Raw genomic sequence first — 52205 nt, forward strand, 5'->3', positions numbered from 1 at the left:
GGGCCCAGCGCCCTGCCCCCGGCAGAGGGCCCAGCGCCCCGCCCCGTGCCCGGACGGGCATCCGGCCCCGCGCCCGCCCCGCGCCCGCCCCGCGCCCGTAAGGCCGTCAGACGATCCCCTCGGCGATCTCCGCCTCCTCGCGCGCCGTGCCGTACGACTGCGGCGTGCCGTACGAGCGGCGGGCGACGTACCACCAGACGCTGGCCAGGACGAGGACCACCGCCAGGGCGATCACCGCGTAGTTCATGGTGTCGACGGTGACCGGCGAGCGCTGGGGCAGGCAGAACAGGACGCTGACGAAGGCGACCCAGATCACCGCGATCCAGCCGATCGGGCGGCTCCAGCGGCCCAGGTTCCACGGCCCGGGGACGAAGTCCTTGCCGGCGCGCAGCCGCAGCAGGATCGGGATGGCGTAGGCCGGGGTGATGCCGATGACGTTGATCGCGGTGACGGCACCGTACGCCGTGGCCGAGTAGAGCGAGGGCACGGCGAGCAGCGCCGCGACGACCACCGAGAGCCAGACGGCCGGCACCGGCGTGTGGGTCCTGCTGCTGACGCGGCGCCAGATCGCGGAGCCCGGCAGGGCGTTGTCGCGGCTGAACGCGAAGACCATGCGGCTGGCGGCGGCGACCTCGGCGTTGCCGCAGAAGAGCTGGGCGACGATCACCACGAGCAGCAGGGCCTTGGCACCGCCCTCGCCGAGCGCGTCGAGGAAGATCTGGGCGGGCGGCACGCCGGTCGGGGTGTTCTGGGTGGCCGCGTAGTCCTTGATGGCGAAGGTGAGTCCGGCGAGCAGCGCGAAGCCGGCGATCCAGGAGGCCCAGATGGAGCGGACGATGCCCTTCGCGGCGGCCACGGAGGCGTTGGCGGTCTCCTCCGAGAGGTGGGCGGAGGCGTCGTAGCCGGAGAAGGTGTACTGGGCGAGGAGCAGGCCGATCGCGGCCACGTAGAGCGGGTTGGCCCAGCCGGTGTCGTCGACGAACTTCGTGAAGACGAAGGTCGCGGACTGGTGGTGGTCGGGGACGAGCGCGAGCGCGCCGACGATCAGGGCGACGCCGCCGAGGTGCCACCACACGCTGATCGAGTTGAGGACGCTGACCAGCCGGACGCCGTAGAGGTTGAGCACGGCGTGCACGAGGAGGATCACCAGGAAGGTGACGAAGGTGGACTCGGGGGTGGGGACGATGCCCCACTGGAGGTTGAGGAAGGCACCGGTGAAGAGCGCGGCGCCGTAGTCGATGCCCGCGATGGCGCCGAGCAGACCGAGCAGATTCAGCCAGCCGGTGTACCAGCCCCAGCGGCGGCCGCCGAGCCGGTCGGCCATGTAGTAGAGCGCGCCGGAGGTCGGGTAGGCACTGGTGACCTCGGCGAGCGCGAGGCCGACGCAGAGCACGAACAGGCCGACGCCCGCCCAGCCCCACAGCATCACGGCGGGGCCGCCGGTGCCCAGGCCGAAGCCGTAGAGGGTCATGCAGCCGGAGAGCACGGAGATGACCGAGAAGCTGATGGCGAAGTTGCCGAAGCCGCCCATCCGGCGGGCCAGGACGGGCTGGTAGCCGAGCTCTCTGAGCCGGGCCTCCTCGTCCCGGTGGGCCGGTGGCGGCTTGCGTATCGCGTCGGTGGGAGCGGGGCGGGACATGCGTTCCTCCGGGAGAAGAGGGGGGTCGGGGGACGGGGGAGAACGGGGGTGGGGGGCGTCAGGGGCCGGTGCGGCCTTCGGAGGCGCCCAGGCAACGGGCCCGGGCGCGCAGGAAGACCTCCTCGGCGGGCCCGCGCTCGTCGGGCCGGTCGGTGCGGTACGACCAGGGCTGCGGGGTCCAGAACGGGCCGAGCGACTCGAACACGCGGGCCGCGTCGGGGAACCGCAGCGCGCCGTAGAGCGCGTGCGCCAGGTGGTTGAGGTCGAGCAGGCTGGCTTCCTCGGTGGCGCAGAAGAGGAACCAGGTGTCCATGGCCCGGCGGGTGTCCCGGACCGCGTCCTCGGTCACCCAGTGCAGGTCCAGGGCGCGTTCGTGGCCGCGTTCGCGGCGGTAGCGCTCGACCCGGACGTAGAGCGGCAGGGCGTGCAGGGCGGAGCCCACGGGGGCCATCGACGCGGCCCACTGGGCGTAGTTGACGGCCTCGGAGAGCGGTCCGGAGCGGCGCGCGTACACGAACTGCAGCATCCGGTGGTGCGCCTCGCGGTTGTACGGGTCGCGCTTCTCGGCCTCGGCGAGCAGCCCCCAGGGGCCGGGCGGCAGCATCGGGGCGGGCGGGGCGAGGCGGTGTTCCTCCATGCGCTGCTGTACGTCGAGTACGGAGAGGGCGAGGCGGCCGACCCAGGGCACCGGGTCGGCGGGGGCGCGTTCGGCGGCGGCCAGGCAGGCGGTCCACGCCTCCTGCCACAGCTCGCGGGTGCGGGGGTGGGCGGTGCGGTGGGCGCGTACGGCCCGCTCGACGACGACGCGGGAGTGCATCACGGTGGCGGCGGCGGAGTCGGGCTGTTCGGCGCGCCAGGTCTCGACGACGTCGGTGCCGGCCGCGACGGCGGCGAGCACCTGGGTGCGGCGGGTCCAGCCGGACCAGCCGGAGGTCTCGTCGAGTAATCGGGCCATGGCCACCCAGCGGCCCGTCCGCAGGTCCTGGACGGCGCCGCGCAGGGCGTGGTCGTGACCCGCCGGGTGATAGACGGGCCGGAAGCCTTGCGCCGCCATCAGGCGGCGCGGCGGAAGGTGGGCGACATGGTTCCTCGTGGGGTCGGGGTCGGTGAAGGGGGTGGTCAGTCCCCTTGGGAAGGAGGGCGTGTCCGTCCCGGCCGTTGAACGGCGATCACTATAGAGGTTGCCGGACGTGACCGATCCACTTTTCTCCGTGACCGTAACTAATCAGCCAGCGACCGAATTTGACTTGAAGTCAGCGAATCGGGCGAACCTGACGGCCTCGCACCGGAAGTCTTGACGGAGCGTCCCGGCTGCATCAGGCTGACCGATTCCACGATCAAGGAACCCGGGCGGTCCCCCGGGGGCACGACGATGACAGATCGACGACAGGGAGTCGCACGCATGACGGGCCCGGTACTCGCCGTCGACCAGGGCACGTCGGGCACCAAAGCCCTCGTCGTCTGCCCCGAACGCGGTGTCCTCGGCACCGGTTTCGCCCCGGTGCACCCCCGGGCCCTGCCCGGCGGGCTCGTCGAGGTCGACCCCCGTGAGCTGTACGACTCCGTGGTCGCGGCCGGACGTGAGGCTCTCGCCGCGGCCGGGGAGCCCGCCGTCGCCGTGGGCCTGGCCAACCAGGGCGAGACGGTGCTCGCCTGGGACCCCGCGACCGGCGAACCGCTCGGCGACGCGCTGGTCTGGCAGGACCGCCGGGCGGCCTCGATCTGCGATGAACTCACCGCTCACGCAGCAGAGTTGACACGGATCACCGGCCTGCCCCTCGATCCGTACTTCGCCGCTCCGAAGATGGCCTGGATCCGCCGCAGCCTCACCGGCGCCGGCGTGGTCACGACGAGCGACGCATGGCTGGTGCACCGGCTCACGGGCGCCTTCGTCACCGACGCGGCCACGGCCGGCCGCACCGGACTGCTCGACCTGGACACTGTCGCCTGGTCCGACACCGCGCTCGACGTCTACGGACTCGGCGCGGAGCGGCTGCCGCGCGTCGTCGACTGCGACACGCCCGTCGGCACCACCACCGCCTTCGGCCCGCCGCTCCCCCTCACCGGGCTCCTCGTCGACCAGCAGGCCGCCCTGCTCGCCCAGGACGTGACCGCGCCCGGCACCGCCAAGTGCACTTACGGCACCGGGGCGTTCCTGCTCGCCCAGACCGGGCCCGCGCCGCGCCGCGGCGACTCCGGCCTGGTCGCCTGCGTCGCCTGGCGGCTCGCCGGGCGCACCAGCTACTGCCTGGACGGACAGGTCTACACGGCCGCCTCCGCCGTCCGCTGGCTCACCGACCTCGGGGTGATCGGCGGCGCCCGGGACCTCGACCCGGTCGGCGGCGCCGTCCCCGACTCCGGCGGCGTCACCTTCGTCCCGGCCCTCGCCGGTCTCGCCGCCCCCTGGTGGCGCGGCGACGTCCGCGGCTCGCTCACCGGCCTCGGCCTGGACACCCGGCCCGGCCATCTGGTCCGCGCCCTCTGCGAGGGCATCGCCGCCCAGGTCACGGAGCTGGCCACGGCCGCGGGCGGCGACCTCGGCACCCCGCTCACCACCCTGCGCGTCGACGGCGGCCTCACCCGCTCGGCCCTGCTCATGCAGACCCAGGCCGACCTCCTCCAGCGGCCCGTCGAGGTCTCCGCCCTTCCCGACGCGACCGCCCTCGGCGTCGCGGCCGTCGCCCGCCTCGGCCACTCCCCCGGCCTCCCCGTCCACGAGGCCGTCCCGGAGTGGAAGCCCTCGGCGGTCTACGAGCCGCGGATCACCGCCGACGAGGCCGCGGACCGCCTGGGCCGGTTCCGCACGGCCGTGGCGGCGCTGCTCGCCGGCGCCGAAGGAGACGCCGGCCACGCCGACGGAGACGCCGACCACGCCGAAGGGCCCGCGGCATGACCGTCACCCGGCGCGGGGTGCTGCCGGACAGTTCGGCGCCCGCAGCCGCGTACGACGTCACCGTCGTCGGCGCGGGCGTGGTGGGCTGCGCCATCGCCCGTGAGCTGGCCCGCCACTCGCTGCGGGTCGCGCTCGTGGAGGCGAGCGGGGACATCGGCGAGGGCAGCTCGAAGGCCAACACCGCGATCCTGCACACCGGTTTCGACGCCGTGCCCGGCTCCCTGGAGGCCCGCCTCGTCCGCGAGGGCGCCGGGCTGCTCGCCGCGTACGCGGAGGAGACCGGCATCCCCGTCGAGCCCGTCGGCGCGCTGCTCGTCGCCTGGGACGAGGAGCAGCTCGCCGCGCTGCCCCGCCTCGCCGACAAGGCCGTCCGCAACGGGCACCACGGCACCCGGCCGCTGACCGCCGACGAACTGTACGCGCGCGAGCCACACTTGGGGCCGGGTGGGCTCGGCGCGCTCGACGTGCCGGGCGAGGCGGTCGTCTGCCCGTGGACGACCCCGCTCGCGTACGCCACGCAGGCCGTGCGCTCCGGCGTCGACCTGCACCTGGAGTGCCCGGTGGAGAAGGTCCACCCGGGAGGACCGGGAGGACCGGGAGGAGCCGGGACGCCGCACCGGCTGGTCACCCGGCGCGGGGTGCTGCGCACCCGTTTCCTGGTCAACGCCTGCGGGCTGTACGCGGACGCCTTCGACGCCCTGATGGGACGCTACGACTTCACGGTCACCCCGCGGCGCGGACAGCTCGTGGTCTTCGACAAGTTCGCGCGCGGCCTGGTCCGGCACATCCTGCTGCCGGTGCCGGGCGCGCTCGGCAAGGGCGTGCTGATCGCGCCGACCGTGTACGGCAACGTGCTGCTCGGCCCGACCGCGGAGGACCTGGACGACAGGACGGCGACCGGCTCGACCGCCGAGGGGCTCGCCTCGCTGCGCGCGCAGGGCGGCCGGATCCTGCCCGCGCTGCTCGACGAGGAGGTCACCGCCGTCTACGCGGGCCTGCGCGCCGCCACCGGCGCCGAGGACTACCGGATCGCCGCCCACCCCGAGCTGCGGTACGTGACGGTCGGCGGCATCCGCTCCACCGGCCTGACGGCCTCGATGGCCCTCGGCCGGCACACGGTGGAGCTGCTCGCCGGCGCGGGCCTGGAACTCGGCGCCGAACGGCCGCTCGCGCACGTACGGATGCCGAACCTCGGCGAGGCGTTCCCCCGGCCGTACCGGGACGCCGGGCTGATCGCCCGCGACCCCGCGTACGGCACGATCGTCTGCCACTGCGAGCGGGTGACCCGCGGCGAGATCCGCGACGCCCTGGCCTCCACCGTGCCGCCCGCGTCCCTGGACGGACTGCGGCGCCGCACCCGGGCCCGGGCGGGCCGGTGCCAGGGCTTCTCCTGCGGGGCGGCGGTACGGGCGCTGTTCGAGGAGGGCGTGCGGTGAACCGAACGGTGGACGTGGTGATCGTGGGCGCGGGCCCGGCGGGGCTCGCCGCGGCGGCCCGGCTCGCGGCGGCGGGCGCGGGCCGGGTGGAGGTCCTGGAGCGGGAGGCGGCGCCCGGCGGGGTTCCCCGGCACTGCGCGCGTCCCGGCTTCGGCGCGTGGCCGGGCCCGGTCTATGCCCGCCGGACGGTGCGGGCGGCGGTTCGGGCCGGGGCCGTCGTACGGACCGGGGCGAGCGCGACCGGCTGGGCGGGCCCCCTCACGCTCGAGGTCACGGCGCCCACCGGCCCGGAGCGGATCACGGCCCGGGCGGTGCTCCTCGCCACGGGCGCGCGGGAGCGGCCGCGCAGCGCGCGCCTGGTGCCGGGCTCCCGGCCCGCCGGGGTGCTGAGCACGGGTGAACTCCAGCAGTCCGTCGAGCTGTTCGGGCTGCGCGGCGAGCGCGTCGGGAGCCGCGCGGTCGTCGTCGGCTCCGACCCGGTGGCCCGGCACGCGGTCCGCACCCTGCAGCGGGCCGGGGTCACGGTGGCGGCCGTCGTCGCGGACAGGCCCCGGGGACCGCGGGTCCCGGGCACACCCGTCCTGCGGGGGACGACGGTGACCGAACTCGTGGGCCGCGGGCGGCTGACGGGCGTCCGGGTACGCGGCGCCGACGGCCGTACCGGGCTGCTGCGCTGCGACACGGTGGTGTTCACGGGCGACTGGCTGCCGGACCACGAACTGGCCCGGTCGGGCGGCGTCTCCCTGGACCGGGCCACCCGGGGCCCGTCCGTCGACTCCGCCTTCCGTACGCCGGTGCCGGGCGTCTTCGCGGCCGGCAACCTGCTCCGGGGCGTCGAACCGGCCACGGCGGCAGCGGCGGAGGGCCGCGCCGCGGCGGCGTCGGTCCTGGAACATCTGGCGGGCGCGCCGTGGCCCGCGCCGGGTGTGCCGCTGGTCGCGGCGGGCGAGCTGCGCTGGCTGTCGCCGGGCCGGCTCACGGCAACGGCGCCGGCTCTGGCACCGGCGCCGGCCGATCCTGTCCTGCTGCTTCGTCCCGCAACCCGCCTGGTCCGGCCGGTACTGACCATCACCCAGGACGAACGGGTGGTGCAGGAACGACGGCTGCCCGCCCTGCTGGACCCGCACCGCTCGCTGCGGCACGCGGCCGGCTGGGTGGAGGACGTGGACCCGCAGGGCGGTCCGGTGACCGTGTCCCTGCAAGGGCTTTAGGGGCTGTCAGCGGCTTTTGGCGGCTTTTGGCGGCTGACAGCCGGGTCGGCCCGGCCGGAGGTCAGCTCGCCGCGACCGGTCCGATGGTCAGCGAGTGCACCGTCGGGCCCGCGCAGTGGTCCGTCTTCCACGGGACGAAGAGCGCGGCCTTCTGATCCGGCGGGTAGATCCGCAGGCCCTCGGCGGGAGAGAGCTTGCACTGCGCCGGGTCGTAACCGCTGACGCCGTTCGCGTCGCGCAGCTTGGCGCTCGCCCGTCCGCCGGGCTTGAGGGTGACGGTGGTGACCGTCCCCGGCTCGCGCACGGCGGCGTTGCCGGACTGCACCCCGTTCTGCGCCACATAGGACACACCCGGGTAGCCGGTCATCGTGCACGTGACGGTCGAGGTGTTGGTGAACACCAGGGTCGCGTAGATCGAACCCGCGGCGGGTTCGGGGGTCGTCAGGGCGGCCGAGAGCTGGCTGCTCCTGCACTCCTGGGGAGCGCCGCCGCTCGGGTGGGTCGTCCGGGTGGTGCTCCCGGACGAGGAGGGCGGGGGCTGCGGGGCCGACGGGGAGCTCGTACCACCGGACGGCGCGTTCGGCGCGGAGGAAGCCGGCGGGTTCGAAGGGGCCGACGCGGTCGGAGGGGCCGACGGATTCGGGGCGGGGGCGCTCGGGGTGGAGGAGGACGAACAAGCCGTCAGTGCCAGCGACGCGGCGGCGAGGGCCACGACCGGGAGCACGGCCCTCCCTGCCTTCGGCCGTGGCGGCTTCGGGACGGCAGCGTCCCGTCCGCTTCGAGCCGGCCATGGCGGCATCCCGCGTCGTCCGCGCCCGCGCGGTTCCACTTCGCCCGTCCCGGCGCTGCCGGGGTGGCTCGAACGTGCCTCGATCATGTCTTCACGGTACGCCCGCCCTGCCACTCGGCACCAGAGCCCTGACCTCGCCCGGGCCCCGTCCGGGGCGCTCCGCGCGGGCCGGCGGCGCCGAGCGCGCAGGACCGCCCCGGCCAGCCGTCGTTGCCCTACGAGACCGTCTCCTCCAGGAGGGCGCCGAGGCGGTCGAGGACGTGCGGCCAGCCGTGGCCCATTCCCTCGAACGCCTTGCGCCCGAGCGGCGAGTCGAGGTCGAAGCCGGCGTGGGTGAGGAAGAGGCGGGTGCCCCTGCCCTCCGGTTCGAGGCGCCAGGTGATCGTGGTGTCGAGGGAGCCCTCGGCGAAGCGGTACGCGAGGAGGCGCTCGGGAACGGCCTCGGTCACCTCGCAGGGCTGGCTGCCGAAGTTGCCCATGTCGAGGGTGAAGCGGTGGCCGACGACCGGCTTGACGTCCCCGGCGGCCCACCAGCGGGCGTGCAGCTCGGGGTCGGTGAGCGCGGCCCAGACGGCGGCCGGCGGGTGGGGCAGGAACCGGGTGAGGCGGATGGTGTCGTTCCCGGGCTGGTCGCTCATGTCTCGTTCTCCTCGTTCTCGTCGCGCCCGTGCTCCCGGCGCTGCTCCCGGTGCTGGTCCCGCTGCTCGTCGAGCAGGTCCGCCAGGGCGTCCAGGCGCTGCTTCCAGTAGTGCTCGAAGGGATGCAGCCACTCGCTCACCTCGGCGAGCGGGTCCGGCTTCAGGTGGTAGTAGCGGTGTCGGCCGCGGGGCTCCTCCCGCACCAGACCGGCGGACTTGAGCACGGCCAGGTGCTCGGAGACGGCGGGTCGGCCGAGCGCGAAGAGCCCGGCCAGTTCGCCGGTGGAGCGCGGGCCGTCCCGCAGCGTTTCGAGCAGTTTGCGGCGCACCGGATTGGCCAGCACGCCGAACACGTCGGTGGGCATGCCACCACGATACGTCGGGATTCTCCGACGCGTCAAAGATTTCCGACGGGTCGGTCCGGCCTGTGACCGGTGAGTGACGGGGGCGCGCGGGACCGGGGTCCGCCACACTGGGCCCCATGCCCGAGAAGCGCAGCGCCGGTCTCCTCCTCTTCCGCCGCACGGCGGACGGCGGCACGGAGGTCCTGATCGCCCACATGGGCGGCCCGTTCTGGGCCTCGCGGTCCGAGGCGGCCTGGTCGGTCCCCAAAGGCGAGTACGAGCCCGGCGAGCCGCCCGAGGCCGCGGCGCGCCGGGAGTTCGAGGAGGAACTGGGGCTTCCGGCGCCTGACGGGGAGTGGATCGCGCTCGGCGAGGTGCGGCAGCGCAACGGAAAGCTCGTCACCGTCTGGGCCGTGGAGGCGGATCTCGACCCGGCGGCGGTGGTGCCGGGGAGCTTCACGATGGAGTGGCCGCGCGGTTCGGGCGTGCAGCGCGAGTTCCCGGAGGTCGACCGGGTCGGCTGGTACGGACTCCCGGCGGCCGAACCGCTTCTGGTGGCGGGTCAGCGGGAGTTCCTGGCGCGGCTCGCGGCGCACCTGGACGCCGCCGGGGCCTGATTGTCAGACCCGTACGAGAGGGTGGAGGGCGTCAGTCTCGAACGAACCGACAGGGAGCCCGACATGACGACCGCCACCGGCCGCGAGCGCGCCGCCGCCCAGGCCTATCTGCGACTGCTCGAATCCACCCAGGCCGTGCTCTCCGACCCGCGCCTCGAGCCGTACGCGGCGGCGATGCTCACCCATCCGATGGCGGAGGCCGACGCGGCGCTGCGAGAAGCGGGGCTCTCCGGGAACGAGGCACGACTGCTCGGCCTGGTCGCCGCCCTGCGGGCCTCCCCCGCACCAGAACGAGGGAGGGCCGGGTGAGGGGGTCGCCGCGAGCTCGGGTCGCCGAGGGCGCCGGCCACCGCCCTGAAACTCGCACGGGTCATCGCGAGGGCGGCGGTCACCGCCGTGCGGCGGTCCATCGCACGGGCCATGCCGGGCGGCGGCCACCGTCCTGAGGCGGTCCATCGCACTGAGTCGGTCTGTCGCCGTGAGGCAGTCCGTCACCCTGAGGTGGTCCGTCGCCTTGAGGCGGTCCGTCGCCCTGAGGGGGTCCGTCGCCCTGAGGCGGTCCGTCGCCCTGAGGTGGTCCGTCGCACGGGCTGCGTCGAGACCGGGCGGCCGCCCTGCGGACCGCGGCCTGGCGCGCCGCGGCCCGGCAGGCCGCCGTTCAGCCGACCGTCTCCCCCATCGGCTCGGTGGGCTCGTCCTCCCCCGCCCGCCTCGGGTGACGGCCGTGGAGTTCGGCGAGACCGCGGCGGGTGGTGGCGAGGACGACGCGGTCGCCGGCGCCGAGGACCGTGCCGGCCGGGAGCTCCCAGGCCGGGACGTAGCCGGAGCGGTCGTGCGGGACGCCGGCGTCGCCGCGGGCGATGACGCGCCAGGCACCCGGGCGGAACGCCTCCGCGACCGTGCGGCCGTTCAGGAGGGGATGGTCGGCGACGTCGAGGGCGGCGAAGAGAAGCACCCTGCGTTCGACCGGGAGCGCGCCGAGGATCTGGCGGCCGATCATCGACCCGGCGAAGGCGGGCGCCGCCAGGTGCGAAACGCTGCGGCTGCGGGTGACGGCGTGCGGGTAGGCGGTGCGCAGGGTGCGGTAGACGGCGGTGGCGAAGTCGTCGTCGTAGAGGCGCAGTGCGACCCGCAGCTCGGGGCTGAGCGAGCGGGCGTGCAGCGCGGCCTCCAGGTTCGTGATGTCGACGCTGGTGAGGGCGAGCAGGGCGCCGGCGCGGTGGATGCGGGCCGCCTCCAGGACCCCCTCCTCCGTGACGTCGCCGATGACGGTCGGCACCCGCAGCCGCCGGGCGAGCGCGAGCCCGCGCGCCTCCGGGTCGGCCTCGACGCAGACCACGGGGATGTCCATGCGGCGCAGCCGGGCGAGGACGCGGGTGCCGACCTTGCCGAGGCCGAGGAGCACGACGTGCCCGGAGAGTCCGCGCGGCGGGCGGCGCAGCGTGGTCGCGCTGCGGAAGGTGCCGAAGGCCTCCAGGAGCGCGGCGATCACCACGGGCAGCAGGAGCAGTCCGACGAATCCGGCGAGGATCTGCAGCACCTGACGGCTGGTCGGCTCGCCGACGGCCGGATCGCCGATGGCGAAGATGTCGAGCAGGATCAGATAGGCCGCGTGCAGCGGATGGTCGCCGGTGGTGAGCGTGGACGCCAGCGCGAGGGCGACGACGGCGGCCGCGACCCCGGCGAGCGACCAGCGCAGCCGCCGCGAGAACAGCGAGCCGACGGGCAGCGCGGAGGCACTGAGCCAGCCGGGGGTCTGCGCCGGGCCCTCGTACCGGACCGTCTCGAGCGCGACGACGCCCCGCCCGGTCGCGGCGGCCACCTCGGCGTCGCCGGGCAGCAGCCGCGGCCGCTGGTCGCCGCTGCGCTCGGAGCCCTCGCAGCCGGCCGGGTCGCCGGCGGTCGCGGAGAGCAGGGCGAGCGGGCACAGGCCCGGGTCGGCGACCTCGCCCGGCGCGGGCGGGGTGCGGTCCACGGCGTGCAGCAGCAGACCGCCCGCCTGGATGACCTTCTTGCTGCCGGCGACGGCGGTGGCCGCGAGCGCGGGCGCGGCGGTGTCCGCGTCGGAGAGCACGGTCGTGGCGGCGTCCAGCTTGCCGGGGTCGAGGCCCGGTTCGACGACGGCCGCGGCCTGGTCGAGGAGGGTGGCCAGGTGCTGGCCGAGGCGGCGGTTGTAGAGCCGGATGACCAGCCGGAGGCGCGGGTTGAGCCGGCGCGCGGTGAGCGCGGTACGGATGTTGCGCTCGTCGTCCTCGTGGACGAGGGCCAGCGCTGCGGCCCGCTCGACGCCCGCGTCGAGCAGCACGGCGTCGTCGACCTCGGCGGTCTCGACGACCCGGACCGCCGGCCGGTCCTCGACGGCCCCGGCCCCGCCACCGGCCCCGCCGCCCGTCCCGCCACCGGCCCCGCCACCCGTCCCGGTGCCGGTGGTGCGGGTGACGGCGGCCGTCACCCGCCCGAAGAGCGCCATGGCCCGGCCTGGGCGCGGGGCGGGGCGCCCGGTCCGGTCGGCCCGCCCGGACCGCTCGCCGGGCGGCGGGACGAGCAGGGTGACCCGCTCCCCGTACATCTCGTTGAGTTCGGCCGAGAGCCGGTGGGCGAGGACGTCGTCGCCGCAGACGATCATGTGCTCCGACGGCGGCGGGGCACCCGTCGGGGCAACGGGCCTGCTCTGATACGGGAGTGAGGACACGTCACCAGGATGCCCTGTCGCCCGGAAGGCCTGGGCGGCCCGGGTCGGTTGCCTACCAGGGGGGCGGGGGCCGGCGTTGCGACGCGGAGGGCGGGCTCACTCGGCCTCCCCCGTGCGCCGGCGGCGTCTGGCTCCGCTTCGGCGCCCGCCGCCCCGCGCCGGCGACCCGACACCGACACGGCGGCGATCCGCTGGTGCCCGATGGTGACCGATGGCAACCCAAAGGTCCGTCGGCGCTGCCGACCCGCCGGCGACCGGATCGGGGCCCGGCGCCGACCCATCGGCGGCCCGGTCGGGACCGGTCGGGACCCGCGCCCCGACCCGTCGGCGGCGGTCTCCTACGCCGGTCGGCGCAGTCCGATCTGCGGGCCGCGGGCGGCGTTCCTACGGTGGCTGAATGATCGTCATGCCAGCTCTCCGCCATGCCGCCGCCGGTGCCGCGGCGTTGCTGCTCGCCCTGCCGGTCCCGGCGGCCTCGGCCGCCGCCGTCGCGGAGCCCACCCCGCCCGCGCGCTCCTTCGTCGATCCCGCCCGGCTCGACCGCTCCGGCACGCAGGTGCAGCCGCTGCGTGGCGCCCCCGAGCTGCCGTCCGTCTCCGCGCTGTCCTGGCTGGTGGCCGACGCGGGCACGGGCGAGGTGCTCGCGGCGCGCAGCGCGCACCGGCCGCTGCCGCCTGCCAGCACGCTGAAGACGCTGTTCGCGCTGACGGCGCTGCCGCACCACGCGCCGGACGAGCGCCACACCGTCCGCGACGAGGAGCTGGAGGGCATCGGCGAGGGCAGCAGCATGGTGGGCGTGAAGGAGGGCTTCACCTACAAGGTGTCGGACCTGTGGAACGGGGTCTTCCTCAGCTCGGGCAACGACGCCGTGCACGTGCTCGCCGCCATGAACGGCGGCTGGAAGTCGATGACGAAGCAGATGCAGGAGAAGGCCCGTTCGCTCGGCGCCCGCGACACCCGGGTGGTCTCGCCGGACGGCTACGACGCGCCGGGTCAGGTGTCCTCCGCGTACGACCTGGCGGTGTTCGGGCGGGCGGGGCTCCAGGACCCGCAGTTCACCCGCTACTGCTCGACCGCGTACGCGGACTTCCCGGCCGGCGGATCGTCGTACGGCATCGCCAACACCAACCGGCTGCTCACGGGCGCGGACGGGGTGGCGCGCTACCCCGGGCTCATCGGCGTGAAGAACGGCTACACGAGCAACGCGGGCAACACCCTGGTCGCCGCCGCCCGGCGCGGCGGGCGGACCCTGGTGGTGTCGGTGATGAACCCGCAGGGCGGCGGGTTCTCCGTGTACGAGGAGGCGCGGGAGCTGCTCGACTGGGGCTTCGACGCGTGGGGCCGGGTGCAGCCGGTGGGCTCCCTGAAGCCCGCGAAGGGCCTGCTCAAGGCTCCCGGAACGGTGCCCTCGCCGGAGTCGGTGCAGGCCCGGGCCCGGGCCCAGGCGAAGGGCCAGGCGAAGGCGGGCCCTGGGACCGGTGCCGACGTACAGGCCGCGGCGGCGGCCGGCGGCCACGGCGCCGCCAAGGTCGCCGCCCCGTCCGGCGGTGCCTCGGGGCTGCCGCTCGCCCTGGTGGGTTCGGCGCTCGGCGCGGCGCTCTCGTTGTGGCTGTGGCGTCGCTTCGGCGCCCGCGGCAACTGACGGACGGGGACCGGGCCCGCACCGTTCGGCGGTGGCCGAACCGCGGGGCGCCTACCGTCGTCCGGACGCCGCCCGGGAGCCGCCCGGGGCGGCCTGCCGGGAGGAACGGGCGATGAGCACGGACAGGACGACGGACCGGACGACGGACTGCACGACGGACAGGGCGACGGAGGGGGCGTACGCGGCGCGGGTCGCACGGCGGTTTCGCGAGGTGAACGGCGGGCATCCGATGACGGCCGAGGACGACGCGTACGTGAGCGCGCAGTTCACGCCCCTGGAGACGCTGTGCGCCGCACTCGGCAGGGACGCGGCGCAGACGCGGCGGCAGATGCTGGCAGGGCTGCTGCCGCTGCCCGGGTATCTGCGCTCGGACGGCGCGCAGATGGTCCCGCACGATCTGTTCGCGCTCGCCGACGCGGCGGGCGGTCCGGAGCGGCTGCGCGACTGGTTCACGGCGCACTGGGCGGATCCGGTGGTGGGCACCGCCGAGTGGGAGGCGTATCGGAGCGGGCAGTACGTGTGTCTGCACCGGGTCGCGCCGGACACCATCATGCGCAAGGACGAACTGACGGCCGCGATCACGGACGCCGTCCGTTCGCCGCGGCCGGAGTCCCCGCTGTGGTCGGCCGCGCTGCATGCCCTGGTCGACGAGCTGGACGTGCTGGAACCTGGCTTCGCGCCCTACGACCGGCTCCGTTTCGGCGGGCCGACCTCCCGGGACACCTGTATCGATGCCGTACGGCACCGCTTCCCCCGCCCGTGACGGACCGGCCCATGGTGGTGTGCCGATCAGGTGGGGTCCATCTCCTCGGGACGGGGGCGCTCGTCACCCGTCAGATGACGGCGCGACCAGCGGAGCAGCAGCCGCAGCAGGCACACCAGGGTGAGCACCCAGACGACGGCGAAGCCCCCCATGAGCACCGGGATACCGGTGGCGACGGCCGCCGCGAAGAGGGCGACCGCCGCCGCACCGAATACGACCGCGGCGGGGCCCAGGAGCCGAACGCGGCGGAACCGGATCCGCAGCCGGCGGGTGCCGAGGGCCCGGGCGAAGGAGGCGTCCGTGGCCAGGTCTTGTTCGATCTCGTCGAGGATCCGCCGCTCGCGCGGCGAGAGCCGTGAACCCGATCCGTCCATCGCCGGCACCTCCCACCCGTGGCCGATCGAGCTAGTCGGCGCTTACCCCGCTCACGCTCGTCGAACCGCACACGCCGAGGCCGGGCGCGGTCTGCGCCACGTAGCGCTCGGCGGCGCGCACCGCCTGGCGTGCGCTGCGTTCTCCCATCAGGACGCACAGCGTGTACGCGGTGTCCTCGAAGCGCCGTCGGGCGGCCAGGTCGTAGGGCGTGGTCAGGACCAGCCGCTCCTGGGCTCGGAAGGTGCGCAGCAGGCGGTCGATCGTGGTTCTGTCCGGGAGCAGCATCCGGTCCTCCGGTCCTTCTGAGACGGCCGTACGGCCACGCGGTCGTGCGCTGACGCGGCCACGCGGTCGTGCGGTGACGCGGTCACGCGGCCGTGCGGCCGTGCGGCCGTGCGGCCGTGCGCTGATGCGGCCGTACGGCCCACTGGTCCCCCGGCCCGTCCATCGTGGGGTCAGCCGCTCACGCGCGCGACCGATGGCGTCACGATGTGTCACCGGCACCGCTCCGGCGGGTTCCCCCGCATGCGCGGGCGCCCGCGATGGCGGAAGGTCGAGACATGAACCCGAGCGAGCGACTGCGCGTGGTGGTCACCGGCGCCACCGGGAACGTCGGGACGAGTCTGATGCGGGCCCTGGAGCGGGAGCCGCGGGTCGCGTCCGTCCTCGGCCTGGCCCGCCGCCGGCCCCAACTGGCGCTGGAACGGACCGAGTGGGCGGAGGTCGACCTGTCACGGGAGGGCGACGCGCCGCGGCTCGCCCAGTACGTGGCGGACGCGGACGCGGTGGTCCATCTGGCGTGGCGCTTCCAGCCGACGCACGATCCGGTGGAGACGTGGCGGGCCAATGTGCTCGGCTCGGTACGGGTCTTCGACGCGGTCGCCGCCGCGCGCGTCCCGGTCCTGGTGTGCGCCTCCTCGGTCGGCGCCTACTCGCCCGGCCCCGAAGGAGGCGCGCCGGTGTCGGAGGGGTGGCCGACGCACGGCTGGCCGGGCGCCGCGTACACCCGGGAGAAGGCCTATCTGGAGCGGGTCCTGGACACCTTCGAACGCGATCATCCGCAGACGCGGGTGGTGCGGATGCGGCCCTGCTTCCTGTTCAAGGAGGAGTCGGCGAGCGAGCAGCGGCGGATCTTCGCCGGACGGTGGTTCCCCGGGCAGCTGTTCCGCCCGGAGTTCGTTCCGCTCGTGCCGGAGCTGTCCGGCCTGAGCTTCCAGGCCCTGCACACCGACGACGCCGCCGACGCCTATCGGCGGGCGCTGCTGCGGGACGTGCGGGGCCCGTTCAACCTGGCGGCCGAGCCGGTCGTCGACGTGGAGGTGCTCGCCGGGATGCTCGGCGCGCGACCGGTGAAGGTGCCGAACTCGGCGGTCCGCGGCGCCCTTTCGGCGGCCTGGCGGATGCGTCTGCTGCCCGCCTCGCCCGATCTCTTCGACGCGGTGCTGCGGCTGCCGCTGCTCGCCACCGACCGGGCGCGGCACGAGCTGGGCTGGGAGCCGTCCAAGACCTCGGTCGAGGCCCTGGAGGCCTTTCTGCGCGGCGCCCGCACGGGCGGCGGCGACGCCACCGAACCCATGGCCGGCCGCCGCTTCGGCTGACCGGCCGGGCCGGCCGCATGGCGGCGGCGGCCCGTCCATGGGTCCCTCGTCGGACTCCCGTCGGGGCCCGCGTCGGGAGCCGCGCCACGACGCGCGCCAGGAGTCGGACTCCGCATCCGGCCCTGCCACGAACCCGCTCAGCCCCGCGCGGCGCCCCAGTCCACGATCCGCATCGCGGCCCCCGCCGCCTCCCGTCCCCGGCAGTGCGTCCGGTGACGGGCGAGCAGTCCCTCCACGTCGAGGTGCCGTCCGAACTCGGGCCGGGCGGCGAGCCGTCCCGCGTACGCCCACAGGGCGGTGTGTCCGGCGACCCGTTCCATGGCGGCGGCGTCGAGGTGCCAGCGGTGCACGGTGTCGAGCTGCACGAGCGTGACCCAGACGGTGACGTCGGCGGCGGTCGGGGTGTCGCCGAGGACGTACGGGTGGCGGGCGAGGCGCCGTTCGAGTGAGCCGAGCGCCGCGAACAGCACGGTGAGCGGGTCGCGGTGGGCCGCCGTGTCGTCGAGGCCGAGTTCGCCGGCGCGCTGGGCCGCGGCCTGCACGCTGTGCTCGCACAGGTCTGCCACCGCCCTGATCTCGTCCTGCCGGTCCTCGGGCAGCAGCTCGGGGCGGCCTTCGCCGCGGAAGCGCAGGGCGAGGTCGCGCAGGATGTCGGGCACGTGGGTGGAGACGATCCGCCCGGTCCAGCCGTCGCTGAGCACGGGCGCGGCCGCGGGGCCGGCGTAGAGGTGCGCGCTGGCCTCGTACAGGGGCCGCAGCACGGCGTAACCGCCGTCGGCGGTGTCGGGGCGCGCGGGCAGCACCGTGAGGGGGAGCACCTCGTCGAGGCCGAGCAGCGCGTGGGTGACGGCGACGCCCAGACAGTCGGGGTCGGCGGCGGCGAGATGGAGCCGGTAGCGGTGCGGCACGGGGTAGTGGCCGCTGCGCATGTCGCGGCCGATGCGGCCCCGGAAGTCGGGGGTGCCGGTGATGACGGGGACGACGGACATGGTTCTCCCAGGGTGCTCGGTGCTGGGTCGCGGGCGCGCGACGTCGCAGGGCGGCGGCGCGCACCGGGAGGCAGCAGAGGTACGGGAAGGGGGTGCCGGGCAGCGGCGGGGGGACGGGGCGAGGACGCGGGGGCTCTCTAGGCCTGGGCGCAGACCCGCAGCAGGTCGATGTGACGGCGGGAGGTCAGGGCCAGGGGGCGCGGCGGCCGGACGGCGGTTGCCGTGTCCGGTGCGGGCCTGGCGCTCATGATTTCCTACCTGTTCGCTCGGATTCCCGTCTCCGAGTGTGGGAGCGGTCGCGGCACTCGTCAAGGGTGCGGAACGGGTCGGCTAGGCATAATGCGCGTATGCGCATTTCAGCCAGGGCCGACTACGCGGTGCGCGCCGCGCTCCAGCTCGCCGCGGCCCAGGACACGGGGCCGGTGAAGGCCGAGGCCATCGCCGAGCACCAGGGGATCTCGCACAAGTTCCTCGAGGGCATTCTCGGCGACATGCGCAAGGGCGGTCTGGTGCAGAGCCAGCGCGGCGGCAACGGTGGCTACTGGCTGGCCAAGCCGGCCGCGGAGATCTCGGTCGCCGATGTGATCCGGTGCGTGGAGGGGCCGCTGGTGTCGGTGCGCGGGGTGCGGCCGCCGGAGCTGTCGTACACCGGTCCGGCCGAGTCGCTGCTGACCCTGTGGGTCGCGCTGCGGGCGAACGTCCGCCAGGTGCTCGAAGGCGTCTCGCTGGCCGAGATCGCCGCGGCCGAGCTGCCGCCGGAGGTCGTCGCGCTCGCGGAGGCCCCGGACGCCTGGACCAACCCCTGACCCGGCCCTGCCCCGGCCCTGACCCCTCCCTGCCCCGGCCCTGACCTGGCCCTGAGCCACGATCCACCCCCGGTCCGCCCCCGGTCCGCCCCCGGTCCGCCTTCTGACCACCCACGAACCACCGCACCACCCCGCATCACCAAGTCCCCGGAAACGCGCAGGTCGTGAGCGCCTCGCCCACAGGTCGAGACTCCGATGTCCGCGATGCGGACGGGTCTTGGGGGTCACGACGTCCCTCTGCCACTATCCCTACTAATCCAGTGGGAATACAAGGGGATCCGGTGAGGTGACGTGAGAACGCCGAAGAAGTCCATGCGACGAACCGCCTCCGCGCCGCTCGACCGCCCCGGCGACGACGCCATCTGGCCCCGTGTCACCCGCGAGCTGGCCGACGACCTCGCCGTCGACGCGCTCGCCCGCGACCGGGCCGGCAAGGCGCCGTTCGACGAGGTGGCCCGGCTCCAGGAGGCGGGCCTGCCGGCCCTGCTCACCGCGCCGGGGCCCAGCGGGCGCGGCGCGGAGTGGCACACCGCGTGCGGGGTGGTCAGGGAGATCTCGGCGGCGGACGGCTCGATAGGCGAACTCCTCGCCCACCATTGCGTCCTGTCCTGGACCTCCCGCTTCCTCGGCCCGGGCCCCACCCCCGGCTCCGGCTCCCGCTCCGCCGCAGGATCCGCCGCCCCGGACCTCCTCGCCCGCACCGTCGACGAGGGCTGGCTGCTCGCCGGGGCCGTCGAACCCGTTCCGGGCGGGCTCGACCTGATCCCAACCGGCGGCGGCGCCTACGTCCTCGACGGGCGGCGCTCGTTCGCCTCCGGGGTGACGGTCGCCGACCGGCTCGTCGTCGGCGCGCGGTGTACGGAGACGGGGGACCTGCTGCTCGTCCTGGTGGACCCGGCGCACCCGGCCGTGTTCACGGAGCCGTACGCCGAACGGGTGGGCCAGCGCCTCGCCGGGGCCGGCACCGTCACCTTCGACCGGGTGCCGGTCGAGGCTGCCGACGTGCTCGGCGCGCTCCCTCACGACGAGCACGCCGTCGCGCCGTACTCCACGCTCGCCCCGCTCGCCCTGCGGCTGCTCCTGGTGCACGTCGGGCTCGGCGTCGCCGAGGGGGCGCTCGCCGAGGCGCGGGACATCAGCCGCGCCACCCAGGCCGGACCGGTGCCCGCCGCCGGGCAACCGGACGGGTCCGTCGAGCCGGGACCCGGGGACGATCCGTACCTCCTGCTCGCCTACGGGGAGTTGGCCACAGCCGCGCACACCGCCGCCGCGGTGGTGGAACGGGCCACCGACGCCTTCGCACACGGGCTGCTCGCCGAGCGGGAGCTCGGCGTCGAGGAGCGGGCCGACATCGCCGTCCTGGTCGCGGCGGCCGAGACGGTCGCCAACCGGGCGGCCATGGACATCACCACCCGCGTCCTGGAACTCGTCGACCAGGCGCCCCGGCAGGCGACCGGCGCCGACCCGCACGGCAGCGGGCCCACGGGCCCGGGCTTCGACCGCTTCTGGCGCAACGTCCGCGCGCTCACGGCCCCCGTCTCCCCGGACCACCGGCTGCGCGACATCGGCGACCACTACCTGCACGGCACCCACGCCCGGCTCACCCTGTTGGCGTAACCGGCGGGCGCGCGCGTGCGGACGGGGGCCGGACGGCTCGGCACGTCGGGACCTCCGGACCTCCCGTGCCGCGGCCGATGAGCCCAAGCTGGAGACACTGGAGACATACGGGTCCGCAGCCGGCGGGCCCGACAGCGAACCGACGGAGGCAGCCTGATGAGTCGTGAGATCGTCGCCGGAGTGGACGGTTCCCCGGAGAGTCTCGCCGCGGCGGAGTGGGCCGCCCGTGAGGCGGCGCACCGGGGTCTGCCGTTGCGTCTGGTGCACGCCTGGCGCTGGGAACCTCTCGCCCTGCCCCTCGACCAGGACCCGACCGCACAGCAGCAGGTGGCGCGCGAGGTGCTGCGCGGAGCCGAGACGGCCGTCGCGGAGCGCCACCCCGGGCTGCCGCTGTCCGCCCAGGTCATCGGCGACACGCCGGTGGCCGCGCTGCTCGGCACGGTCGGTGAGGCCGAGCTGCTCGTGATCGGCTCCCGCGGCCACGGCGCGCTCACCGGCTTCCTGCTCGGCTCGCTCGGCCAGCAGATCATCGCCGCCTCCCCGGTGCCGGTGGTCGCCGTCCGCTCCCGCGACGGCGAGACGGTCACCGAGCGGGAAGCGCCCGGGGAGATCGTGGTCGGCCAGGACGGCAGCCCCGAGGACAGCGCGCCCGTGCTCGGCTTCGCCTTCGAGACGGCGGCGGCGCACGGGGCCTCGGTACGGGCGGTGCGGGCATGGAGTCTGCCGCCGCTGATCGCGTACAGCCCGAGTTCGCTGGCACTCGCCGACGAGGCCGGCGGGCTCGTACCGTACGAGGAGAAGGCGCTGCGCGAGGCTCTGACGCCGTGGCGGGAGCGGTTCCCTGACGTACCGGTGACCGAGCACGTGGAGCTGGGCAGCGCCGGGCAGGTGCTGCTCTCGCAGTCCGGGTCCGCCCGGCTGCTCGTCGTGGGGCGGCGGGCGCGGCGCGGCGCGCTCGGGCAGCGGATCGGCTCGGTGGCGCACGCGGCCCTGCACCTGGCGCCGTGCCCGGTCGCCGTCGTGCCGCACGAGCAGGCCTGACGCCCGGGTCTGACGTGCGGGTCCGACGTTCGGACCTGACGTGCGGGTCCGACGTGCGGCTATGACGTGCGAGTTCGACGCGCGGGTATGACGTGCGAGTTTGAGGCGCGGGGTTGACGCTTGCGGTTGACGAACGGTGTCGGGTCCGCCGGAGCAGGAAAGTGATATCGCCGTCTGATCACTCCGATCAGTCCGATCCCTCTGATACCGGGATCCGATACCGGGAACGGAGCTTCATGCGGCACGACGCGTACGAACCCGACGACACGTCCCTCCCACGGAAGCGGGCCGGGCGGGCCGGGCGCGGCCGGCACCGGCGGCGGCCAGGACCGCGCCGCCCGTCGTTCCGTACGACGGTGGCGACGGCCGGGTCGCTGGCGGCGGCGATGACCGTGGCGACCGGGGTGTACGTGATGACGCTCGGGTCCCCGGCGGACGCGGGCGCGGCCCCGGCACCGCCGCTCTCCTCGGCTCCGCAGGTGTCGGTCGTGCGGCCCGTCGTCGCCTGGGTGTCCGCGCCGGAAGCGGCGGCCGCCGGGACCGCCGCGCAGTACGTCTCCCAGGTGGTCACCCTGGCCAACCGCGAGCGGCAGAAGGCGGGTTGTGAGCCGCTGCGCGCCGACCCCAAGCTGCGGGAGGCGGCCCAGGAGCACGCGGACGACATGGCGGAGCGCGGCTACTACGCCCATGAGAGCCCGGACGGGCGGAACGCGGGCCAGCGGATCACCGCCGCCCACTACGACTGGGATTCCTGGGGCGAGAACATTCACCGCGGTCCGCACACGCCGGCGCAGGCGGTGGGCGACTGGATGAAGAGCGAGGGGCACCGCAAGAACATCCTCAACTGCGCGTTCAAGGACATCGGCGTGGGGGTCAACCTGGCCGGCAACGGCCCGTGGTGGGTCCAGGACTTCGCCACCGGCCGCTGACCGGCGCCCGCTGACCGGCGCGCGGTGGTCGGTGGTCGGCGGCCGGCGGTCGGTTCCCGGTGATCGCAGACCGGCGGCCCGTGGTACGGCCGGTCAGCGCAGCGGCGTGGCGAGGTCCTGGACCCAGACCGTGCCGTCGGGGCCGGGCACCGCGGCGACGCCGGTGTCCCGGAACCGGCAGTCGAGCAGGTTGGCCCGGTGGGGCGGGTCGGCCATCCAGTCCGCCACCACCGTCGTGGGGTCGGCCTGGCCGCGGGCCAGGTTCTCGGCCCAGGCGCTCCAGGAGTAGCCGCCGGCCGTCATCCGGCCGCCCGGATCCGAACCGCCGGGCCCTTGGTGCCCGTAGAAGCCGCGCCGGACCATCTCCCGGCCGTACGCGGCGGCGACCGCGGACAGCTCGGGGTCGATGTGCAGCGGGCCGCAGCCTGCCGCCGCCCGATGCCGGTTGACCAGCCGGTTCACCCGCTCCTCGGGACTGGGCTCGGGCGCCCGGGTCCGGCTGGGACTCGGCGTGGGCGGCGCGGTGGTGGACGGCCGGGGTGCCGGCACGGGCAGGGTGCGGCTCGGCGCGGGTGCGGTCGGCGTGGTGACGGCCGGGTCCGGTGCGGCCGCGGCCCGCCCCGCGCCGCGCTCCCCCGGCCCGAGCCCCGGCACGAGGAGCACCGCGGCGCCGAGCAGTGCGATCACTCCGGCCCCGACGAGCAGCCCGCGCCGCGGACCGCTCCCGGTCCTCGCGGGCGTCGGCGGCCCCTCGTACGCCGCCGCGTCCCCCGTGTCCGCCGTGTCCACCGTCTGCGCCGCGTTCACCGTGAGGTCGGTGAGATCGGTCAGGGCGCCCCGACCCGCCCAGGCCACCAGCGGGGGCACCAGGGCGAGGCCGACGAGCAGACCCTCGGCCGGAGCGAGGCCACTGCGGGCGGGGGCGCAGCGGCGGCAGCCGTCGAGGTGGCGGGCGAGGCGTTTGCGCCAGAGCGGGGAGGGCCGGCCGTCCCAGGCCGTGGTGGTCTCGGCGAGTGCGGGGCAGGGCGGCACGGCGGCGAGGGCGCGCACCACGGCGCGGCCGGTCTCCAGGCGCTCCTTCATCCGCTGGACGCGGACGGCGGCGTGTCTGGGCGGGAGGTCGAGGGCGGCGGCCAGTTCGGCGCGGCCGATGTCGCCGGCCGCCTCCAGCCACCACAGGGAGAGCAGCTCGCGGTCGTCCTCGTCGAGCCATCGGGTGGCCTCGGCGACCTCGCGGCGCTGGCCGGTGAGGCCGAGGCGGAGGATGGCGAGGCCGGTGAAGTCGCCGGCCGGGTCGGCGAGGGCCTCGGCATGGTCGAGGCCGGGCAGCGGTGCCTGCTGGCGTTCCCGCCAGCGGTGCCGTATCCGGTTCATGGCGATGGCCACCAGCCAGGCCCGGAAGCGGGCCGGGTCGCGCAGGCCGGGCAGGCCGTCGAGGGCGCGGACCATCGTCTCCTGGACGATGTCGTCGACGTCGGCGTGGCCGTCCAGGGCGCGGCCGACGATGTTGTAGACGAGCGGCAGGAACGCCCGTACGAGCTCGTCACCGGCCCGTGCGTCACCCGCCCGCGCCGCCTCGACGAGCATGGCGGTGCGGTCCTCGACGCTGTTCATGTCCCGACTCTCCCCTGGTCTCCCACTCGGCCGGCCGCCGGTGCGGCCCGCCGGTCAGGAGACCGCCGGGAGCGGTCACGACAACACTTTCTACCGTCCCGCCTTCCGGCCGGGGACCGCTATGCCACTACCCCGACAGGTGCGGCATGGTCGGGACGGTGGCCTGGCCCCCTGCCCGCACGGCCGCGACCACCAGGTCGTGCAGGTCCCGGCTCGCCTCCTCCGATCCGCAGGGGACCGGACTTCCCGACATGGTGAACCAGTCGGATGCGCCGCTGTACTGCACGGCCACGCGTGCCTCGCCGTCGATGTAGGTGGTGTGCACGGTCAGATCGCCCGTGAGCACACCGACCTCGTCGGTCAGCACCCCGCCACGCCCGGTGTAGACACCGGCGGTCGTCCATGATGCCCAACTCATCCATCCAGATTCACACCGGTACGCCGGATGCGCCACCGACGCGACCGCCCCGGCCGGAAGCTGTCCGGCCGGGGCGGTCGGGCGTCACCGCGGCGTCATCTGAGCGTCACCGCGGCTCGGCTCACGCTTCAGGCGAGGGTCGCGAGGGCCTCGTTGAAGGTGGCGGACGGGCGCATCACGGCCGCGGCCTTGGCCGGGTCGGGCTGGTAGTAGCCGCCGATGTCGGCCGGGGAGCCCTGGACGGAGTTCAGCTCGTCGACGATCTTCTGCTCGTTGGCGCCGAGCGCCTCGGCGAGCGGGGCGAAGGCCTTGGCGAGCTCCGCGTCCTCGGTCTGCCGCGCCAGCTCCTGGGCCCAGTAGAGGGCCAGGTAGAAGTGGCTGCCGCGGTTGTCGATGCCGCCGAGGCGACGGGTCGGCGACTTGTCCTCGTTGAGGAAGGTGCCGGTGGCGCGGTCCAGCGTGTCGGCGAGGACCTGGGCGCGGGCGTTGCCCGTGGTGGTGGCCAGGTGCTCGAAGGAGGCGGCCAGCGCGAAGAACTCGCCGAGCGAGTCCCAGCGCAGGTAGTTCTCCTTGACCAGCTGCTGGACGTGCTTCGGGGCGGAGCCGCCGGCGCCCGTCTCGAAGAGGCCGCCGCCCGCCATCAGCGGGACGATCGAGAGCATCTTGGCGCTGGTGCCGAGCTCCAGGATCGGGAAGAGGTCGGTCAGGTAGTCGCGCAGGACGTTGCCGGTGACCGAGATGGTGTCCTCGCCGCGGCGGATGCGCTCCAGGGAGAACTTGGTGGCCTCGACCGGGGACAGGATCTTGATCTCCAGGCCCTCGGTGTCGTGCTCCGCGAGGTACGTGTTGACCTTGGCGATCAGCTGGGCGTCGTGGGCGCGGTTCTCGTCCAGCCAGAAGACGGCCGGGGCGCCGGTGGCGCGGGCGCGGGTGACGGCGAGCTTGACCCAGTCCTGGATCGGGAGGTCCTTGGTCTGGCAGGAGCGGAAGATGTCGCCCTCGGCGACCTCCTGCTCCAGGACCGTGTTGCCGGCGGCGTCGACGAGGCGCACGGTACCGGCCGCGGCGATCTCGAAGGTCTTGTCGTGGGAGCCGTACTCCTCGGCCTTCTGCGCCATGAGGCCGACGTTCGGGACGGAGCCCATGGTGGCCGGGTCGAAGGCGCCGTGGGCGCGGCAGTCCTCGATGACGGCCTGGTAGACGCCGGAGTAGGAGTGGTCCGGGAGGACGGCGAGGGTGTCGGCCTCCTGGCCGTCCGGGCCCCACATGTGGCCGGAGGTGCGGATCATGGCCGGCATCGAGGCGTCGACGATGACGTCGGACGGCACGTGCAGGTTGGTGATGCCCTTGTCGGAGTCGACCATGGCAAGGGCCGGGCCCGCGGCGAGCTCGGCGTCGAAGGACGCCTTGATCTCGTCGCCGAGGCCGTGCGGGATGGTCTCCAGGCCCTTGAAGATGGTGCCGAGGCCGTCGTTCGGGGAGAGGCCGGCGCCGGCCAGGACCTCGCCGTACTTCGCGAAGGTCTGCGGGAAGAAGGCGCGCACGACGTGGCCGAAGATGATCGGGTCGGAGACCTTCATCATCGTGGCCTTGAGGTGCACGGAGAAGAGCACGCCCTCGGCCTTGGCGCGGGCGACCTGCTCGGCGAGGAAGGTGTTGAGGGCGGCGGCGCGCATCACGGAGGCGTCGACGACCTCGCCGGCGATGACCTTGAGCGGGCCGCGCAGCTCGGTGACGGTGCCGTCGGTGGCGACGTGCTCGAAGCGGAGGGTGGTGTCCTCGGCGATGACGGCCGACTTCTCGGTGGAGGCGAAGTCGTTCTCGGCCATGGTGGCGACGTTGGTCTTGGACTCGGGGGTCCAGGCGCCCATGCGGTGCGGGTGGGTCTTGGCGTAGTTCTTGACGGCGCCGGGGGCGCGGCGGTCGGAGTTGCCCTCGCGCAGGACCGGGTTGACGGCCGAGCCCTTGATCTTGTCGTAGCGGGCGCGGACGTCCTTGTCCTCGTCGGTCTTCGGGTCGTCCGGGTAGTCCGGCAGCGCGTAGCCCTGGGCCTGGAGCTCGGCGATCGCGGCCTTCAGCTGCGGGATCGAGGCCGAGACGTTCGGCAGCTTGATGATGTTGGCCTCGGGCTTCTTCGCCAGCTCGCCCAGCTCGGCGAGGGCGTCGGCGATGCGCTGGCCCTCCTCGAGACGCTCGGGGAAGGAGGCGATGATGCGCCCGGCCAGGGAGATGTCACGCGTCTCGACGTTGACGCCGGCGGTCGAGGCGTACGCCTTGATCACGGGCAGGAACGAGTAGGTCGCCAGGGCGGGCGCCTCGTCAGTGTGCGTGTAGATGATGGTCGAGTCAGTCACCGGGTGTGCTCCGCTCCACGTCTGCGTCTGCGTCTGCAAGATTGCTCGACATCAAGATATCTCGTGATCGGGCTCCTCGGGAAAGGGGTCCTCTCGATCTTCGGGAACGAGCCCCGCGAGGCGGTACGGAGCGGGCCCCGGGTCCAGATCGACGTGGCGCAGCAGCCCGAGCAGGGCGAGCGCGACGGCGGCGCCGGTGCCGGCCGCGAGGGCCTGGCCGCAGCGGTGGGCGATCCGCGGCAGCTCGGCGGGGAGCGGTCCGGTGCCGGGCAGGCAGTCGCCGAGCAGGTACACGCCGACGGCGAGCCCGCCGAGCGCGAGCACCGCCAGCGGCACGGTGACCAGGAACCGCTTCGGCGGCAGGCCGCGCCGGCGTGCGGGGCGCACCTTGCCCCTGCGGGCGAGCAGCGCGGCGAGCGCGGCGAAGGCGGCCAGCACGAGCAGGTCGGCGGCGATGACGTCACCGGGCCGGTGGTGCCCGGCGGCGATCGTGTACGCGCCGAGGGCGGCAGCCCACAGGGCGGCGAGGCCGACGGCGACGCCGCGCAGCCGGTGCGGGACGACGAGCAGGAGGCCGAGGGCGGTGCCGGTGGCGAGCACGGAGGCGCTGCTGGGGAAGCCGCTCTCCAGGGTCGCGCCGGACGCGGCGACGAGCCGGGGGCCCGGCGCGTACCGCTGGAGCAGCTCCGCGACGAGCAACGCGGCGGCCAGGGTGCCGAGGGCGGCGCCGGTGAGCGCGTACCGCTTGCGCAGCACGCCGATACCGACGAGCAGCAGCACGGCGAGGACCAGGGTGGTCGTCGACATCCACTGGAGCGAGGGATGCTCGCGCAGGACGCGCGCGACGGCGGGATCGGCGAGCCGGCCGGCGATCGCGGCCTCGCCCCAGCGCCGGCCGGTCGCGGTGAGCACGAGCCCGGCGTAGGCGAGGGTCAGCAGGAGCGTCGCGGTGAGACAGAGGCGCCGCATGCGTATCCGTATGCGGGCGCTGAACGATCCGGCGGCCTCACCGGCGACGGCGGCGTACCACCAAGTGTCACCGGCGGCGATGCTTCGCGCGGCGCCGCCGGTACGGGGCCTGTCGAAGGGTGCCATGCCCCGATTCGACCGCGTGCCGGCCCGACGCGCCTGCTGGAGGCACCCGAACGGCGCAGGTGGGGAGCGGGCCGGAAGCTCAGCGGCGGAATCGCGTCAGCTGGGAGGTGAAGAGCAGGACGACACCTGCCAGCAGGATGCCGGTGGCGGGCCCGGAGACGGCCACCCGGTCGCCGGGGTCGTCCGCCAGTGCGCTGCCAGCCTGGATCAACAGACCTGCTCCCATGAGGAGTTGACTGAATCCGTACAGTTTCGGGCGCACGACCTGGCTGCGCAGCCAGGGCAGGATCCAGCCGGTCCGGAGTGCGGCGGTGCCGCAGATCGCCGCAGCGATCCCGACGACGGCACTGGGTATGGCGATGTACCACGACATGGACGTCCCCCCTTGTCCGGGCGCCGCGCCCGGTCGGCGTGATCATGCCACAGGGACGCGGCGCCCCGGACCGAGGGCGGGTGGATCAGACGGTGAGCTCGCCCATGGGGCCCCAACCCTGCTGCGGGGTGTCGACATTGATGATTTCGGGGGTGGCGGCGATGAAGGCCGACATCGTCTCCAGACCGGCCTTGAAGTGGTCGGAGGCGACGTGCGCGGCGCCGGCCTCGGCGTCGGCGAAGCCCTCCAGGAGGACGTACCGGTTCGGGTCGTCGACGCTGCGGGACCAGTCGAAGAAGAGGTTGCCGGGTTCCGCGCGGGTGGCGCGGGTGAAGTCGGCGACGCGCTCCAGCCAGGTGTCGGCGTACTCGGGGCGGGCGGTGAAACGTACGGCGATGAAGATCATGCGTCCATCGTGGGGCGCGGCTGCGGACCTTGGCCAGCCGAGCGGCTCAGGATTCCGGCAGGGCCGGAATCGCGGTCCCGGCGAGCAGGGGCACGAAGAGGGGCACGGCGCGCGCGAGGGCCGCCCGGACCTCGCCGTGCCGGCGCCGGAAGTCTGCGGTGGGGAGCGAGACGGAGAGCGCGAGCATGACCCCGTCGCCGCGGCGGCCGCCGTCGCCACCGTCGTCACGACGACCCCCAGCACGGCCGTGGCCGTGGCCGAAGCCGTAGCCGTCGCCGTCGCCGTCGCCGTAGCCGGCATCGTCACCGCCGCCGTGCTCCGGGAGCACCGTCGCGAAGCAGGTGTACGCGGGGTCCGCCTCCCCCACCGACACCGCGAAGCCCCGCTCGCGCACCCGGGCCAGCTCCGCCTCGAAGCGCTCGGCGCTGGTGATCGTACGGTCGGTGAAGCGGGCCATGCCGTGCTCGTCGAGGTAGCGGCGGCGCTGCGCCCGGGACAGCCCGGCGAGCAGCGCCTTGCCGTGGGCGGTGGCGTGGGCGCGCGGTTCGGGGCCGGGGGCAAAGGGGTGGGCGGCGTCGGTGACGGGCACGGTGGTGTCGACGACGGCGATGCGGCCGCCGCGATAGGCGGTGAAGTACGCCTCCGCACCGGCGGTGCGGCGCAGGTGCGCGAGGAGCCCTGCGACGGGGCCCATGGGTCCGTCGGCGATGCCGTGGTGGCGCTGGTACGCGCGGTGCAGGGCCGGGACGCGCGGCCCGGGCGCGTACCCCTCGGGGGTGCGGACGAGGTGCCCGCGGGCGATCAGCGGTCCGGCGAGATGGTAGACGGTCGACAGGGCGCAGCCGAGGGTGCGGGCCAGGGCCTTGGCTCCGACGGGCCGGCCGGCGTCGGCGACGGCGTCGAGCAGGGCGAGCGCGCGGTCGACGGACTGGGGGCCGGTGGAAGGGGTGGGCACCGATCCACCTTAGGTCGCGAGGGATGAGAGCAGTCTCACCACACGAAGAAAAGGGATCTTATAGACCCTTTGCCCCATTCGGCGTACGGTCGTGGAATGCCCCGAAAGGGGCTCCTCTGGACTTTTCCCCTTGTTCTCCATCGCACCGGGAGGGTGTGTGCGCCGCTCCACGACCGACCACGCCGCCGCGGGCCCGAACGGGCGCCGCGGCCACATACGGAAGGCGGCGCTCGCGACGGGCGCGGTCGCGGCCGTCGCCGGCGGGCTGTATGTGGCGGGCCTCGTCGCCACCGGGGACGACATCTCCGCCGGGACCCGGGTGAGCGGGATCGACATCGGCGGCCTGAGCCGCGCCGAGGCCGCGGCCCGGCTGACGGCGGCCGCCCCGGCCGCCTGGAAGGACCCGCTGCCGGTCACCGTCGGTGACTCCGCGACGACGGTCGACCCGGCGGCGGCCGGCCTCACGGTCGACGTGAAGGCCACCGCCGACCGGGCGGCCGACCCGTCCCGCGACCCGTTCACGGTGATCGGCAGGCTCTTCTCGTCGAGCAGCCGGGAAATCGAACCGGTCGTCGCCTTCGACGGTACGAAGGCACGCGCCGCGGTCGCGGACGTCGCGGAGCGGAACGACCGCACGGCCCGCGAGGGCGCCGTCTCCTTCGAGGACGGCAAGCCGGTCGTGACGCAGCCGCGCACCGGACAGAAGCTGGACACCGCGAAGGCGGTGGACGCGCTCCGTGCCGCGTACGCGGGTAAGAGCGGCTCGGGCGCAAGCGCCTCAGGCTCGGGCACCAGCGCCTCTGGCACCAACGGCACGGGCACCGGCGGCTCAGCCACCAGGGGCTCTGGCGCCAACGGCTCGGGCACCGGCGGCTCGGCAGCCGTCGCGCTGCCGGTCTCCGTGACCCAGCCGAAGGTGTCGGCGGCCGAAGTCTCGCGCTTCGTCAAGGACTTCGCGAACCCCGCGATGTCCGGCCCGGTCACCCTCACCTCGGACGGCCGGCGGCTGTCCATCCCGGCGGCCACGCTCGGCGACCACCTGAAGGTGACGGCCGACGGCGGCCGGCTCACCTCCTCGCTCGACGCCCGCTCGCTGATGCGCGACCCGGACGTGGCCGGCCCACTGCACTCCTTCACCGGCGGCCCCGTCGAGGCCCGGCTCGGCGTGCAGAACGGCAAGGTCGTCGTCGAGCGCGACGGGCGCACCGGCCGCCAGGTCTCGGCGAAGGCCCTGGGCGAGGCCGTGGAGCCGCTGCTCACCAAGGAGGGCTCCGCGGCCCGTACCGCTCCGATCGCCACCACCGCCACCGAGCCCAAGGTCACCGCGAAGAGCCTCGCGGACCTCGGCATCAAGGAACAGATGTCGACGTTCACGGTGCACTTCCCGAAGGCCCCGTACCGTACGGTCAACATCGGCCGCGCGGCCGAGCTGATCAACGGCTCCCTCGTCCAGCCGGGCGAGGTATGGAGCTTCAACCGCACGGTCGGCGAGCGCACCGAGGCCAACGGCTTCGTCGACGGCACCATGATCATGGACGGCCAGTACCAGAAGGCGCCGGGCGGCGGCGTCTCGTCGGTGGCCACGACCGTCTACAACGCACTGTTCTTCGCCGGTGTCGAGCCGGTCGAGCACGGCGCCCACTCCTTCTACATCGAGCGCTACCCGGCCGGCCGTGAGGCGACGGTGGCCTGGGGCACGCTGGACCTGAAGTTCCGCAACGACTCGGGGCACCCGATCTACATCAAGGCGAGCGCGACGGACTCGTCGGTGACGGTGAGCTTCCTCGGCACCAAGAAGTACGACTCGGTGGAGGCGGTGGCCGGCCCGCGTACGAACGTCACGCCGCCCGGCGAACGCAGGGGCAAGCTGGGCGAGAAGTGCGAGGTGCAGGACCCGCTGGAGGGCTTCGACATCAAGGTGGACCGGGTCTTCAAGAACGGCGGCACCGAGGTGAAGCGGGAGACGTTCAGCACCCACTACACGCCGCGGGACAAGGTGATCTGCGAGTGACGGATCGACGAAGGGCCCCTCGAATTCGCCCGGAACGAGGGGCCCTTCGTCAATCCCCGTACGGGGTCAGACCTCGGCCCGGACCGGCGCCGGGGCGTCCTCGGCGACCTCCGCGAGATCCCGGTGCCGGGTCTCGCGGGCACAGGCGAGAGCGATCACTGTGAGCACCGCGGCGGCGATGACGTACAGGGCGATGGGCGTGGAGCTGTCGTAGTCCGCGAGCAGCGCGGTGGCGATCAGCGGCGCGGGCGCGCCGGCGGCGACGGAGGAGAACTGGGCGCCGATGGAGGCGCCGGAGTAGCGCATCCGGGTCGCGAACATCTCGGAGAAGAACGCGGCCTGCGGGGCGTACATGGCGCCGTGCAGGATCAGCCCGACGGTGACGGCGAGCAGCAGGCTGCCGAAGGTCCCGCGGTCGATGAGCGCGAAGAACGGGAACATCCAGACGCCGACCCCGACGGCACCGATCAGATAGACCGGCCGGCGCCCGAGCCGGTCGGAGAGCGCCCCCCAGAGCGGGATGACGGCGAAGTGGACGGCCGAGCCGATGAGGACGGCGTTGAGGGCGGTCTGCTTGGTGAGGCCGGCGTGCGTGGTCGCGTAGACGAGGATGAACGCGGTGATGACGTAGTACGAGATGTTCTCGGCCATGCGTGCGCCCATCGCGATCAGCACGTCACGCCAGTGGTGCCGCAGTACGGCGACGAGCGGCAGCTTCTCGGCCTGTCCGGCGTCCCGCGCGGCGGCCTTGCGTTCCTCGGCGGCGGCGAGCGCGGCCTTGAAGACGGGCGACTCGTCGACGGACAGCCGGATCCAGAGCCCCACCAGCACGAGGACGCCGGAGAGCAGGAACGGCACCCGCCACCCCCACGCCCCGAACGCCGCCTCGGAGAGCAGCGCCGTCAGCGCCGACAGCACGCCGGTCGCCAGCAACTGCCCGGCCGGCGCCCCGGTCTGCGGCCACGACGCCCAGAACCCGCGCCGCTTCGCGTCCCCGTGCTCCGACACGAGCAGCACGGCCCCGCCCCACTCGCCACCGAGCGCGAACCCCTGCACGAGCCGCAACACCGTGAGCAGCACCGGCGCCGCCGACCCCACGCTCGCATGCGTCGGCAACAACCCGATCGCGAACGTCGCCCCACCCATCATCAACAGGCTCAGCACCAACAGCTTCTTCCGCCCCAGCCGGTCCCCGTAGTGCCCGAACACCAGCGCCCCGAGCGGCCGAGCGGCGAACCCGACGGCGTACGTGAGGAAGGAGAGCAGCGTCCCGACGAGCGGGTCCGACTCCGGGAAGAACAACTTGTTGAACACCAGCGCGGCAGCCGACCCGTAGAGGAAGAAGTCGTACCACTCGATGGTGGTGCCGATGAGGCTGGCGGCGACGATGCGCTTGAGGGAGGCGGGGGGCGTGGGGGCGTGTGTTGCGGCGGCCATGTGCACCACTTCCGAGCGGGTGACGGGGACTGTTTCGTGTCGCCACACCGTAGGAACGTGCAGGTCAGACGCGTATGTGGTGGGACACCATAGTTCGCGGGGCGGGAGTGCGGGCGGCCACCATGCCGGTCCCGACAGGGACCTCCAGAGGCGCCTTTGCAGCGCCCACAGGAGGGTGTCACGTTTGCACACTTCGCCCTACTTTGGAGGTAGGGTTCTGGCTCCCGTGCTGGTTTGGTGCTGACCCGAAACCCCATGTCACCACCCCTTCCGACCTCTCCCGTGCTGGTTCGGTGCTGACTACGGAGCGTTGAACTCGGGCATTCACGCACGGATCGGATGGCCATTGACGATCAGACGCGTGAGGTCGGCAGCCCGCGTCGGGGCTGCCGGCCTCACGTCTCGCCGACTGGAATCAGGCAGCCGTGACCAGCGCGTCGAACTCCAGGGGCAGGGTGAGTTCGGTCTGGCGGGTGAAGACGGAGTCCATGAGGTTTCTCAGCCGCTCCGGCGCGTCGGGCATGACGTGCGCGTACGTCTCAAGGGTGATGCGGGGGTCGCGGTGCCCCAGCCACTCCGCCATGTCAGAGACGGGCACCCCCTTGGAGAGTCCGGCCGACGCGAAGAAGTGCCTCAGCCAGTGCGGTGTGATCTTCCGCGTGATGCCGGCCGATCGCTTGGCGCTACGCCAGAGACGGTCAACCAGCGAGTACATGAGGATGTTCGTGCGACCGACGTTGGAGAACAGGTAGTCGCCCTTGAGCCGGTTCGGCCCTTCCTCCACGCGGAATGTCCCATGCAACCTGACGTGCTCCTTCACCTTGGCGGCAATGAAGGCGGGCAACGGAATGGCCCGGCCTTCGTCCAGAACGCGCCACTTGAGGTGACGGACTCGGTGCGCCCGCCCTCGTCCCTTCGTGATCGCCTTTTGGCGGGCCGTCTTCGGCTTCTCGTTCTCCCCGTCCTGCGTGATCTGCCGATCCACGTAGAGGACGCCCGCCTCGAAGTCGAACTGATGAAGCGTCACAGCGCTCGCCTCGCCGATGCGCAATCCGCACCCGGCCATCAACCAAACCAATAGCTTGTAGGAGCTGGGCAGGTGCCGCTCGATGGCCTCGATCTCCTCCAGCGTCGGCAGCTGGATCTTCTTCTTCGCCCTACGCTTGGCCCGCCGTCGACTCGTTCGCACGTGCTGACATGGGTTCTTGGTGATGTACTCGTTGGCGACGGCGAAGCTGAAGACGCCGGCAAGGGTCTCGTAGCGGTTGATCGCGGTCGACTCCTTGTAACCGCGCTCCTCGACCATCCACTTCAGCCACGCCTGCAGGTCCTTCGGTCTCACAGAGCCTATCGGGACGCTGCCGAAGTAGGGCTCCACATGCAGGCGCAGACTCGTCTCATACTGGTACCGCGTACCGTTGACCCGCTCGCCCGAAGCGATGAACTCCCGATACACGGCGACGAGCAGGTGGAGCAAACCAGTGGGAGCAATGTACGTACCGAGGTCCTTCTCCCGCTCCACCTTGGCGGCGAAGGCGTCGGCCTGTCCCTTCTTCTCGAACGTCTTTTCACGTTGACGCCCAACTCGCCCACCGGGCTCGCGATAACGGACCGTCCAGGGGTGACCGCATCGAGTCTGATCGCATGGATAGCAGGCGTTCCGGGAGTCTTCCTTGCACTTCTGAAATACGCGGGCCAAGCTGCAGATTTCCCCTTTACCGCAGAGAGATAGGACAAGGGACGCCTATCCATATTTGCTCTCCGAGTAGGCAACTACATCACGTTCGCGGAAGCGCAGAAGCCGACCAACCTTTTGAGGGCGAAGTCCCCAAGCCCGGTACTTGTTCTTGACCGTCACCTCGCTGACCTTCAACCACTCCGCCACTTCAGCAGCAGTAAGGAGTCGATATCTACCACCGTGCACTAACACAACCTCCGTTCAACGCTGAGCCATTCACAGGGCACCTGTCGGTAACGCATGGCTGAACTGGATTCATGACCCTTACGATCCCGGGTTCGGAAACCGGCTATCGTCGTCTATATTGCGGCCCACACCTGGCGCCTCATCATGCCGTCAGGCTGTACCCCCGAAAGCCGCCGGGAAGTTCGTGGTGGGCCACGAAGCCCTCCGCAAGAAAAAGTGATCTTGTACCACTCGCCCTTGCCGTAGCGAGCGGTCTTCTCTCTCCTATCGGTAACGGGATCCTTCTTGTTTTTGATCCAACGACCCTGATGTAGCCGGCCAAGCTGGCCCCTTTCGAGAGGATGTGAACGGCTCGCGCCGACATTCGAGACGTCAGGAACCGGCAGCCCTGCGTCGCTGCGAAGATCGTGCAGGAACACAACTTTCCTGCGATGGAGGAAAGAGGTTGGGCCCAAGCGGCCTGCGTCCGCTACGGCTCCACCGCCAAGCGCAGCCGAGTGCGAACGCCTCAATGGTCGTCACGATCGCCGGTTTGGCTAACCGGCGATCGTCGGCTATGTTGCGCCGCCTCGTTGGATGAGGTCGGAAATCTCGGGTCGACCGGTGCTACGAGGCGCTCGGGAACACTCATGGCCATGGCCGCCTGCCTCGCCGCGACCCCAGGGCGCGCCGCACTGTGCGCGAGAACGACACGGTCGCGGCGATAAATACGCTGCTGCGGGTGCTCGCCGAAGTAGCCGGCCGCGCAGACATAGACGCACAGTCCGATAGAGACCTCGCCATAGGCACCGGACATTTGCCCGGACCGTGCGTTCAATCCTCCGAGGGTAAAAAGGAAGAGGGACGTGAAGCGAGCAGATGGAATAGCCGAATCAGGCAGACGGATCTCTCAATCAGGAACCATGCCTGCACGGCAGTCTCACAGGTACGGGTTTTCGATCTTTTCTCGCCTCACCAGTGAAGCGCGTCCTCGTCCCGGCCTGACGTTTCCCCGGGACGTTCTACGTTGACATGGCTCCCGGCTGAGGCGCCAGTCCTTTGCCACTAATTCACGTCTGCCGTGAGCGAATTCCCACTATCCCCGCAGGTGTAGGGTCTCAAGTTTCGCTGCACAGTCTCACTCCCTGATGCATATCGACTGCATTTATGCAGCGATCGTGAGACAAGCAGGTCGGCGTGTTCACCCTTTCGAGCTACCTCGCTCCTAGGCTAGGTGCGTTCTCTCGGCGGCGGGCAGTCTGGTCGTACGGACCCATGGTCTGAACGGGGGTACGTCTTGGACATTGCTACGGAAGTCGTGGCCAGAGTGCGCTGCGTTAACGGCGACGCTGTCGAGGAGTACGCCTGGTCATCTGTATCCGAGAAGCGGTTGGCCTCCGCAGCACCGTGGCGGATGTTTCGCTGGTACCGAGGGCAGAAGCACTACTCGGGTACCTATTGGTCAGCGACCTTGCGGAACCACGTGATCTACGAGTCGCGTCTGGAGCTGGCTCGATTGCTTTTCGCGGATTTCGATCGCAGCGTGCATGGCATCGTTGCTCAGCCGTTCCTGCTTCAGACCGTGCTGGAGGGGAAGCTCCGCAGGCACGTTCCGGACTTTCTCCTGCTCACCGATCAGGTACCAGTGGTCGTCGACGTCAAGCCTCTGCATCGTCTGTCCAGGCCCGAGGTCGTGTTCACCTTCGGTTGGACCCGGCGGGCGGTAGAGGCACGTGGATGGAAGTACGAGGTCTGGAGCGAGCCTCCGACGGGAGAGCTGGAGAACGTCCGATTCCTGGCGGGCTTCCGCAGGGAGTGGCTGTTTAGTACGGCGCTGTTGCAGGAGCTTCGCGAAGCCGACCTCCACGGAGTGCCCTTGGGGCAGGCTGCTTCGTGTTTGCCTGTGCATCCGGCCTCCCAGGTTCGGTCAGCCATCCATCATCTGCTCTGGACGCAGAGACTCGTCACCGATCTTGACCAGCCACTGGGCCCCTCCCACATCCTGTGGCAGGCAGCATGAGCAGGGCCGGGGCTCGTGTCGGGGTCGGTACGCGATTCCGCTACGACGGGGAGACCGTCGAAGTGGTCGAGCTGGCGGCGACAGCTGCGGGGAACGAAGTGGTCCTCAAGGATGGGCATGGGTGCGTCCGGCGGGTGTCCTTGAAGGAGCTGTTGTTCTCCGACCGTGCCGAGATCGTTCCTGACCAGGCCGGTCCGTCAGCGGAGGATGCCGGGGAGATCGCCTCGGTTGTCCTGAGTCAGCTGCGTGATGACGAGCGCCGGAAAGTCCTGGAGCGAGCGGAGCATGTCCGCGAGGTCCTGACGGGCTACCGCTCGGGCAGCCCGGAACTCGTACGCGAAGGGGAGCCACGCACGGAGTACCGGGCGGGTGAGCCGGCCGAGGCCAGGTACGCGGCGAAGGCCCGGGAACTGGGCGTATCGGTTCGGTCGGTCAAGCAGTGGGTCGCGGACTTTCGGTGCCATGGTGAGGCCGGGCTCGTCTCGAAGCGTGGTCTGTCCGTGCCGGGGCAGCCGTCGGTCGATGACCGGTGGGTGGAGACCGCTCTGGAAGTGATGGTCGAGCACACCGGCCAGTCGAAGCCGTCGCGGACACTGGTGATTGAGCGGACGCGGGCGCGGGTGGTTGCCCGGTTCGGTCCGGAGGTGGTGCCGCAGCCGAGCCGGGCAACTGCGTTTCGGGTGCTGGAGGGTCTGGAACGGCGGCATCCGTTGTTCCGGCTGAGTGCGAAGCGGAACCGGGACATCGCTGATCGTCCGGAGGGTGCGTACGGAAAGCTGCGCCCTACGCGGCCCGGCGAGTACCTGCTGATGGACTCGACCCGGCTGGACGTGTTCGCGTTCGACCCGGTCACGCTGCGGTGGGTGCAGGCGGAGCTGAGCATCGGCATGGACTGGTACACGCGGTGCATCACCGGGATCCGGGTGACGCCGGTGTCGACGAAGGCGGTCGATGTCAGCGCGGTGCTCTACCAGGCATTCCGTCCGAGGCCGGCGGGGCGGGACTGGCCCCGGCACGCAGTGTGGCCGGAGCACGGGATCCCGCGGTCGGTGCTGGTGGACGTCGATGCCGCGGACGGGCCTGGGCTCGCGGGACCGGCATTGGTGCCGGAGACGCTGGTCGTCGACCACGGCAAGGTCTACGTCTCGGAGCATCTGACGAGCGTGTGCCGGCGGATGGGGATCTCGATCCAGCCGGCACGGCTCAGAACCGGGCGGGACAAGGGACCGGTCGAGCGGTTCTTCCGCACGCTGAGGGAAGACCTGCTGCAGGCCCTCCCCGGCTACAAGGGCCCGGACATTCATGGCAGGGGTGAATGTCCGGAGGCAGAGGCGTTCTTCTACCTGGATGAGCTGGAGGCGATCGTCCGTGAGTGGGTGGCGGTGGTGTATCACCACCGGCCGCATTCGGGGCTCGTCGATCCGGGGGTGCCGGGACTGCGGATGTCGCCGGCCACGGCGTTCGAGCACGGTGTGGCGCGGGCCGGGTACATCGAGGCGCCCCGTGATCCGGACCTGGCGTTCGAGTTCCTCCAGACGAAGTGGCGCACGGTCCAGCACTATGGGGTCGAGATCGACCGGCGCCGGTACAACGGTCCGGCACTCACGAAGCTGAAGGGGGTCCGCAGCCCTTACCGGGGGCCGGTGAAGAACGGCTGGCCGTTCCAGGTGGATCCCGACGACATCACCCGGATCTACTTCCGAGACCCCGATGACCGCAGGTGGCAGACGCTGCGCTGGGAGCACGCGCCCAGCGCGGAGATGCCGTTGAGCGAGGACGCGCTGGCGTTCGCGCGGAAGCTGGCCGCCGCCAAGTACCGCTACCCCGACGACCGGCTTGCCGTCGCCGACCTGCTGGAACGCTGGAGCCTGGGGCTGGGCGACACCCTCGCCGAGCGGCGCATGGCCCTGCGGCTGTCGCGTGAACAGGCCGCCATCGGCCTTCCCACCACCGGGACGTCCTCTGCACTGACGCTGCCGTCCGTCTGTCGCGCCCTGGGGCAGGGTCTCCCGCTCAGCCCCAGCCAAGAGACGGCGCCGGATCAAGCGGAGCCGGAAGGCGGCGATGACGACGAGGTGGAGCTCGATGCCTTCTACGCCGACGCCCTGGACGACGCATGAGTGACCGGCCGTCGCTGGCTTGCGCGACGTTGTCCCGTAAGGAGGACTTCAAGGCGTTCGCTGACGCTCCACGCCGGCGCCGGCCGGACCCGCTCACCCGTGGACAGCTGGCCGCGCTGAGTCTGTCGGCGAGGGCGGAGTACGACCTCGGTCGGCGTGAGTGGCACGCCAACCTGGGGCCGCTTCGCACTCCGCAACTCGCGACGCTGCACGAGGACCTGTGGGACATCATCGACAGCAACCAGCAGGACGGCGACAAGGCCAAGGGTGCTGTGGCGGTGGACGCGTTTCCTGGTCTGGGCAAGACCACTGCGGTGCTCGCCTTCGCCCGGGAGTTTCACCGCCGTGAGATTGCCGAGCACGGCCCGTTCACCGCACAGGGGCATGAACGGTGGCCGGTGTGCCGGGTGGGGCTGACCGGCAACACCGGTATGAAGGACCTGAACCGGGCGATGCTGGAGTTCTTCGGCCACCCCGGACGCCAGACATCCACCGCCACCCAGCTCGGGCTCCAGGCCCTGGACTGCGTACTGTCCTGCGAGGTACGTCTGCTGATCTTGGACGACCTGCACTTTCTGAAATGGCGCAGGACCAGCGGGATGGAGGTCAGCAACCACCTGAAGTGGATCGCCAACGAGTTCCCGGTCACCCTGATCAAGGTCGGAGTCGGGCTCGCGGACAAGGGCCTGTTCAGCGAAGGCGAAGCCGTCGGCGAGACAGCGCTGGCCCAGACCGGCCGGCGCACCACCCGCCTGGACATGCCGCCCTTCACCATCGACACCGAGGAGGGACGCCTCCAGTGGCGTCAGCTCCTGCTAGCGCTGGAACAGCGCATCGTGCTGACCGACGCCTATCCCGGCATGCTCGCCGACGACCTGTCCGACTATCTCTTCACCCGCAGCACCGGGCACATCGGATCCCTCATGACACTGGTCAACCGCGGCTGCCAGCGCGCCCAGCGCACCGGCACCGAACGCCTCACCAGAGACCTCCTCGACCAGGTCCGCAACGACGAAGCGGCCGAACAAGCCCGCCGCGAACTCGAATACGCCTTCCAGGCGGGGAAGGCCACCAGCCGTCCCCACGGCGTTCGGACCCCCACATGATCCCGGCACGGCGGACCTTGCCGATCCGGTTCGCCCCATATCCGGGCGAGGCTCTGGACTCCTGGCTGGAGGCATTCGCTGCCCGGCTGAGCTGCCCCTTCACCGACGTCCTCGGCGCACTCGGCCTCCCGAACCGTGACCCGGCCGTGGCCGCCCCGGTTCTGCCCCGCTGGACGACCTCGGCCACTCCCGACGAGCTGGCCGTCATCACCGACGTCACCGGCGTAGCCGTCGACGTTCTCACGGCCATGACCCTGCAACCGTACGACGGCCACGCGGTGGAGATCGTGCCCGGACAGCGCCGCGTGCACCGGCAGGCCCTGTGGGGACGGGCAGGGTCCCGGTTCTGCCCCGCCTGCCTGGAGGAAACCGGTGGCCGCTGGCAGCTAACCTGGCGACTGGGCTGGTCCTTCGCCTGCACCCGTCACCACATCCTGCTCGCCGGCCGCTGTCCTGCCTGTCTGCGCACGCCCCGCCTACGCTCCCACCCCCGGCGGGAGGTACCCCGCCCCGGCCTGTGTTCAAGCGCAGCAGTGGCCGGCGGCCCCCGACCACGGCGCTGCCACCACCCCCTGACCGACACCCCGGTCACCGCCCTCACGCCCGGCGGAGCCCTGGAGGAGACACAGCGCCTGATCGACACGGCCCTCGCGGCCCCGGACCGGATGGCGCGATGGCCGCTGTACGGGCCCGGCGGCGTGCGCTTGCAGACGGCGCTGCGGGACCTGAAAAGTCTGGGTGCACTCGTCCTCAACCACGCGACGACCGCCGACCTACGCTCTGTAGCTCCGGGCGAAGTCCTCGATCGTCTGGAGCGGTACCGGACCAACCCGCTGTCTGCACGTTCCCAACGCCATCCGGACACCCGGCGCAGTGACGTACACAGCTACTACGCTCCCGACGACGCCGGGGCCGCCGCCGTGGCGACCACGGCGGGGCTCCGCATCCTGTGCGCCGCGGACATCCCTAAGGCGGCCGATGCCGCCCGGTGGCTCATCGAACGAGTGGCCTCCTCCGGCCGCGCCCTGTATCCCGCTGGCGTCGTCTCCGTCGGCGGCACGCTCTCGCCCGTCCTCGAAGCAGCCCTGCGCTGCAGCCGCGAGACACAGATCATGCCCGTCTACCGGCTGCGCCACCGCACCGCCGTGCACTCCACCAGATCCCCCTCCAACCACGACACCCGGGCCAGCATGCTGCCAGCCGCCCTGTGGCCGGAATGGGCCCTGCGCCTGTCCCCGCATCACCCCAACGGCAGGCCCGTGGCGCAGCGCACGGACGAGCTCCTGGCCGTCGCCTGCCTGCTCGCTGGCAACACCACCTCGATCCAGGCCGCGACACGGCTAACCGGGACCAACGTCACGAGCCACAACGTCTCGACGTTCCTCGCCGACGTCACCCGCCGCAGCGACTGCACCGACGTCCTGCACGCCCTGATCCTCCTGGCCGACCATCTCGACCAGCACGGTTCCCCCATCGACTACGCACGCCGCCGCGCTCTGTTCACCACGCAGGTCCGCTTCCTCGACCCCGGCTGCTGGAGCGATCTACAGCGCCGCCTGCGCTCGACGCACGCCCCCAACGTCGCGCACGCCCAGCGCTGGATTTTCCACACCCTGTCGGGCTCCCCGCCGCACCTCGCCCACCCAGCCCTCGCGCCGGCCGCCGGAGCGCAGCGCCAGCAGTACCAGCGATTCCGCTGGCGGATCCTGCCCGCCGAAGCCAAACTCCTCACCCACACCGCGCAGGCGCTCCTCGACGAGCACGGCATCGACGAACCACTCCAGTGGACTCCCCGGCTCCCTGCCCGTGCCCTGCGCGACCTCGTTCTGCCCGGCCCCGAACCGGACAGCATCACCGTCACCCAGCTCCACCAGGCCGTGCCCACGGGCGACTTCTCCATCGCCAAGGTCGCGCAGGCGCTGAACACCACCACGGCGCACGCCATCTACCTGCTGTCCGAAAACCCGGTCGACTGGAGCCCACCCCGGTTTCGTCGCACTCAACATACGGCCACCCGCCTGGAGCTGTGGCGCACCTGGTACGAACAAGACCACCTTTCACTCCAGGACATCGCCGACCGCGAACGAACAAGTCTCGCCACGGTCCGGCTCGCATTTCTCAAGAACGGCGTCCGGCTGCGCCCGGCTGGTTCCTACCCGGGCCGTCCAAGAAGAAGATGACGGCGGCGATGCTGCCGACCAGTTCATGGCGATCGGTGCTCCGGCTCGCTTCCGGCCGGGGTGTGGCTCGTCTCGGCATCGCACCCGGCCGCACTGTGAGACCAGCTGTAAAACGCCAGGTCAGCGGGCTACATCAGGCCGTCGAGCCCGAGAATCCACAGCTCCTTTAGGGTCTAAGAATTCGTGGACAAATCTCAGGACAACTGGCCACCACTTGGCCACTTGGCCACACAACTGAGACACGCACGTCAGGAGCGTCACTCGTTCGATTACGGACAGGTCTGCGCACTTCCCTACACCACCTCACCGTAGAACGCTTATAAGTTGACGAAGCTGAAGCACCGCAAGGCAGGCGAGTTCAGGGAGATTCCTGTCGCGCTCAAAGCGCGAGAGGCCCTGTAGCGCTACGAGGGGCGACGGCACGGGCTCCGTTCATCGTCATGAGACGTCTTTACCGGCTGCGCCCGACCTGCCTTGACGCCACCTAGGACGCCTGTCCTAGACTCACGTCACACGCTAGGACGCTCGTCCTAGCGAGCGGTGAGCGATTGTGGGGGTGCGTGGTGGTTGAGAGCGCGGGGACGCGGGCGCAGATCATTGATGCCGCGAACCGGCTTTTCTATGTGAAGGGTTTCGAGCACACATCGTTCGCTGCGATCGCCGAGACGGTGGGCATCTCGCGGGGAAACTTCTACCACCACTTCAAGAGCAAGGACGAGATCCTCGTCGCGGTCATCGAGGCGCGGCTCCAGAGCACGCGCGCGATGCTCATGGAGTGGGATCGGGACGAGCCGGGCCCCGCCGAGCGGGTGAAGCGTTTCGTGAAGATCGTCATCACCAACGGCACGGACATCCAGAACTTCGGCTGCCCGGTCGGGACGCTGACGAACGAGCTCGCCAAACTCGGTCACCCCGCACGACCCCAGGCCGTCGCCGTCTTAGACCTGTTCCGGACGTGGCTCCGGACACACTTCGAGGAGCTCGGCCTCGCCGACGAGGCCGACGGACTCGCGATGCATGTTTTGGCTTTCAGCCAGGGCGTGGCGACCCTGTCCAACGCCTTCCACGACGGCGAGTTCGTGCAGCGAGAGGTTGATCGCCTCCACGACTGGCTCGACGAGCGCCTCGCGCACGGCCCGGCACCGCGCCGCTCCACGTACTGAACCCGACCGCGTCCACCTCTCAGCAGCCGAAGGAGATTTCCGTGTTCGTCGTCCTGCTCCGCTTCGCAGCCAACAAGTCCCAGGCCCCTGACCACATGGCAGAACATCAGGAGTGGATCCGGAAGGGTGTGGAGGACGGAGTCTTCCTGCTGGTCGGAGGTCTTCCGCCCAGCCAGGGCGGTGCCGTGCTGGCCCATCGCACGACCCTCGACGAACTGCGGGACCGGGTCGCGGCCGATCCGTTCGTCGCGCACGAAGTGGTCTCGGCCGAGATCATCGAGATCGCGCCGAACACCGTCGATCCCCGGCTCGCATTCCTGACGGTCTGAGCCATGGACGTGTCCATCGCCCCCGACGGCGAACCGCGGTGCGGGTGGGCCGGCGCTGCCCCCGAGTTCCTGGATTATCACGACAGGGAGTGGGGCTTCCCGGTCGTCGACGACCGGCGGTTGTTCGAGAAGATCAGCCTGGAGGGGTTCCAGTCGGGGCTCAGCTGGCGCACCATCCTGGCCAAGCGGGAGAGCTTCCGAAAGGCGTTCGCAGGCTTCGACTTCCACCGGGTCGCGGAGTTCACCGAGGCTGACGTGGACCGGCTCGTCCAGGATCCGGGGATCGTCCGCCATCGAGGCAAGATCGAAGCCGTTGTCAACAACGCGCGCCGAGCGGTTGATCTGAAAGCCGAGGAGGGCTCACTGGCTGCCTTCTTCTGGCGCAGCGAACCAGGCCCGGACGAGGTGGACCCGCCGCAGACGGTCTCCACCTCACCGGCCTCGGTCGCTCTGTCCAAGGACTTGAAGAAGAGGGGCTGGAAGTTCGTCGGGCCCACCACCGTCTTCGCGTTCATGCAGGCCATGGGGCTCGTCAACGACCATGTGTCCGAGTGCGTCATCCGCCCTCGGGTGGAGGTGGAGCGGTTGGCGCTCACGCGGCCCCATTGAACGTTCTTCCCGGTGGCTTGCGGCGAGGGGTCGATGCAACGGTGGTCCTCCGGAACCATCGGCGGGCCAGCGGGTCTGGGGAGCAGGCGACCCTATGCCGCGGCGGACCCCGCCGTCTCCCGTGTGAGCGGGTGTGCGATCTCCTCCCAGGCGTCAGCGTGCTTGAAGCGCTTGCGCACGGCAGCCTTGCCCAGTCTGCCCGCCTTGATCCGGTCAGCACCGTCCGTCCGTGTCCGGTAATACGCCAGGACTCGGCTGAGGGCCTGACGGATCCGGCTCGCCGGCTCGTCTATCGAGATGCGTTCCTCGGCGTAGGCGTGGACCAGGTCCGGGAGGCGGTAGCGCCCCGGTGCCACCTCCTGCAGGAGGTGGGCTGCGACGAGAGCGCTCAGGTGCGTGCGTACGGTGTCGACGGGCTCATCGGCCAGTGCGGCTACCGCGCGCGTGTCCATGTCGTGGAGGGGGTGTAGGGCGAGCAGACGCAGCAGCCGTCGCGCTCCGCACGGCAGGCGGGCATCGGAAGCCGCCAGCGATGCCCGCACGCCCCCCTCCATGGCGAGGACGGTGAGTGATTCCCGGTAGTAGTCGGCGAGGTCCCAGTTGGGATGGTCGCGCAGGTGGCGGCCGATGATGGTCAACGCCTGGGGGTGGTGGCCGAGGAGCTCCGCGATCCGGCGGGCAGCCGAGGTGTCGTGGGCGAGGCGTTCCGGGCCCGCCGTGCGATTGAGCAGCTCGACGGCCGCGTCTGTTTCCAGAGAGCTGACGGGTAGTCGTCTGACGTCCGGCAGGGAGGGCAGCGCGGAGCGGCTGGTGATCACGGCTCGGCAGGTGGGCACCTCGGGCAGCAGGGGAAGCACCTGCTCCTCGTCGGCGGCATCGTCGAGCAGGACCAGCGTTCCGGTGCCGGCGAGGGTCTTGCGGTAGAGCCGTGCACGGGCGTCGAGACCGTGGGGGATGCGCTCGCCCGCGATGCCGAGCAGGCGTAAGAAGCATTCCAGAACGGCGGAGGGATCCACCGGCGGTTCGTCCGGGCTGGTGCCCCGCAGGTGTGCGAAGAGAACGGGGCGCTGGGACCGGCCTTCAGCCTGGAGCCGGTGGACGACGGCGAGGGCGACGGCGGTCTTGCCCGTGCCGGCCATTCCCTCGAACGCGACCACGGGGATGACGTCTTCGGTGTCGTGAGCGCGGAGCCAGGATTGCGCCAGGTCTTGGAGGTCGTCCCTGCCGATCAGCGGCGACGGAGCCTGCGGGAGCCGGTCGAACGCCGCTGCGCGGCCCGACGCCTCGACCTCGCCGAGAACGGCGCGAAGCGCCTGCCGCCACACGGAGAGGGCTGCCGTGTCCCCGTCGACCAGGGCGTGGACGACGGCGAGCAGCAGGTCGGTGTTCGGGCGGCGACGGCCCACCTGGAAGCAGTTTCCGACCGTGGACCTCGCGGGCCATTCATTCCTGGGGCGCCCGGACCGCCGCCAGGTGGTGTGGATGCGGCGGGTGATCTCCGTGATCGAGGGATTGCCGGCCCACGCCTTCAGCATGCGCAGCTCCCCGATGAACTCGTCCATCGTGCTGGCCCGGCCCGGATCGAGTAGCTGCGGCACGAACATCCTCCCCCAAGGACGGCTGGTATGAACACAACAACACGGAACGACCGTTCCAAGTTAGTGGTTGGGCACTCCCCGCTGTCAAGCGCGTTCCATCCGTCGAGAGGAGTGACGCAGTCGCGTCCAGGATCGTCCACGAACCCTCTGCGGCAGGCCGGATGCTCTCGATGCTGATGCCGCTCCGGTGGGCCGGCGCCCGCAACTCCTGGCGCCGTCACATCCCCGGCTCACTCATCGAGCTACCTGCCTTGCTTGACGCACCGAAGGAGACAGGACCGTGGACATGCAGGACGCCATGCACAACGCCGCCCAGACCCGCACCATGAGGGAGTCCCCCGCGGGCCGCCCGGACTCCCCCCGGCGCATCACGATCGTCGGTTCCGGGTTCTCCGGCACCCTCACCGCCATCCGGCTGCTCCAATTCGCCACGGCCCCACTTGAGATATGCCTGATGGAGCGTGAGGAGGGATACCGGTACGGCGGTCTCGCCTTCGGCCGCGCCTCCACGCACTGGGAGCACATGCTCAACATCCAGGCCGGCCGCATCACCCTGCGCCGCGAGCGCCCGGAGGACTTCCTGGAGTGGGTAAACGGCGAAGCCGACCGCACCGACTGGCCGGCGAAGTGGCAGTACCACTCCTTCGGCGTCGCATGTGTCGTGCCCCGCCTCGTTTTCCGCCAGTACCTCGCCGAGCGGCTGCGATCGGCCGCGGCCGACGCCCGCCCCGACGTCACCCTGCGCGAGCTGACCGGCGAGACCATCGACGTGCGCCGCAGCGACGACGCCTACGTCGTCAAGTACGCCGACCTCGGCCACGACGGCGGCGTCCACGAACTCCGCTCCGACCAAGTGATCCTCGCGACCGGCCACCTCGCCCCCGTCCAGGCGCCGTTCTACCACCGCGTCCGCGCATCCGACCGGTTCATCGCCGATCCCTACGCCCCCACCGCCCAGGAGCGCTTCCGCGCCATCGGCACCGACGAGACCGTGCTCGTCACCGGCTCGGCGCTCTCCGCCTTCGACACCGTGGTCTCCCTCGTGCACGCCGGCCACAAGGGGCAGATCCTCATCTGCTCGCGCGGCGGCCACATGCACGGCACCTACCCCACCGACCACGAGCACGACATCTGGCAGTCCCGGCGGCCGCCGTTCCTCGAGGCGGAGGCCCTCACCCCGGAGACGGTCGTCGCGGGAGTCAAGGCGGAGTACGCCCACCTACTGGCCGAGCACGGCGACAGCACCCCCGACTCGATCTTCGCCGAGCGCGTCATGAAGGCGTGGGAACCGTACGTCATCGAGCTGATCTCCCGTATGGACTCCAAAGACGTCCGGATGCTGCTCGACCGGTACAAGAGCCTGATCGTCACCAACCGCACCAGCACCGTGCGGGAGATCGGCAGCGTCGTCCGAAACCGGATGCGCGACTACAACGGCGCCCCGAAGACCGTCAGCACCATCCCGGCCGCCATCCAGGACATGCGACTGGTCGAGGACGGCACGAAGATCCGCGTCGTCTTCGCCGACCGCGAGGACGTGACCGTCGACCACGTCGTCAACTGCCTCGGCAATAACACCGACTACGAGCGCGCGGACCACCCGCTGTGGAACGGGCTCATCCACGGACACAAGGCGGCCCAGCCGCAGAGCAAGACCCACCGCGGCATCGAGGTCGGCCCGCACGGGCAGCTGGTCGCCGCCAACGGCGAGACGTCGCAGAACCTGTTCGCCGTCGGCCCGATGCGCCAGGGCGACGAGACCACCCGCCGAGGCCGCCTCGGGGCGTTCGTGTTCAGCATCGGAACCCTGCGCAACCAGTGCTTCGACACCGCCATGGAGGTGCTGCGCCAGGCCGGGACCGAGACCAGCGGGGAAGCCATGAACCTTCCGGACGGAGTCCACCACTGCCTGGTCCGCAGCACCGACTGGATCGTCGCCGACCTGAACCCCGGCGCGAGCGACACGGACGCCACCCGGCTCCGCGAGCGACTGCTGACCCACGCCAGGGGGACCGCCTACCCGAACACGGTCACGTACCTGAAGGCCGAGAACCGGACCGAGCGCGACAAGTACCGGACCATCCTCACCGACGACATGGCCGACTTCGGAGCCGCCCTCGCCCGCGAGTTCGGCCTCACCGCCGAGCAGGCCCGCCGGACCGTCTCCCTGCTGACGACCCTCGTGGAGAAGCACGCCGTGCACAACCTCTGCGACATCACGCTGCTCGCCGGATGGGACTCCGAGTACGCCGGCCAGATCAAGCACGCCCCGAAGAAGGACCACGCCTGATGGAACACGCCATACAGGCCGACCAGGACCAACAGGAGCTGCTCAGCAGGCTCTTCATGGTCCGGCACGGCGAATCCACCTGCAACTCCGTGCACCGCATCGCAGGACAGCGCGACGCCCCGCTGACCATCCTCGGCCGCATCCAGGCCGAGAAGGTCGCCGCCCGCCACCGCGGCCAGGAGTTCGACCGCGTCTTCGTCTCGCCGCTCAGCCGCGCCCACGACACCGCCGGCATCATCCTCGGCGACCGCGGCGAGACGGGGCCCGAGGTCGTGGTCGACGAACGGCTCATGGAACGCGACTTCGGCAGCTACACACTGGAGAGCAAGTCCATCCTCCAGCGCCGTCACGGCATCGCCGAGTACGAGCGTGCCATGAACGCCGACAGCCCCACCATGCACGGCGGGGAGACCGCCGCACAGTTCACGGACCGGGTCCGCGCCTTCTACGAGCAGGAACTGCTTCCCGCACTGCGCCGGGGCGAGACGGTGTGCGTGGTCTCCCACAAGTACGTCGTCGAGCTGATCTGCCGCTTCATCCTCGACCGGCCCGCCGACGAGTCGTACGACCTGCGACTGCCGAACTCCGAGATGCTGCGCGGCGACCGCATCGAGTCGTACGTGAAGAACGAGAACGAGACCATGAACATGGTCTACGACTGGATCGTCGTCAACCATCCCGTCGTCTTCTGCGCGGGCCTCGCCGCCGGCCTGCTCGGGAACCTCGCGGGCCTGCGGTTCGCCACCTCCCCGTACCTGCTGCTCCTGCTCCTGGTACTGGCGAGCGTGATCACCATGTGCCGCATCGAGCTGGAGAACGCACGCGCATTCGTCACCGACCGAGGCATCCTGCGGTCCGTCGCCCTGCGCTACCTCGCACTGCCCGTCGCGCTCGCCGCGGTGCTGCACTGGTGGGACGTCGGCGACACCAGCACGGTGGCCTTCGCCGCGATCTTCCTGGCGACACCGAGCTCCGTCGTGGCGATGACCGTCAGCCGCTGCCTCGGCGGCATGATCATGCCGACGTTCGCGCAGGTGCTGCTGTCGTCACTGGCCGCCGCGGTCTCCTTCTCCGCGGTCCTCGCCGCCACACTCCACGACGGCGTGGCACCGGCCGTCGCGATCAGCGCCGCCACCTCGACCGGTGTCGTCGCGGCGGCCTACCTCCTGGTCCGGCAGCTCAGGCAGCGCTCCCCGATCCGCACCGCCAAGTACGGCGAGCGAAACGGCTATGTCGCCGTCCTGCTGCTCACCGCCTTCATCGTCCTGGTCACGCTCAAGCTCGACCTCGCCGATTTCACGACGTACGCGCCCACCGCGGCCGGCATCGCCGTGGGGCTGCGGCTCGTCGCGGCCCTCTTCAAGCGCCGCAAGCACGTGCAAACCCTCGACGACTACACCGCCATGACCTACCCGAACATCTTCGTGGTGGTCGTCATCGCCGCGCTCACCGGCAACGCGCCCCTGGAGCAGGTCGCGATCTGGACCCTGCTGCCCATGTTCGTGCTGTCGTTCTTCGACAGCTGGTACGCCCGGTCCCTGGTCGTCGCCCCGGACGACGCGCGCTGGCCCGCCGTCCTCGGCCTCGACAGCCGCCGTCGGTGGCCCGGGCGCGCGGCCGGACCGAATTCCACCCCCACCGTCCCCGCACGATCCTGATGACCACAGGAGCTGCTGTGCACAACCACCTCTACCAACTGGCCTCCGGCACCACCGACAAGAACCTCGAACTCGTTCTGAAGGTCCTCCCCGCGATCGTGGTCATCCTGGCCGTCTCCGCGCTGTGCGGACGGCTCGCCATCCTCGTGAAGCAGCCGCGCGTCCTCGGCGAGATGGTCGCCGGCGTACTGCTCGGTCCGACCCTGTTCGGCGCCCTCTTCCCCGAGGCGCAGAAGGCGGTCTTCGCGCCCGAGGTGAAGCCGATCCTGTACGTCCTGAGCACCATCGGCCTGACCGTCTTCATGTTCCTGGTCGGCGCCGGGCTCGACCACCGAGCCAACGGCGGCAAGAACGACACCCGCAACGCGGCGGTCCTGGCCGTCTCCGGGATCCTTCCCTCCCTGCTGCTCGGTGCCGGCGCGGGCTACCTCCTGTACGACCGGCTCTCCAAGCCGGACGTCACCCCCTTCGAGTTCGCCCTCTTCATCGGCGGCGCCCTGTCCATCACCGCCTTTCCCATGCTCGCCCGCATCCTGTACGAGCGGCGTACGCAGAACACGCGCCTCGGGCGCCTGACCCTCCTCGGCGCTTCCATCGACGACGCCGCGGCCTGGTGCTTCCTGGCCGTCCTGTCCGCCATGCACACGGGCGCCGGAGCGATGCAGGTGTTCAAGACCATCGGCCTCACCGCGGCCTTCGCCGCCGTGATGCTCTTCGGCGTCAAGAAGCTGCTGCGCCCGCTCGGCGACCGCGTCCAGCGCACCGGCACCTTCGGCTTCGAGGAGATGTACATCGTCGTCGGCATCGTGCTCCTCGCCGGCCTGTTCACCGACTACATCGGCATCTACTCCGTCTTCGGCGGCTTCATCGCCGGCCTCGCCATGCCCGAGAACCCGGCGTTCCGCGCGGCCCTCCACGGCCGGATGATGGACATCGTCTGCGTTCTGCTCCTGCCGATCTTCTTCGCCTTCTCGGGTCTCAACACCGAGCTGGGAGGCATCGCGGGCTGGGGGATGATCCTGCCCTTCCTCGCGATCCTCGCGGCCGGCTTCATCGGCAAGTACCTGGGCTGCGCCGCGGCCATGCGCGCCGTCGGCTTCTCCTGGCGCGAGTCGTGGGCCGTCGGCGGTCTGATGAACGCGCGGGGGCTGATGATCCTCATCTTCATCAACATCGGTCTCGCCCAGGGGATGATCACCCCTGAGATCTTCTCCATGCTCGTGCTGGTCGCCGTCCTCACCACGGCCGCCGCGGTGCCGCTCTACCGCTGGGCGATTCCCGACCGCATGGAGCACCAGATCCTGGACGTCCCTCCCGCGGCCACATCGGACGCAACCGCGTCGGACGCGGTCACCGAGACCGCGCAGCGCGAGCCCGCCCGGGCCTGACGCACTCCTCAGCCATCACAAGCCACCCGCCGGGTGGACACGCCCTCGGTGTCCACCCGGCGGGTTCTCCCGTCCCTCGCAACAACCCTGGAGCCGCCCCATGCACGAAACCGCCACCGCACCTCGCAGGGAAGGGACACCGAAATGACCGACGGCGTGAACGGCGTCGCGCTCGGCGTCTTCGTCCTCTTCTTCCTGGCCGTGACGGTCATGGGCTTCCGCGCCGCGCGCTGGCGCCGGGCCGAGAACGAGCAGAGCCTCGACGAATGGGGCCTGGGCGGACGGTCGTTCGGGACATGGATCACCTGGTTCCTGCTGGGCGGCGACGTCTACACCGCGTACACCTTCGTCGCCGTCCCGGCGGCGATCTACGCGGCGGGCGCGGCCGGCTTCTTCGCCGTGCCGTACACGATCCTGGTGTACCCGCTGATCTTCACCTTCCTGCCCCGCCTGTGGTCGGTGTCGCACAAGCACGGGTACGTGACAACAGCGGACTTCGTCCGGGGCCGGTACGGCTCCAAGGGCCTGTCGCTGGCGGTCGCCTTCACGGGGATCCTGGCGACCATGCCGTACATCGCGCTGCAGCTGGTCGGCATCCAGGCCGTGCTGGACGTGATGGGCGTCGGCGGCGGTGAGAACACCAACTGGTTCGTGAAGGACCTGCCGCTTCTTCTGGCCTTCGGTGTCCTCGCGGCGTACACCTACTCGTCCGGTCTGCGCGCCCCCGCGATGATCGCCTTCGTCAAGGACGGGCTCATCTACCTGGTGATCACCGTGGCGATCATCTACATCCCGATCAAGCTAGGCGGCTTCGACGAGATCTTCGCCAAGGCCGGCGAGGCATACGCACAGACCAACCCGGCCACGGGAAAACCGAAGGGGGCGTTGATCAGCGGCCCCAACGCGCAGTGGACGTACGCGACCCTCGCGCTCGGCTCGGCCATGGCCATGTTCATGTACCCGCACTCGATCACCGCGACGCTCTCCTCCAAGAGTCGCGAGGTGATCCGCAGGAACACGACAGTGATGCCCCTCTACACCCTCATGCTGGGTCTGCTCGCGGTGCTCGGCTTCATGGCGATCGCCGCCGGGGTGAAGGTGACCAACGGCCAGCTCGCCATCCCGCAGCTCTTCGAGAACATGTTCCCGGACTGGTTC

45 protein-coding genes are annotated in these 52205 nt (G+C 71.8%); 24 read left to right on the forward strand and 21 right to left on the reverse strand.

The window, feature by feature from the left end; all coding sequences use genetic code 11:
* Nucleotides 1–106: 106 nt before the first annotated feature.
* Together ACWEJX_RS23055 and ACWEJX_RS23060 are read right to left on the reverse strand one after the other, a co-directional pair.
* Nucleotides 107–1639 (reverse strand): amino acid permease, encoded by a 1533-nt coding sequence (locus tag ACWEJX_RS23055; RefSeq protein ID WP_451609302.1) that lies wholly within the window; start codon nucleotides 1637–1639, stop codon nucleotides 107–109.
* A gap of 58 nt (nucleotides 1640–1697) precedes the next feature.
* The gene (locus ACWEJX_RS23060; RefSeq protein ID WP_451609303.1) at nucleotides 1698–2693 is read right to left on the reverse strand and encodes a hypothetical protein; all 996 of its coding nucleotides are present in this window, start codon (nucleotides 2691–2693) and stop codon (nucleotides 1698–1700) included.
* Nucleotides 2694–3041: 348 nt separating this feature from the next.
* Here ACWEJX_RS23060 and ACWEJX_RS23065 point away from each other — a divergent pair, with 348 nt between their 5' ends.
* Genes ACWEJX_RS23065 through ACWEJX_RS23075 form a run of 3 tightly spaced genes read left to right on the forward strand, consistent with a single transcriptional unit; the run spans nucleotide 3042 to nucleotide 7179 of the window.
* Nucleotides 3042–4532: an FGGY family carbohydrate kinase gene (locus tag ACWEJX_RS23065; RefSeq protein WP_451609304.1), complete on the forward strand. Its 1491-nt coding sequence runs from the start codon at nucleotides 3042–3044 to the stop codon at nucleotides 4530–4532.
* Nucleotides 4529–5968, forward strand: a complete 1440-nt coding sequence (locus ACWEJX_RS23070) for an FAD-dependent oxidoreductase (protein WP_451609305.1) — start codon at nucleotides 4529–4531, stop codon at nucleotides 5966–5968. The genes ACWEJX_RS23065 and ACWEJX_RS23070 overlap by 4 nt, the downstream gene beginning before the upstream one ends.
* Entirely contained in the window at nucleotides 5965–7179 is a 1215-nt protein-coding gene (locus ACWEJX_RS23075) for an FAD-dependent oxidoreductase (RefSeq protein ID WP_451609306.1), read from the forward strand. The genes ACWEJX_RS23070 and ACWEJX_RS23075 overlap by 4 nt, the downstream gene beginning before the upstream one ends.
* Before the next feature lie 61 nt (nucleotides 7180–7240).
* Here ACWEJX_RS23075 and ACWEJX_RS23080 read toward each other — a convergent pair whose 3' ends face one another.
* From ACWEJX_RS23080 to ACWEJX_RS23090, 3 genes are all read right to left on the reverse strand, one after another.
* On the reverse strand, nucleotides 7241–8056 hold the full coding sequence (locus ACWEJX_RS23080; protein ID WP_451609307.1) for a DUF4232 domain-containing protein: 816 nt from the start codon (nucleotides 8054–8056) through the stop codon (nucleotides 7241–7243).
* A 128-nt stretch (nucleotides 8057–8184) separates the two neighbouring features.
* Nucleotides 8185–8607 (reverse strand): SRPBCC family protein, encoded by a 423-nt coding sequence (locus ACWEJX_RS23085; RefSeq protein WP_451609308.1) that lies wholly within the window; start codon nucleotides 8605–8607, stop codon nucleotides 8185–8187.
* The gene (locus ACWEJX_RS23090) at nucleotides 8604–8972 is read right to left on the reverse strand and encodes an ArsR/SmtB family transcription factor (RefSeq protein ID WP_451609309.1); all 369 of its coding nucleotides are present in this window, start codon (nucleotides 8970–8972) and stop codon (nucleotides 8604–8606) included. Before ACWEJX_RS23090 ends, ACWEJX_RS23085 begins: the two co-directional genes overlap by 4 nt.
* Nucleotides 8973–9088: 116 nt before the next feature.
* Between ACWEJX_RS23090 and ACWEJX_RS23095 the strand changes: the two genes are divergently transcribed.
* Nucleotides 9089–9568, forward strand: a complete 480-nt coding sequence (locus ACWEJX_RS23095) for an NUDIX domain-containing protein (protein ID WP_451609310.1) — start codon at nucleotides 9089–9091, stop codon at nucleotides 9566–9568.
* Between the two features lie 63 nt (nucleotides 9569–9631).
* Entirely contained in the window at nucleotides 9632–9877 is a 246-nt protein-coding gene (locus tag ACWEJX_RS23100; RefSeq protein ID WP_451609311.1) for a hypothetical protein, read from the forward strand.
* A 349-nt stretch (nucleotides 9878–10226) separates the two neighbouring features.
* On the opposite strand, the gene ACWEJX_RS23105 is transcribed toward ACWEJX_RS23100, so the two are convergent.
* Nucleotides 10227–12194 carry an NAD-binding protein gene (locus ACWEJX_RS23105; RefSeq protein ID WP_451609343.1) on the reverse strand — a complete coding sequence of 656 codons (1968 nt, stop codon included), beginning with the start codon at nucleotides 12192–12194 and terminating at the stop codon, nucleotides 10227–10229.
* A gap of 463 nt (nucleotides 12195–12657) precedes the next feature.
* Here ACWEJX_RS23105 and ACWEJX_RS23110 point away from each other — a divergent pair, with 463 nt between their 5' ends.
* Both ACWEJX_RS23110 and ACWEJX_RS23115 read left to right on the forward strand, forming a co-directional pair.
* Nucleotides 12658–13902 (forward strand): D-alanyl-D-alanine carboxypeptidase family protein, encoded by a 1245-nt coding sequence (locus ACWEJX_RS23110; protein ID WP_451609312.1) that lies wholly within the window; start codon nucleotides 12658–12660, stop codon nucleotides 13900–13902.
* A 112-nt stretch (nucleotides 13903–14014) separates the two neighbouring features.
* Nucleotides 14015–14665, forward strand: coding sequence for a DUF6058 family natural product biosynthesis protein (locus ACWEJX_RS23115; RefSeq protein ID WP_451609313.1), 651 nt, complete (start codon nucleotides 14015–14017; stop codon nucleotides 14663–14665).
* A gap of 26 nt (nucleotides 14666–14691) precedes the next feature.
* Here ACWEJX_RS23115 and ACWEJX_RS23120 read toward each other — a convergent pair whose 3' ends face one another.
* Together ACWEJX_RS23120 and ACWEJX_RS23125 are read right to left on the reverse strand one after the other, a co-directional pair.
* Nucleotides 14692–15039 (reverse strand): DUF3040 domain-containing protein, encoded by a 348-nt coding sequence (locus tag ACWEJX_RS23120; protein ID WP_451609314.1) that lies wholly within the window; start codon nucleotides 15037–15039, stop codon nucleotides 14692–14694.
* 31 nt (nucleotides 15040–15070) lie between these two features.
* Nucleotides 15071–15325 (reverse strand): DUF5133 domain-containing protein, encoded by a 255-nt coding sequence (locus ACWEJX_RS23125; RefSeq protein WP_451609315.1) that lies wholly within the window; start codon nucleotides 15323–15325, stop codon nucleotides 15071–15073.
* Between the two features lie 275 nt (nucleotides 15326–15600).
* Between ACWEJX_RS23125 and ACWEJX_RS23130 the strand changes: the two genes are divergently transcribed.
* Complete coding sequence (locus ACWEJX_RS23130; protein WP_451609316.1) at nucleotides 15601–16638, forward strand: NAD-dependent epimerase/dehydratase family protein; 1038 nt, start codon at nucleotides 15601–15603, stop codon at nucleotides 16636–16638.
* A gap of 137 nt (nucleotides 16639–16775) precedes the next feature.
* On the opposite strand, the gene ACWEJX_RS23135 is transcribed toward ACWEJX_RS23130, so the two are convergent.
* Nucleotides 16776–17627 (reverse strand): glutathione S-transferase C-terminal domain-containing protein, encoded by an 852-nt coding sequence (locus ACWEJX_RS23135; RefSeq protein ID WP_451609317.1) that lies wholly within the window; start codon nucleotides 17625–17627, stop codon nucleotides 16776–16778.
* A gap of 347 nt (nucleotides 17628–17974) precedes the next feature.
* Between ACWEJX_RS23135 and ACWEJX_RS23140 the strand changes: the two genes are divergently transcribed.
* The 4 genes from ACWEJX_RS23140 to ACWEJX_RS23155 all read left to right on the forward strand — a co-directional run bounded on the left by ACWEJX_RS23140 (nucleotide 17975) and on the right by ACWEJX_RS23155 (nucleotide 22020).
* Nucleotides 17975–18433: an RrF2 family transcriptional regulator gene (locus ACWEJX_RS23140; protein ID WP_451609318.1), complete on the forward strand. Its 459-nt coding sequence runs from the start codon at nucleotides 17975–17977 to the stop codon at nucleotides 18431–18433.
* A 312-nt stretch (nucleotides 18434–18745) separates the two neighbouring features.
* Nucleotides 18746–20050, forward strand: coding sequence for an acyl-CoA dehydrogenase (locus ACWEJX_RS23145; RefSeq protein ID WP_451609319.1), 1305 nt, complete (start codon nucleotides 18746–18748; stop codon nucleotides 20048–20050).
* A gap of 156 nt (nucleotides 20051–20206) precedes the next feature.
* Entirely contained in the window at nucleotides 20207–21091 is an 885-nt protein-coding gene (locus ACWEJX_RS23150; RefSeq protein WP_451609320.1) for a universal stress protein, read from the forward strand.
* Nucleotides 21092–21327: 236 nt separating this feature from the next.
* Nucleotides 21328–22020, forward strand: coding sequence for a CAP domain-containing protein (locus ACWEJX_RS23155; protein ID WP_451609321.1), 693 nt, complete (start codon nucleotides 21328–21330; stop codon nucleotides 22018–22020).
* Nucleotides 22021–22113: 93 nt separating this feature from the next.
* Here ACWEJX_RS23155 and ACWEJX_RS23160 read toward each other — a convergent pair whose 3' ends face one another.
* The 7 genes from ACWEJX_RS23160 to ACWEJX_RS23190 all read right to left on the reverse strand — a co-directional run bounded on the left by ACWEJX_RS23160 (nucleotide 22114) and on the right by ACWEJX_RS23190 (nucleotide 29235).
* A complete protein-coding gene (locus ACWEJX_RS23160) occupies nucleotides 22114–23634 on the reverse strand; it encodes a sigma-70 family RNA polymerase sigma factor (RefSeq protein ID WP_451609322.1) in 1521 nt (506 codons plus the stop codon).
* A gap of 127 nt (nucleotides 23635–23761) precedes the next feature.
* Nucleotides 23762–24052: a hypothetical protein gene (locus ACWEJX_RS23165; RefSeq protein ID WP_403788416.1), complete on the reverse strand. Its 291-nt coding sequence runs from the start codon at nucleotides 24050–24052 to the stop codon at nucleotides 23762–23764.
* A 128-nt stretch (nucleotides 24053–24180) separates the two neighbouring features.
* The gene (locus ACWEJX_RS23170) at nucleotides 24181–26406 is read right to left on the reverse strand and encodes an NADP-dependent isocitrate dehydrogenase (RefSeq protein ID WP_451609323.1); all 2226 of its coding nucleotides are present in this window, start codon (nucleotides 26404–26406) and stop codon (nucleotides 24181–24183) included.
* 51 nt (nucleotides 26407–26457) lie between these two features.
* Nucleotides 26458–27501, reverse strand: coding sequence for a phosphatase PAP2 family protein (locus ACWEJX_RS23175; protein WP_451609324.1), 1044 nt, complete (start codon nucleotides 27499–27501; stop codon nucleotides 26458–26460).
* A gap of 79 nt (nucleotides 27502–27580) precedes the next feature.
* Nucleotides 27581–27874, reverse strand: coding sequence for a hypothetical protein (locus ACWEJX_RS23180; protein WP_451609325.1), 294 nt, complete (start codon nucleotides 27872–27874; stop codon nucleotides 27581–27583).
* 85 nt (nucleotides 27875–27959) lie between these two features.
* Nucleotides 27960–28280, reverse strand: a complete 321-nt coding sequence (locus ACWEJX_RS23185; protein ID WP_451609326.1) for a putative quinol monooxygenase — start codon at nucleotides 28278–28280, stop codon at nucleotides 27960–27962.
* 46 nt (nucleotides 28281–28326) lie between these two features.
* The gene (locus ACWEJX_RS23190) at nucleotides 28327–29235 is read right to left on the reverse strand and encodes an IclR family transcriptional regulator (RefSeq protein WP_451609327.1); all 909 of its coding nucleotides are present in this window, start codon (nucleotides 29233–29235) and stop codon (nucleotides 28327–28329) included.
* Between the two features lie 157 nt (nucleotides 29236–29392).
* Between ACWEJX_RS23190 and ACWEJX_RS23195 the strand changes: the two genes are divergently transcribed.
* Nucleotides 29393–31246, forward strand: a complete 1854-nt coding sequence (locus ACWEJX_RS23195; protein ID WP_451609328.1) for a VanW family protein — start codon at nucleotides 29393–29395, stop codon at nucleotides 31244–31246.
* A 66-nt stretch (nucleotides 31247–31312) separates the two neighbouring features.
* Here the strand turns inward: ACWEJX_RS23195 and ACWEJX_RS23200 are convergent, their stop codons facing one another.
* The 4 genes from ACWEJX_RS23200 to ACWEJX_RS23215 form a co-directional block, all read right to left on the reverse strand.
* Complete coding sequence (locus tag ACWEJX_RS23200; protein WP_451609329.1) at nucleotides 31313–32683, reverse strand: MFS transporter; 1371 nt, start codon at nucleotides 32681–32683, stop codon at nucleotides 31313–31315.
* A gap of 415 nt (nucleotides 32684–33098) precedes the next feature.
* On the reverse strand, nucleotides 33099–34382 hold the full coding sequence (locus ACWEJX_RS23205) for a tyrosine-type recombinase/integrase (protein WP_451609330.1): 1284 nt from the start codon (nucleotides 34380–34382) through the stop codon (nucleotides 33099–33101).
* A 45-nt stretch (nucleotides 34383–34427) separates the two neighbouring features.
* Nucleotides 34428–34613: a helix-turn-helix domain-containing protein gene (locus tag ACWEJX_RS23210; protein ID WP_451609331.1), complete on the reverse strand. Its 186-nt coding sequence runs from the start codon at nucleotides 34611–34613 to the stop codon at nucleotides 34428–34430.
* 502 nt (nucleotides 34614–35115) lie between these two features.
* Complete coding sequence (locus tag ACWEJX_RS23215) at nucleotides 35116–35403, reverse strand: hypothetical protein (RefSeq protein WP_451609332.1); 288 nt, start codon at nucleotides 35401–35403, stop codon at nucleotides 35116–35118.
* A gap of 597 nt (nucleotides 35404–36000) precedes the next feature.
* Between ACWEJX_RS23215 and ACWEJX_RS23220 the strand changes: the two genes are divergently transcribed.
* The 7 genes from ACWEJX_RS23220 to ACWEJX_RS23250 all read left to right on the forward strand — a co-directional run bounded on the left by ACWEJX_RS23220 (nucleotide 36001) and on the right by ACWEJX_RS23250 (nucleotide 44113).
* Complete coding sequence (locus ACWEJX_RS23220; protein ID WP_451609344.1) at nucleotides 36001–36606, forward strand: TnsA-like heteromeric transposase endonuclease subunit; 606 nt, start codon at nucleotides 36001–36003, stop codon at nucleotides 36604–36606.
* Nucleotides 36603–38726, forward strand: coding sequence for a Mu transposase C-terminal domain-containing protein (locus ACWEJX_RS23225; RefSeq protein WP_451609333.1), 2124 nt, complete (start codon nucleotides 36603–36605; stop codon nucleotides 38724–38726). Before ACWEJX_RS23220 ends, ACWEJX_RS23225 begins: the two co-directional genes overlap by 4 nt.
* Nucleotides 38723–39832, forward strand: coding sequence for an AAA family ATPase (locus tag ACWEJX_RS23230; RefSeq protein WP_451609334.1), 1110 nt, complete (start codon nucleotides 38723–38725; stop codon nucleotides 39830–39832). Before ACWEJX_RS23225 ends, ACWEJX_RS23230 begins: the two co-directional genes overlap by 4 nt.
* Complete coding sequence (locus ACWEJX_RS23235) at nucleotides 39829–42012, forward strand: TniQ family protein (RefSeq protein ID WP_451609335.1); 2184 nt, start codon at nucleotides 39829–39831, stop codon at nucleotides 42010–42012. The genes ACWEJX_RS23230 and ACWEJX_RS23235 overlap by 4 nt, the downstream gene beginning before the upstream one ends.
* A 560-nt stretch (nucleotides 42013–42572) precedes the next feature.
* On the forward strand, nucleotides 42573–43175 hold the full coding sequence (locus tag ACWEJX_RS23240) for a TetR/AcrR family transcriptional regulator (protein ID WP_451609336.1): 603 nt from the start codon (nucleotides 42573–42575) through the stop codon (nucleotides 43173–43175).
* 41 nt (nucleotides 43176–43216) lie between these two features.
* Complete coding sequence (locus ACWEJX_RS23245; RefSeq protein ID WP_451609337.1) at nucleotides 43217–43504, forward strand: YciI family protein; 288 nt, start codon at nucleotides 43217–43219, stop codon at nucleotides 43502–43504.
* Between the two features lie 3 nt (nucleotides 43505–43507).
* Nucleotides 43508–44113 carry a DNA-3-methyladenine glycosylase I gene (locus tag ACWEJX_RS23250; RefSeq protein WP_451609338.1) on the forward strand — a complete coding sequence of 202 codons (606 nt, stop codon included), beginning with the start codon at nucleotides 43508–43510 and terminating at the stop codon, nucleotides 44111–44113.
* Between the two features lie 92 nt (nucleotides 44114–44205).
* On the opposite strand, the gene ACWEJX_RS23255 is transcribed toward ACWEJX_RS23250, so the two are convergent.
* A complete protein-coding gene (locus ACWEJX_RS23255) occupies nucleotides 44206–45711 on the reverse strand; it encodes an NB-ARC domain-containing protein (protein WP_451609339.1) in 1506 nt (501 codons plus the stop codon).
* Between the two features lie 286 nt (nucleotides 45712–45997).
* Between ACWEJX_RS23255 and ACWEJX_RS23260 the strand changes: the two genes are divergently transcribed.
* The 4 genes from ACWEJX_RS23260 to ACWEJX_RS23275 all read left to right on the forward strand — a co-directional run.
* The gene (locus ACWEJX_RS23260; protein WP_451609345.1) at nucleotides 45998–48001 is read left to right on the forward strand and encodes an FAD/NAD(P)-binding protein; all 2004 of its coding nucleotides are present in this window, start codon (nucleotides 45998–46000) and stop codon (nucleotides 47999–48001) included.
* Nucleotides 48001–49659: a histidine phosphatase family protein gene (locus ACWEJX_RS23265; protein WP_451609340.1), complete on the forward strand. Its 1659-nt coding sequence runs from the start codon at nucleotides 48001–48003 to the stop codon at nucleotides 49657–49659. Before ACWEJX_RS23260 ends, ACWEJX_RS23265 begins: the two co-directional genes overlap by 1 nt.
* Nucleotides 49659–51047 (forward strand): cation:proton antiporter, encoded by a 1389-nt coding sequence (locus ACWEJX_RS23270; RefSeq protein ID WP_451609341.1) that lies wholly within the window; start codon nucleotides 49659–49661, stop codon nucleotides 51045–51047. Before ACWEJX_RS23265 ends, ACWEJX_RS23270 begins: the two co-directional genes overlap by 1 nt.
* Nucleotides 51048–51191: 144 nt before the next feature.
* The coding region (locus tag ACWEJX_RS23275; RefSeq protein WP_451609342.1) for a sodium:solute symporter family protein at nucleotides 51192–52205 on the forward strand (1014 nt) is incomplete at its 3' end.

The sequence above is a fragment of the Streptomyces sp. NPDC004788 genome (genome assembly GCF_053601115.1).

Excerpts from the sequence above, each read along its gene's own strand:
- ACWEJX_RS23055 (WP_451609302.1), bottom strand. The coding sequence starts at position 1,639 with ATGTCCCGCCCCGCTCCCACCGACGCGATACGCAAGCCGCCACCGGCC.
- ACWEJX_RS23060 (WP_451609303.1), bottom strand. The coding sequence starts at position 2,693 with ATGGCGGCGCAAGGCTTCCGGCCCGTCTATCACCCGGCGGGTCACGAC.
- ACWEJX_RS23065 (WP_451609304.1), top strand. The coding sequence starts at position 3,042 with ATGACGGGCCCGGTACTCGCCGTCGACCAGGGCACGTCGGGCACCAAA.
- ACWEJX_RS23070 (WP_451609305.1), top strand. The coding sequence starts at position 4,529 with ATGACCGTCACCCGGCGCGGGGTGCTGCCGGACAGTTCGGCGCCCGCA.
- ACWEJX_RS23080 (WP_451609307.1), bottom strand. The coding sequence starts at position 8,056 with ATGATCGAGGCACGTTCGAGCCACCCCGGCAGCGCCGGGACGGGCGAA.
- ACWEJX_RS23085 (WP_451609308.1), bottom strand. The coding sequence starts at position 8,607 with ATGAGCGACCAGCCCGGGAACGACACCATCCGCCTCACCCGGTTCCTG.
- ACWEJX_RS23090 (WP_451609309.1), bottom strand. The coding sequence starts at position 8,972 with ATGCCCACCGACGTGTTCGGCGTGCTGGCCAATCCGGTGCGCCGCAAA.
- ACWEJX_RS23095 (WP_451609310.1), top strand. The coding sequence starts at position 9,089 with ATGCCCGAGAAGCGCAGCGCCGGTCTCCTCCTCTTCCGCCGCACGGCG.
- ACWEJX_RS23100 (WP_451609311.1), top strand. The coding sequence starts at position 9,632 with ATGACGACCGCCACCGGCCGCGAGCGCGCCGCCGCCCAGGCCTATCTG.
- ACWEJX_RS23105 (WP_451609343.1), bottom strand. The coding sequence starts at position 12,194 with ATGATCGTCTGCGGCGACGACGTCCTCGCCCACCGGCTCTCGGCCGAA.
- ACWEJX_RS23110 (WP_451609312.1), top strand. The coding sequence starts at position 12,658 with ATGATCGTCATGCCAGCTCTCCGCCATGCCGCCGCCGGTGCCGCGGCG.
- ACWEJX_RS23115 (WP_451609313.1), top strand. The coding sequence starts at position 14,015 with ATGAGCACGGACAGGACGACGGACCGGACGACGGACTGCACGACGGAC.
- ACWEJX_RS23120 (WP_451609314.1), bottom strand. The coding sequence starts at position 15,039 with ATGGACGGATCGGGTTCACGGCTCTCGCCGCGCGAGCGGCGGATCCTC.
- ACWEJX_RS23125 (WP_451609315.1), bottom strand. The coding sequence starts at position 15,325 with ATGCTGCTCCCGGACAGAACCACGATCGACCGCCTGCTGCGCACCTTC.
- ACWEJX_RS23130 (WP_451609316.1), top strand. The coding sequence starts at position 15,601 with ATGAACCCGAGCGAGCGACTGCGCGTGGTGGTCACCGGCGCCACCGGG.
- ACWEJX_RS23135 (WP_451609317.1), bottom strand. The coding sequence starts at position 17,627 with ATGTCCGTCGTCCCCGTCATCACCGGCACCCCCGACTTCCGGGGCCGC.
- ACWEJX_RS23140 (WP_451609318.1), top strand. The coding sequence starts at position 17,975 with ATGCGCATTTCAGCCAGGGCCGACTACGCGGTGCGCGCCGCGCTCCAG.
- ACWEJX_RS23145 (WP_451609319.1), top strand. The coding sequence starts at position 18,746 with ATGCGACGAACCGCCTCCGCGCCGCTCGACCGCCCCGGCGACGACGCC.
- ACWEJX_RS23150 (WP_451609320.1), top strand. The coding sequence starts at position 20,207 with ATGAGTCGTGAGATCGTCGCCGGAGTGGACGGTTCCCCGGAGAGTCTC.
- ACWEJX_RS23155 (WP_451609321.1), top strand. The coding sequence starts at position 21,328 with ATGCGGCACGACGCGTACGAACCCGACGACACGTCCCTCCCACGGAAG.
- ACWEJX_RS23160 (WP_451609322.1), bottom strand. The coding sequence starts at position 23,634 with ATGAACAGCGTCGAGGACCGCACCGCCATGCTCGTCGAGGCGGCGCGG.
- ACWEJX_RS23165 (WP_403788416.1), bottom strand. The coding sequence starts at position 24,052 with ATGAGTTGGGCATCATGGACGACCGCCGGTGTCTACACCGGGCGTGGC.
- ACWEJX_RS23175 (WP_451609324.1), bottom strand. The coding sequence starts at position 27,501 with ATGGCACCCTTCGACAGGCCCCGTACCGGCGGCGCCGCGCGAAGCATC.
- ACWEJX_RS23180 (WP_451609325.1), bottom strand. The coding sequence starts at position 27,874 with ATGTCGTGGTACATCGCCATACCCAGTGCCGTCGTCGGGATCGCTGCG.
- ACWEJX_RS23185 (WP_451609326.1), bottom strand. The coding sequence starts at position 28,280 with ATGATCTTCATCGCCGTACGTTTCACCGCCCGCCCCGAGTACGCCGAC.
- ACWEJX_RS23200 (WP_451609329.1), bottom strand. The coding sequence starts at position 32,683 with ATGGCCGCCGCAACACACGCCCCCACGCCCCCCGCCTCCCTCAAGCGC.
- ACWEJX_RS23215 (WP_451609332.1), bottom strand. The coding sequence starts at position 35,403 with ATGTCCGGTGCCTATGGCGAGGTCTCTATCGGACTGTGCGTCTATGTC.
- ACWEJX_RS23220 (WP_451609344.1), top strand. The coding sequence starts at position 36,001 with ATGTTTCGCTGGTACCGAGGGCAGAAGCACTACTCGGGTACCTATTGG.
- ACWEJX_RS23225 (WP_451609333.1), top strand. The coding sequence starts at position 36,603 with ATGAGCAGGGCCGGGGCTCGTGTCGGGGTCGGTACGCGATTCCGCTAC.
- ACWEJX_RS23230 (WP_451609334.1), top strand. The coding sequence starts at position 38,723 with ATGAGTGACCGGCCGTCGCTGGCTTGCGCGACGTTGTCCCGTAAGGAG.
- ACWEJX_RS23235 (WP_451609335.1), top strand. The coding sequence starts at position 39,829 with ATGATCCCGGCACGGCGGACCTTGCCGATCCGGTTCGCCCCATATCCG.
- ACWEJX_RS23250 (WP_451609338.1), top strand. The coding sequence starts at position 43,508 with ATGGACGTGTCCATCGCCCCCGACGGCGAACCGCGGTGCGGGTGGGCC.
- ACWEJX_RS23260 (WP_451609345.1), top strand. The coding sequence starts at position 45,998 with ATGCAGGACGCCATGCACAACGCCGCCCAGACCCGCACCATGAGGGAG.
- ACWEJX_RS23265 (WP_451609340.1), top strand. The coding sequence starts at position 48,001 with ATGGAACACGCCATACAGGCCGACCAGGACCAACAGGAGCTGCTCAGC.
- ACWEJX_RS23270 (WP_451609341.1), top strand. The coding sequence starts at position 49,659 with ATGACCACAGGAGCTGCTGTGCACAACCACCTCTACCAACTGGCCTCC.